The organism is Streptomyces viridosporus (assembly GCF_002078235.1).
In the GTDB taxonomy this organism is placed as follows: domain Bacteria; phylum Actinomycetota; class Actinomycetes; order Streptomycetales; family Streptomycetaceae; genus Streptomyces; species Streptomyces viridosporus.
In genome coordinates, this window is record NZ_MSGP01000126.1 from 1 (window position 1) to 53,255 (window position 53,255).

General features: G+C 71.1%; 44 protein-coding genes and 2 pseudogenes. 28 read left to right on the top strand and 18 right to left on the bottom strand.

What is annotated here, in order from left to right:
• Positions 1-113 precede the first annotated feature (113 nt).
• Positions 114-1,091: an ATPase BagA gene (bagA, locus tag B7L92_RS09520; RefSeq protein ID WP_016825253.1), complete on the bottom strand. Its 978-nt coding sequence runs from the start codon at positions 1,089-1,091 to the stop codon at positions 114-116.
• Positions 1,092-1,232: 141 nt separating this feature from the next.
• Between bagA and sp36 the strand changes: the two genes are divergently transcribed.
• From sp36 to B7L92_RS09535, 4 genes are all read left to right on the top strand, one after another.
• On the top strand, positions 1,233-1,394 hold the full coding sequence (sp36, locus tag B7L92_RS39285) for a Sp36 family protein (protein ID WP_003975360.1): 162 nt from the start codon (positions 1,233-1,235) through the stop codon (positions 1,392-1,394).
• Positions 1,391-1,861 carry a RidA family protein gene (locus B7L92_RS09525; protein WP_081236994.1) on the top strand — a complete coding sequence of 157 codons (471 nt, stop codon included), beginning with the start codon at positions 1,391-1,393 and terminating at the stop codon, positions 1,859-1,861. The genes sp36 and B7L92_RS09525 overlap by 4 nt, the downstream gene beginning before the upstream one ends.
• 302 nt (positions 1,862-2,163) lie before the next feature.
• Positions 2,164-3,045, top strand: a complete 882-nt coding sequence (locus B7L92_RS09530; RefSeq protein WP_081236995.1) for an NUDIX hydrolase — start codon at positions 2,164-2,166, stop codon at positions 3,043-3,045.
• Positions 3,042-3,872: an MBL fold metallo-hydrolase gene (locus B7L92_RS09535; protein WP_081236997.1), complete on the top strand. Its 831-nt coding sequence runs from the start codon at positions 3,042-3,044 to the stop codon at positions 3,870-3,872. Before B7L92_RS09530 ends, B7L92_RS09535 begins: the two co-directional genes overlap by 4 nt.
• A gap of 114 nt (positions 3,873-3,986) precedes the next feature.
• Here B7L92_RS09535 and B7L92_RS09540 read toward each other — a convergent pair whose 3' ends face one another.
• Entirely contained in the window at positions 3,987-4,661 is a 675-nt protein-coding gene (locus tag B7L92_RS09540; RefSeq protein ID WP_004985207.1) for a Crp/Fnr family transcriptional regulator, read from the bottom strand.
• 335 nt (positions 4,662-4,996) lie between these two features.
• Here B7L92_RS09540 and nth point away from each other — a divergent pair, with 335 nt between their 5' ends.
• The 3 genes from nth to B7L92_RS09555 all read left to right on the top strand — a co-directional run bounded on the left by nth (position 4,997) and on the right by B7L92_RS09555 (position 8,222).
• The gene (gene nth / locus B7L92_RS09545) at positions 4,997-6,094 is read left to right on the top strand and encodes an endonuclease III (protein WP_081236999.1); all 1,098 of its coding nucleotides are present in this window, start codon (positions 4,997-4,999) and stop codon (positions 6,092-6,094) included.
• A gap of 103 nt (positions 6,095-6,197) precedes the next feature.
• Complete coding sequence (locus B7L92_RS09550; protein ID WP_081237036.1) at positions 6,198-6,905, top strand: NUDIX hydrolase; 708 nt, start codon at positions 6,198-6,200, stop codon at positions 6,903-6,905.
• 117 nt (positions 6,906-7,022) lie between these two features.
• Positions 7,023-8,222, top strand: coding sequence for a MarP family serine protease (locus tag B7L92_RS09555; protein WP_004985200.1), 1,200 nt, complete (start codon positions 7,023-7,025; stop codon positions 8,220-8,222).
• Between the two features lie 132 nt (positions 8,223-8,354).
• On the opposite strand, the gene B7L92_RS42165 is transcribed toward B7L92_RS09555, so the two are convergent.
• From B7L92_RS42165 to acs, 5 genes are all read right to left on the bottom strand, one after another.
• A complete protein-coding gene (locus tag B7L92_RS42165; RefSeq protein WP_078495378.1) occupies positions 8,355-8,537 on the bottom strand; it encodes a hypothetical protein in 183 nt (60 codons plus the stop codon).
• A 195-nt stretch (positions 8,538-8,732) separates the two neighbouring features.
• Positions 8,733-9,698, bottom strand: a complete 966-nt coding sequence (locus B7L92_RS09565; RefSeq protein WP_081237001.1) for an alpha/beta fold hydrolase — start codon at positions 9,696-9,698, stop codon at positions 8,733-8,735.
• Positions 9,695-10,183, bottom strand: coding sequence for a phage holin family protein (locus tag B7L92_RS09570; protein ID WP_081237002.1), 489 nt, complete (start codon positions 10,181-10,183; stop codon positions 9,695-9,697). Before B7L92_RS09570 ends, B7L92_RS09565 begins: the two co-directional genes overlap by 4 nt.
• Before the next feature lie 140 nt (positions 10,184-10,323).
• Positions 10,324-11,754: a Na+/H+ antiporter NhaA gene (nhaA, locus tag B7L92_RS09575; RefSeq protein ID WP_081237003.1), complete on the bottom strand. Its 1,431-nt coding sequence runs from the start codon at positions 11,752-11,754 to the stop codon at positions 10,324-10,326.
• Positions 11,755-11,992: 238 nt separating this feature from the next.
• Entirely contained in the window at positions 11,993-13,948 is a 1,956-nt protein-coding gene (gene acs, locus B7L92_RS09580; RefSeq protein ID WP_081237004.1) for an acetate--CoA ligase, read from the bottom strand.
• Positions 13,949-14,609: 661 nt separating this feature from the next.
• Between acs and B7L92_RS09585 the strand changes: the two genes are divergently transcribed.
• The gene (locus B7L92_RS09585; protein ID WP_081237006.1) at positions 14,610-15,884 is read left to right on the top strand and encodes a polysaccharide deacetylase family protein; all 1,275 of its coding nucleotides are present in this window, start codon (positions 14,610-14,612) and stop codon (positions 15,882-15,884) included.
• A gap of 3 nt (positions 15,885-15,887) precedes the next feature.
• On the opposite strand, the gene B7L92_RS09590 is transcribed toward B7L92_RS09585, so the two are convergent.
• Entirely contained in the window at positions 15,888-16,868 is a 981-nt protein-coding gene (locus tag B7L92_RS09590) for an ATP-binding protein (RefSeq protein WP_081237037.1), read from the bottom strand.
• Positions 16,869-16,969: 101 nt separating this feature from the next.
• Here B7L92_RS09590 and B7L92_RS09595 point away from each other — a divergent pair, with 101 nt between their 5' ends.
• Positions 16,970-17,794, top strand: coding sequence for a Fic family protein (locus tag B7L92_RS09595; protein ID WP_081237007.1), 825 nt, complete (start codon positions 16,970-16,972; stop codon positions 17,792-17,794).
• Positions 17,795-18,282: 488 nt separating this feature from the next.
• Here the strand turns inward: B7L92_RS09595 and B7L92_RS09600 are convergent, their stop codons facing one another.
• A complete protein-coding gene (locus tag B7L92_RS09600) occupies positions 18,283-19,116 on the bottom strand; it encodes an HAD family hydrolase (RefSeq protein WP_004985180.1) in 834 nt (277 codons plus the stop codon).
• A 579-nt stretch (positions 19,117-19,695) separates the two neighbouring features.
• On the opposite strand from B7L92_RS09600, the gene ssd reads away from it, so the two are divergent.
• The 3 genes from ssd to B7L92_RS09615 all read left to right on the top strand — a co-directional run bounded on the left by ssd (position 19,696) and on the right by B7L92_RS09615 (position 23,814).
• On the top strand, positions 19,696-20,802 hold the full coding sequence (ssd, locus tag B7L92_RS09605) for a septum site-determining protein Ssd (RefSeq protein WP_081237009.1): 1,107 nt from the start codon (positions 19,696-19,698) through the stop codon (positions 20,800-20,802).
• Entirely contained in the window at positions 20,799-21,860 is a 1,062-nt protein-coding gene (locus tag B7L92_RS09610; RefSeq protein ID WP_170102191.1) for a TadA family conjugal transfer-associated ATPase, read from the top strand. The genes ssd and B7L92_RS09610 overlap by 4 nt, the downstream gene beginning before the upstream one ends.
• Before the next feature lie 745 nt (positions 21,861-22,605).
• Complete coding sequence (locus B7L92_RS09615) at positions 22,606-23,814, top strand: helix-turn-helix domain-containing protein (RefSeq protein WP_081237011.1); 1,209 nt, start codon at positions 22,606-22,608, stop codon at positions 23,812-23,814.
• Positions 23,815-23,990: 176 nt separating this feature from the next.
• On the opposite strand, the gene B7L92_RS40230 is transcribed toward B7L92_RS09615, so the two are convergent.
• The 8 genes from B7L92_RS40230 to B7L92_RS09650 all read right to left on the bottom strand — a co-directional run bounded on the left by B7L92_RS40230 (position 23,991) and on the right by B7L92_RS09650 (position 31,829).
• Positions 23,991-24,479 carry a hypothetical protein gene (locus B7L92_RS40230; RefSeq protein WP_143626276.1) on the bottom strand — a complete coding sequence of 163 codons (489 nt, stop codon included), beginning with the start codon at positions 24,477-24,479 and terminating at the stop codon, positions 23,991-23,993.
• Positions 24,480-25,481: 1,002 nt separating this feature from the next.
• Positions 25,482-25,832, bottom strand: coding sequence for a P27 family phage terminase small subunit (locus B7L92_RS09620; protein WP_081237012.1), 351 nt, complete (start codon positions 25,830-25,832; stop codon positions 25,482-25,484).
• A 281-nt stretch (positions 25,833-26,113) separates the two neighbouring features.
• Positions 26,114-26,875: a hypothetical protein gene (locus B7L92_RS09625; protein ID WP_081237013.1), complete on the bottom strand. Its 762-nt coding sequence runs from the start codon at positions 26,873-26,875 to the stop codon at positions 26,114-26,116.
• Between the two features lie 22 nt (positions 26,876-26,897).
• On the bottom strand, positions 26,898-27,176 hold the full coding sequence (locus B7L92_RS09630; RefSeq protein ID WP_143626277.1) for a hypothetical protein: 279 nt from the start codon (positions 27,174-27,176) through the stop codon (positions 26,898-26,900).
• Between the two features lie 532 nt (positions 27,177-27,708).
• Positions 27,709-29,166, bottom strand: a complete 1,458-nt coding sequence (locus B7L92_RS09635; RefSeq protein WP_159461018.1) for a DNA primase family protein — start codon at positions 29,164-29,166, stop codon at positions 27,709-27,711.
• Positions 29,163-29,387, bottom strand: coding sequence for a hypothetical protein (locus B7L92_RS09640; protein ID WP_081237017.1), 225 nt, complete (start codon positions 29,385-29,387; stop codon positions 29,163-29,165). Before B7L92_RS09640 ends, B7L92_RS09635 begins: the two co-directional genes overlap by 4 nt.
• Before the next feature lie 716 nt (positions 29,388-30,103).
• Positions 30,104-30,292, bottom strand: a complete 189-nt coding sequence (locus B7L92_RS09645) for a hypothetical protein (protein WP_081237018.1) — start codon at positions 30,290-30,292, stop codon at positions 30,104-30,106.
• 94 nt (positions 30,293-30,386) lie between these two features.
• The gene (locus B7L92_RS09650) at positions 30,387-31,829 is read right to left on the bottom strand and encodes a recombinase family protein (protein WP_159461019.1); all 1,443 of its coding nucleotides are present in this window, start codon (positions 31,827-31,829) and stop codon (positions 30,387-30,389) included.
• Between the two features lie 25 nt (positions 31,830-31,854).
• Between B7L92_RS09650 and B7L92_RS40605 the strand changes: the two are divergent.
• The 6 genes and pseudogenes from B7L92_RS40605 to B7L92_RS09675 all read left to right on the top strand — a co-directional run.
• Positions 31,855-32,073, top strand: a pseudogene (locus tag B7L92_RS40605) (TadA family conjugal transfer-associated ATPase); the annotation flags it as partial.
• Positions 32,070-32,954 carry a type II secretion system F family protein gene (locus B7L92_RS09655; RefSeq protein WP_081237021.1) on the top strand — a complete coding sequence of 295 codons (885 nt, stop codon included), beginning with the start codon at positions 32,070-32,072 and terminating at the stop codon, positions 32,952-32,954. The pseudogene B7L92_RS40605 and the gene B7L92_RS09655, both read left to right, overlap by 4 nt.
• Entirely contained in the window at positions 32,951-33,742 is a 792-nt protein-coding gene (locus tag B7L92_RS09660; protein ID WP_081237022.1) for a type II secretion system F family protein, read from the top strand. The genes B7L92_RS09655 and B7L92_RS09660 overlap by 4 nt, the downstream gene beginning before the upstream one ends.
• A 93-nt stretch (positions 33,743-33,835) precedes the next feature.
• Positions 33,836-34,045, top strand: coding sequence for a DUF4244 domain-containing protein (locus B7L92_RS09665; protein ID WP_081237024.1), 210 nt, complete (start codon positions 33,836-33,838; stop codon positions 34,043-34,045).
• The gene (locus B7L92_RS09670; protein ID WP_081237025.1) at positions 34,032-34,418 is read left to right on the top strand and encodes a TadE family type IV pilus minor pilin; all 387 of its coding nucleotides are present in this window, start codon (positions 34,032-34,034) and stop codon (positions 34,416-34,418) included. Before B7L92_RS09665 ends, B7L92_RS09670 begins: the two co-directional genes overlap by 14 nt.
• Positions 34,415-34,720: pseudogene (locus tag B7L92_RS09675) on the top strand (Rv3654c family TadE-like protein); the annotation flags it as partial. The gene B7L92_RS09670 and the pseudogene B7L92_RS09675, both read left to right, overlap by 4 nt.
• 40 nt (positions 34,721-34,760) lie before the next feature.
• Here B7L92_RS09675 and B7L92_RS09680 read toward each other — a convergent pair.
• A complete protein-coding gene (locus B7L92_RS09680) occupies positions 34,761-37,421 on the bottom strand; it encodes a DEAD/DEAH box helicase (protein WP_255310843.1) in 2,661 nt (886 codons plus the stop codon).
• 79 nt (positions 37,422-37,500) lie between these two features.
• Between B7L92_RS09680 and bldG the strand changes: the two genes are divergently transcribed.
• The 10 genes from bldG to B7L92_RS09730 form a co-directional block, all read left to right on the top strand.
• Entirely contained in the window at positions 37,501-37,842 is a 342-nt protein-coding gene (bldG, locus tag B7L92_RS09685) for an anti-sigma factor antagonist BldG (RefSeq protein ID WP_003991900.1), read from the top strand.
• Between the two features lie 112 nt (positions 37,843-37,954).
• Positions 37,955-38,386: an ATP-binding protein gene (locus B7L92_RS09690; RefSeq protein WP_081237026.1), complete on the top strand. Its 432-nt coding sequence runs from the start codon at positions 37,955-37,957 to the stop codon at positions 38,384-38,386.
• A gap of 323 nt (positions 38,387-38,709) precedes the next feature.
• Positions 38,710-41,115, top strand: coding sequence for a sodium-translocating pyrophosphatase (locus tag B7L92_RS09695; RefSeq protein WP_081237028.1), 2,406 nt, complete (start codon positions 38,710-38,712; stop codon positions 41,113-41,115).
• Positions 41,116-41,305: 190 nt separating this feature from the next.
• A complete protein-coding gene (locus B7L92_RS09700; protein WP_081237030.1) occupies positions 41,306-41,896 on the top strand; it encodes a small secreted protein in 591 nt (196 codons plus the stop codon).
• Positions 41,897-41,961: 65 nt separating this feature from the next.
• On the top strand, positions 41,962-43,482 hold the full coding sequence (locus B7L92_RS09705) for a DUF7059 domain-containing protein (protein ID WP_081237031.1): 1,521 nt from the start codon (positions 41,962-41,964) through the stop codon (positions 43,480-43,482).
• Positions 43,483-43,845: 363 nt separating this feature from the next.
• Positions 43,846-44,043: a hypothetical protein gene (locus tag B7L92_RS09710; RefSeq protein WP_004985157.1), complete on the top strand. Its 198-nt coding sequence runs from the start codon at positions 43,846-43,848 to the stop codon at positions 44,041-44,043.
• Positions 44,044-44,288: 245 nt separating this feature from the next.
• The gene (gene topA / locus B7L92_RS09715) at positions 44,289-47,123 is read left to right on the top strand and encodes a type I DNA topoisomerase (RefSeq protein WP_081237032.1); all 2,835 of its coding nucleotides are present in this window, start codon (positions 44,289-44,291) and stop codon (positions 47,121-47,123) included.
• Between the two features lie 146 nt (positions 47,124-47,269).
• Complete coding sequence (tmk, locus tag B7L92_RS09720; RefSeq protein WP_081237033.1) at positions 47,270-50,428, top strand: dTMP kinase; 3,159 nt, start codon at positions 47,270-47,272, stop codon at positions 50,426-50,428.
• 76 nt (positions 50,429-50,504) lie between these two features.
• On the top strand, positions 50,505-51,710 hold the full coding sequence (locus tag B7L92_RS09725; protein ID WP_081237034.1) for a DNA polymerase III subunit delta': 1,206 nt from the start codon (positions 50,505-50,507) through the stop codon (positions 51,708-51,710).
• 113 nt (positions 51,711-51,823) lie between these two features.
• Positions 51,824-53,255, top strand: a 1,432-nt coding sequence (locus B7L92_RS09730) for an alpha/beta hydrolase (RefSeq protein WP_081237039.1), incomplete at its 3' end; no start/stop codon positions are given.

Genomic DNA, 53,255 nt, shown 5'->3' on the forward strand with positions numbered 1-53,255 from the left:
CCCGTCCGCCCCGGCGGGCCGGGGACCGCGCGGCCCGCCGGGGCGGACGGGACGGGGGCCGTACGTCGGGCCGGGCCGGACGGGGCGGACCCCGGCCGTGCGGGCGCGGTCCGTCATGACACGTCCTGTTCGCGGAGTTCCCTGGCCAGCGCGTACAGACCGGCCAGGTCCATGCCCTCCGCGAGCAGCGGGAGCTCGTGCAGCGGCAGGTCGAGGTCCGCCAGCACGGCGCGCTGTTCGGTCTCCAGCTCGTACCGCTCGGCGTACTCCTCGGCCTGCGCGAGCAACGGGTCCACCAGCTGCTCGGCGTGTCCACCGCGCCGCGCCCCGCCGAGGCCGGCGGACGACAGGGCCCGCGCGACGGAGGAACGCCGGACCGACCCCACGAGTTCCAGGTCGGCCGCGTCCAGCACCCCGGGCCGCACCATGTTCACGATGACCCGCCCCACCGGCAGCCGTGCCGCACGCAGCTCGGAGATGCCGTCCGCGGTCTCCTGGACCGGCATCTCCTCCAGGAGGGTCACCAGGTGCACGGCCGTCTCCGGCGACTTCAGCACCCGCATCACGGCCTGGGCCTGATGGTGTATCGGGCCGATCTTGGCGAGTCCGGCGACCTCGTCGTTGACGTTGAGGAAGCGGGTGATGCGCCCGGTCGGCGGGGCGTCCATCACGACGTAGTCGTAGACGAACCGCCCGTCCTTCTCCTTGCGCCGCACCGCCTCGCACGCCTTGCCGGTCAGCAGGACGTCCCGCACGCCGGGCGCGATGGTGGTGGCGAAATCTATCGCGCCGAGCTTTCTCAGGGCCCGTCCGGCGCTCCCCAGCTTGTAGAACATCTGGAGGTACTCCAGAAGAGCCAGTTCGGGATCGATGGCGAGGGCGTACACCTCGCCGCCTCCCGGTGCGATGGCGATCTTCCGCTCCTCGTACGGCAGCGCCTCCGTCTCGAAGAGTTGTGCGATGCCCTGGCGGCCCTCGACCTCGACGAGGAGCGTCCGCTTCCCCGCCGTGGCCAGGGCCAGCGCGAGGGCCGCGGCCACCGTGGTCTTGCCGGTTCCGCCCTTGCCACTGACGACCTGGAGCCTGCTCACGCCTTCGAGCCTAATTCCTTCCCGTGCGCCCCGGCGGCTCCGGGTGGCGGTTGCCGGGAATCGCGTCCCGGTGCGCGGTGGCGGACCACGCGGTCGCGGCCGCCGCCGGGTCCGGGGGCGGCAGCGGCTAGAGTCGGCCGCATGACCAAGTGGGAATACGCGACTGTGCCGCTGCTCGTCCACGCCACGAAGCAGATCCTGGACACCTGGGGCGAGGACGGCTGGGAGCTCGTCCAGGTCGTGCCCGGGCCCAACAACCCCGAGCAGCTGGTGGCCTACCTCAAGCGGGAGAAGCAGGCATGAGCGGCGCCGTCGAGGCGAAGCTGGCCGAGCTGGGGCTGAGCCTGCCCGAGGTCGTCCCGCCGCTGGCCGCGTACCAGCCGGCCGTGCGGTCGGGGCGGTACGTCTACACCGCCGGCCAGCTCCCGATGGTGGACGGCCATCTCCCGGTGACCGGCAAGGTCGGCGCGGAGGTCACGGCGGAGGAGGCGAAGGAGCTGGCGCGCGTCTGCGCGCTGAACGCCCTCGCGGCGGTCAAGTCCGTCGCCGGTGACCTGGACCGCGTCGCGCGCGTGGTGAAGGTCGTCGGCTTCGTCGCCTCCGCCCCGGACTTCACGGGCCAGCCGGCCGTCCTCAACGGCGCGAGCGAGCTGCTGGGCGAGGTCCTCGGCGACAAGGGCGTGCACGCGCGCAGCGCGGTGGGCGTCGCGGTGCTGCCGCTGGACGCACCGGTCGAGGTCGAGGTCCAGGTGGAGCTCACGGAGGCGTAGGCCTCCGGCGGACGGCGTGCCGTACCGCCCCGCCGCCCGGTCGGCCGGTACCCCGCCGCCAGGGCGGCGGGGCGGCGGGGACGCGTTCGCTCCGCCTGCCGTCGCCTTTGCCGTCGTACCGTCGTCTTTGCCGCCGTACCGTCCCCTCCTGCCGTCGCGCCGTCGTTCCTGCCGTCGCGTCGGCCCTTCCCGCTGTGGTGCTGCCGTTCCCGCCGTCGCGCCGTGCGGGGTGCCGGGGCGGCCTCCTGCTCCCGTCCCGATGGGCACTCGAACATCCGCCCGTCACGGGATAGCCTCCGGCCATGGCGAATGTGCAGGCCGGTGGGCAGTGGTACCCGCCGGAATGGCCGGACCGGATCCGTGCGCTCGCGGACGGCACGCTCACACCGGTCGCGCCGAGACGCGCGGCCACCGTCATGCTGCTCAAGGACACCGGCGACGAGCCTGCCGTGTACATGCTGCGCCGACGTGCCTCCATGGCCTTCGCCGGCGGCGCGTACGCCTACCCCGGCGGCGGCGTCGACCCGCGTGACGACGACCGTCACGTCCGCTGGGCGGGCCCCGCGCGCGGGTGGTGGGCCCGGCGGCTCGGCGTCGACGAGGCGGAGGCCCAGGCGATCGTGTGCGCGGCCGTGCGGGAGACGTACGAGGAGGCCGGCGTCCTGCTCGCCGGCCCGACCCCCGACTCCGTGGTCGGCGACACCACGGGCGAGGACTGGGAGGCGGACCGTGCCGCGCTCGTCGCGCGGGAGACCTCCTTCGCGGAGTTCCTCGACCGCCGCGGACTGGTCCTGCGCTCGGACCTGCTCGGCGCCTGGACGCGCTGGATCACCCCCGAGTTCGAGCCGCGCCGCTACGACACCTGGTTCTTCGTCGCCGCCCTCCCCGAGGGGCAGCGCACCCGCAACGCCTCCACGGAGGCCGACCGCACGGTGTGGATCGCCCCGCGCGAGGCGGCCGCCGCGTACGACCGCGGCGAGCTGCTGATGATGCCGCCGACCATCGCGACCCTGCGCCAGCTGACGGCGTACGCGACGGTGGCCCGGGCGCTCGACGCGGCGCCCGCACGCGATCTCACGCCGGTGCTGGCCACCGCGCGCCCGGAGGAGGGCGGGATCGTGCTCTCCTGGCCGGGGCACGACGAGTTCACCCAGCACATCCCGACCGGTGGAGCACCCGTATGACGGACGCAGCAGCCCTTCCCGGCCGACCGAGGGGCGGGGACCTCTCCGGCCGGGCCACCCCACGCGCCGTCAACGTCCTGGCCCCCAACGCCTCGGCGATGACCCTGGACGGCACCAACACCTGGATCCTGGCGGAACCCGGCTCCGGCCTCGCGGTCGTGGTCGACCCCGGCCCGCTGGACGAGGGGCACCTGCGGCACGTCGTCGACACGGCCGAGCGGGCCGGACAGCGCGTCGCCCTCACCCTGCTGACGCACGGTCACCCCGACCACGCCGAGGGCGCCGCCCGGTTCGCCGAGCTGACCGGCACGAAGGTGCGGGCCCTGGACCCGGCGCTGCGGCTCGGGGACGAGGGGCTGGCCGCCGGTGACGTCGTCACCGTCGGGGGCCTGGAGCTGAGGGTCGTGCCGACCCCCGGCCACACCGCCGACTCCCTCTCCTTCCACCTCCCGGCCGACCGGGCCGTCCTCACCGGGGACACCGTCCTGGGCCGCGGCACGACCGTGGTGGCCCATCCCGACGGCCGCCTCGGCGACTACCTGGACAGCCTGCGCCGTCTGCGCTCCCTCACCGTCGACGACGGCGTCCACACGGTCCTGCCCGGCCACGGACCCGTCCTGGAGGACGCCCAGGGCGCCGTCGAGTACTACCTCGCCCACCGCGCCCACCGCCTCGCCCAGGTCGAGACGGCCGTCGAGAACGGCCACCGCGCCCCGTCCGAGGTCGTCGCCCACGTCTACGCCGACGTCGACCGCTCCCTGTGGCCCGCCGCGGAGCTGTCCGTACGGGCCCAACTGGAGTACCTGCGGGGGCACGGGCTCATCTAGGGCCGGCCGTGGCCCGGCGGGCCCTCGGGGCATTCGGGCGCGGGGGACCGGACATGACGGAGCCCCGCCTTCCGGGAAGGCGGGGCTCGGGCCCGTGAGGAGTCGGGGCGGGGGTCAGCGGGAGCGCTTCGCGAGGCGCTCGACGTCCAGGAGGATCACCGCACGGGCCTCCAGACGGAGCCAGCCGCGCTGGGCGAAGTCCGCCAGGGCCTTGTTGACCGTCTCGCGGGACGCGCCGACCAACTGGGCCAGTTCCTCCTGCGTGAGGTCGTGCACGACGTGGATGCCCTCCTCCGACTGCACGCCGAAGCGGCGGGAGAGGTCGAGCAGGGCGCGCGCGACACGGCCCGGGACGTCCGAGAAGACCAGGTCCGACATGGCGTCGTTGGTCTTGCGCAGCCGTCGTGCCACCGCCCGCAGCAGCGCCGTGGCCACCTCGGGGCGGGCGCTCAGCCAGGGCTGGAGGTCGCCGTGGCCGAGGCCGAGCAGCTTCACCTCGGTGAGCGCCGTGGCGGTCGCGGTGCGCGGGCCCGGGTCGAAGAGCGACAGTTCGCCGATCAGTTCGCCGGGGCCGACGACGGCCAGCATGTTCTCGCGGCCGTCGGGGGAGGTGCGGTGGAGTTTCACCTTGCCCTCGGTGACCACGTACAGCCGGTCGCCGGGGTCGCCCTCGTGGAACAGGGAGTCGCCCCGTGCCAGGGTCACCTCACTCATGGAGGCGCGAAGCTCCGCGGCCTGCTCGTCATCGAGCGCCGCGAAGAGCGGGTTCCGCCGCAGAACGTCGTCCACGAGTTCTCTCCTTGTCGACCTGCTCAGGGGATCTTGTTCCCCCACGTACCAGGGGACCGTGGTGCCCATTTTGCCGGACGGTCCAAACAGTGTGATCTGTCACAAGGATGCCGCACGGGCCTGTCGGGGTAAGCGGCAGGGGTCCAATTGGACCCCGATCTCCGGGGCCCGGGGCGGATGTCGACGCCGGGTCGTAGGCTGGCCGGGTGTCCAAAACGCCGGTGAGAGCACAGGCCTAGGGGGCTGCGCGGATGAGGGTACGACGTGATTCCGCTGTGGGCGAACAGGACCCCGATGGCGGTAGGAAAACGGCGGAAGCGACAAAGGGGACGCCGGTGAAGGAGGAGCCGACGGCCCGCGCGAAGGGCGCGGCCGAGGAGAAACCCGAGCCGGCGGGCGAGGCCGCCGCCGAGGGGGCCGGGTCCGCCGAGAAGACCGCGCTTGCCGGGGGGACCTCGTCCGCCGGGAAGGCCGCGGCCGGGCCCGCGGGGAAGAAGAAGGCGGCGGCGAGGAAGCCGGCGTCCGCGGGCAGGGCGGCCGCCGGGAAGTCCGCCCCCGTCAGGAGGGCCCGGGCTGCCGAGAAGCCCCTCGCCGCACCCGAGAAGGGCACCGCCGCCGTGGAGGACGCCCCGGCGAGGACCGTCGCCGGGCCGGCCGGGAACGAGTCGCGCACCGCGCTCGTCCGCCGCGCCCGCCGCATCAACCGCGAGCTCGCCGAGGTGTACCCGTACGCGCACCCCGAGCTGGACTTCGAGAACCCCTTCCAACTCGTCGTCGCCACGGTGCTCTCGGCCCAGACCACCGACCTGCGCGTCAACCAGACGACCCCCGCCCTCTTCGCGAAGTACCCCACCCCCGAGGACCTGGCCGCGGCCAACCCCGAGGAGGTGGAGGAGATCCTGCGCCCCACCGGGTTCTTCCGGGCCAAGACCAAGTCGGTGATCGGGCTCTCCAAGGTGCTGGCGGAGGAGTTCGGCGGCGAGGTGCCGGGCCGGCTCGAGGACCTCGTGAAGCTGCCCGGCGTCGGCCGCAAGACCGCCTTCGTCGTGCTCGGCAACGCCTTCGGCCGCCCCGGCATCACCGTGGACACGCACTTCCAGCGCCTGGTCCGCCGCTGGCGCTGGACCGAGGAGACCGACCCCGACAAGATCGAGGCCGCGGTCGGCGCGCTGTTCCCCAAGAGCGACTGGACCGACCTCTCGCACCACGTGATCTGGCACGGCCGCCGCATCTGCCACGCCCGCAAGCCCGCCTGCGGCGCCTGCCCCATCGCCCCGCTCTGCCCGGCGTACGGCGAGGGCGAGACGGACCCGGAGAAGGCGAAGAAGCTGCTGAAGTACGAGAAGGGCGGCCTCCCGGGCCAGCGTCTGAAGCCCCCGCAGTCCTACCTGGACGCCGGCGGCCGGCCGGCCCCGCCGCTGGGGGCCGGATGACGGGGCGGCGCACACGACCGCGGCCCGCGGAACGATCTCGGGGACGCCGGGCGTTGGACCCGTGAGGTGCGGTGTGGGACGGGACAGGACGGCGGGGGTGGCGATGACGAGAGCGGGCGACACGGCGAGCGGCACCCGGGGCGGTCGGGTGGCGCTCGGCAAGGAGGACCTGCCCGCCTGGCTGGACCCGGTGGTCCGCGCGGCGGCGACGGTGGCGCCGAGGCAGCTCAGCCGCTTCCTGCCCCCGGAGGACGGCGCGGGGCGCCAGTCCGCCGTCCTCGTCCTGTTCGGCGAGGGCGAGCGCGGCCCGGAGCTGCTGCTCATGGAGCGGGCGAGCTCGCTGCGCTCGCACGCGGGCCAGCCGTCCTTCCCCGGCGGTGCCCTCGACCCCGAGGACGGCGACCCGCAGGGCGACGGGCCGCTGCGGGCCGCTCTGCGCGAGGCCGAGGAGGAGACCGGGCTCGACCCGGCCGGCGTCCAGCTCTTCGATGTCCTGCCGAAGCTCTACATCCCGGTCAGCGGCTTCGTCGTCACGCCCGTGCTGGGCTGGTGGCGCGTGCCCAGCCCGGTCGGTGTGGTGGATCCGAAGGAGACCGCCCGGGTCTTCACGGTCCCCGTGGCGGATCTCACCGATCCGGGCAACCGGGCGACCGCGGTCCATCCCCGCGGCCACCGCGGCCCGGCATTCCTGGTCGAATCGACCCTGGTGTGGGGCTTCACGGCCGGGGTCATCGACCGGCTGCTGCACTTCGCCGGATGGGAGCGCCCCTGGGACCGCGACCGGCAGGTCCCGCTGGACTGGGGGGCATGACAGGGTGGGCGCCGTGCCGTGCGCTCCGGGGGCCGATGACGACGGCGGTTCGTGCCGCCCGCCTCCGGACTCCGGCCGAGCGGGAGCGACCGGAACGACGAGGCGAGGCGTGAAGCGGTGAACGTGCTGGACATCCTGTTGCTGGTCGCCGCCGTCTGGTTCGCGGTCGTCGGCTACCGCCAGGGGTTCGTCGTCGGCATCCTGTCGGTGATCGGGTTCCTGGGCGGCGGTCTGGCCGCCGTGTACACGCTGCCCGTCCTGTGGGACGTCCTGACGGACAACTCCGAGGTCAGCACGGCCGCCGCGGTCGTCGCGGTCGTCGTGGTCATCGTCTGCGCCTCCGTCGGGCAGGCCCTGACCACCCACCTCGGCAACAAACTGCGCCGCTACATCACCTGGTCCCCGGCCCGCGCGCTGGACGCCACCGGCGGTGCCCTGGTCAACGTCGTCGCGATGCTCCTGGTCGCCTGGCTGATCGGCTCGGCCCTCGCCGGTACGACGCTGCCGACGCTCGGCAAGGAGGTCCGCAGCTCCAAGGTGCTGCTCGGGGTCTCCCGGGCGCTGCCCGACCAGGCCGACACCTGGTTCGCCGACTTCTCCTCCGTCCTCGCGCAGAACGGCTTCCCGCAGGTCTTCAGCCCGTTCGCCAGCGAGCCGATCACCGACGTCCGGCCCCCGGACCCGGCCCTCGCGAACAGCGCCGTGGCGATCCGCGCCCAGCGCTCCATCGTCAAGGTCACGGGCACCGCCCTCGACTGCGGCAAGGTGCTGGAGGGCACCGGCTTCGTCTTCGACGACCGCCGCGTGATGACCAACGCGCACGTCGTGGGCGGTGTCGACGAACCGGTCGTGCAGATAGGCGGCGAGGGCAGGAAGTACGACGCGACGATCGTCCTCTACGACTGGAAGCGCGACATCGCCGTCCTCGACGTCCCCGATCTGAAGGCGCCCGCGCTGCGCTTCACCACCGAGGACGCGCGCACCGGCGTCGGCGCGATCGTCGCCGGTTTCCCGGAGAACGGGGCGTACGACGTCCGTCCCGCGCGGGTGCGGGGGCGCATCACGGCCAACGGTCCGGACATCTACCACCGGGGCACGGTCCGCCGTGACGTGTACTCCCTCTACGCGACCGTCCGTCAGGGCAACTCCGGCGGCCCGCTGCTGACCCCCGAGGGCAGGGTCTACGGCGTGGTCTTCGCGAAGTCCCTGGACGACGCGGAGACCGGGTACGCGCTCACCGTGGACGAGATCCAGGAGGACATCACCAAGGGCCGCACCGCGAACCGGCAGGTGGACAGCGACAGCTGTGCCCTCTAGGCCCTCCGGGGACGCGGAGGGTCCCGCGGGAAGCACGGAGGATCCCGTGGGAAACACGACGGAGCCCCGCGGGAGACGTGGAGGAGTCCTGCGGACGGCCGGTGGACGCAGGCCGTCCGGGCGGACGTCCGGTCAGCCGCGCGGGTGGCGCAGACGGACCGAGACCCAGCGGGCCCGGCGGCGGAGGATGTGTGGAATTCCCACCCTGAGGTCCGTACCTGCCATCTGCGGTGCACCGCCTCGCTGGTGGGAACCCATACCGCCCGCCGAGCGGCGAGTGCGGCGTGCGTCACTGTAGTCGTGCGTCCAGCCCATACCCCGACGTCTGCCCCCGCCCCATGGTCGATAACCGCTTCGTGGGCACTCAATTGGCCTATGCGCCGGGCAAGTGGCCTTTCGTGGAACGGGTGTTCGGGCGTGTGTGCCGGGGAGCTGTCGACGCGTGCGCCGGCGGCGACACCGGGACGGCGGCGCGGGTGGCACCGGAGGGCACCGGGAGCGTCCGCCCGGTCACCGGTCCGGTTCGGGATCCTTCAGCCAGTTGACCAGTTCGGTCGAGAAGGCGACCGGGTCCTCCTCGTGCGGGAAGTGCCCGAGCCCGTCGAACAGCCGCCAACGGTACGGCGCTTCGACGTACTGCCCGGACCCGGCGGCACTGCGCGTGCGCACCACGGGGTCCAGTGAGCCGTGCAGGTGCAGCGTCGGCACCCGCACCGGCCGCTTCATCCGGCGGTTGAACTGGAAACCGTCCGGGCGGGCCAGGGAGCGCACCATCCAGCGGTACGGCTCGATCGAGCAGTGCGCCGTGGAGGGGATGCACATGGCCCGCCGGTAGGTGGCCAGCGTCTCCTCGTCCGGCAGGCGCGGCCCGGACCAGTCCCGGATGAGCTCGGCCACCAGCGCCCCGTCGTCCGCGGTGAGCCGGCGCTCGGGGATCCAGGGCCGCTGGAACCCCCAGATGTGCGACAGGGCGGCCGACTGCCTGGCGTCGGAGAGCATCGCCGACCGCCAGCGCCGCGGATGCGGCATGGACACGACCGCCAGGCGCCGTACGAGCTTGGGGCGCATCGCCGCCGCCGTCCACGCCAGGTATCCGCCCAGGTCGTGGCCGACCAGCGCGGCGTCCGGCTCCCCGAGGGAGCGGACCACCCCGGTGATGTCCAGCGCGAGGTTGGCCGGGTCGTAACCGCGCGGTGTGCGGTCGCTGCCGCCGACGCCCCGCAGGTCCATGGCGACGGCCCGGAACCCGGCGTCGGCGAGCGCCGTCAGCTGGTGCCGCCAGGTCCACCAGAACTGCGGGAAGCCGTGCAGCAGCAGCACCAGCGGGCCGTCGCCCAGTTCCGCGATGTGGAAGCGGGCGCCATTGGCGGCGACGTCCCGGTGGGTCACCTCGGCACCACCGGGGATGTCGAGGCGTACGACCGAGGTGGGTTGCGCCGGAGGGGATTGCCCCGAAGGGACGAAGGAGCCCGTCATGAGGACGAGCGTGCCACAGCCTCGATGGCCGGGGGGACCCGGTCCTCCGGCAGCTCGGGGCGCGGGTGCGGCTTGGCCTTCTGCAGCACGCCCGCCGTCTCCTTCATCGAGGCGGCGACCTTCTGCGGCCCCTGGCCCTTCTTGGCCTTCTTCGCGAAGACGACGCCGATCAGCGCGAGGACCGCCGCGACCAGCACGTTCGCCGCGAAGGAGAGCAGGAAGCAGACCCCGAGGTTCCAGCCGCTCCAGGTGCGGATGCCGTAGGCCAGCGCGAAGTTCAGCATCGGCAGGGAGAACAGGAGCAGCACGCCGGCCGCCGTGAACGCGCCGCCGCTGGTGGCGCCCCGCTTGACGTCCTGCTTGAGCTGCGCCTTCGCCAGCGCGATCTCGTCGTGCACCAGCGCCGACATGTCCGCCGTCGCCGAGGCGAACAGCTGGCCGATGCTGCGTTCGGCGCCGACCGGGCTGCCGTCGGGTGCGCTCATCGCGGTCTCCCTCTTCTGCGTACTTCTGCGTGCCTGCACGTACGGTTCAGTCTGCCGTCCGACGGTCCGTGTCCGGCTGCTTGCCTCCGGTTGTCCGGGTGCGACTGCCGTGGTTCTGTCTTTTGTACCGTCTCGTCAGATCATGCCGGACCGTCGTGGTCCTCGCCTGCCCTGCCCACCACTTCGGCAAGCCCGTCCCGCTCGTCGGCCTTCTCCCGGGCGAGTCGCCGGTGCTCGGCGGCCTTGCGCTCGTGGATCTCCGCCATGCGCAGGTGGTACGCCGGGTCGTCCTGCTCGTAGACGTCCGGGACGCCGCTGAGGTCCTCGTCGCGCTCCTCTTCCTCGGCCAGCTTGCGGTACTTGGCGTTCCGTACCTTCAGCAGCACCGCCGCGAGGGCGGTGGCGATCAGCGAGCCGGTCAGCACGGCGGCCTTGACGCTGTCGGTCATGGACGCGTCGCCCTCGAAGGCCAGTTCGCCGATGAGCAGCGAGACGGTGAAGCCGATCCCGGCGAGGGTCGCCACGGCGAACACGTCCGCCCAGGCGAGGTCCTCGCTGAGCGAGGCCCGGGTGAAACGGGCCGTCAGCCAGGTGCCGCCGAAGATGCCGAGCATCTTGCCGACGACGAGTCCGAGCACGACGCCGAGCGTCTCGGGCTGGGTGAACACGTCCGCGAGCGCGCCGCCGGAGACGGCCACACCCGCGCTGAACAGGGCGAACAGCGGGACCGCGAGGCCCGCCGAGAACGGCCGGACGAGGTGCTCGATGTGCTCGCCGGGGGACTGCTCCTCGCCCTCGCGGCGGTGGCAGCGCAGCATCAGGCCCATGGCGACACCGGCGATGGTGGCGTGGATGCCGCTGTTGTACATCAGCCCCCACACGACGAGTGCGAGCGGGACGTACACGTACCAGCCGCGCACGCCCTTGCGCAGCAGCAGCCAGAAGACGACCAGGCCCGCGACCGCGCCGCCGAGCGCGGCGAAGTTCAGGTGGTCGGTGAAGAAGACCGCGATGATCAGGATCGCGAACAGGTCGTCGACGACGGCGAGGGTGAGCAGGAAGGCGCGCAGCGCGCTCGGCAGGGAGGTGCCGATGACGGCGAGCACGGCGAGGGCGAAGGCGATGTCGGTGGCGGTGGGCACGGCCCAGCCGGCCAGCGAGCCGCCGCCGACGGTGTTGGTGAGCGTGTAGACGAGCGCCGGCGCGGCCATGCCGCACAGGGCGGCGACGACCGGCAGCGCGGCCGCCTTGGGGTCGCGCAGATCGCCCGCGACGAGTTCACGCTTGAGTTCGACCCCGGCGACGAAGAAGAAGACCGCCAGCAGTCCGTCGGCGGCCCAGTGCGCGACCGACAGGCTCAGCCCGAGGGCCTCGGGGCCGAGGTGGAAGTGGCTGACGCTCTCGTAGCTGTCGCGCAGCGCGGGTACGTTCGCCCAGATCAGCGCGGTGACGGCGGCGAAGAGGAGCAGTACACCGCCGACGGTCTCGGTGCGCAGGGCGTCGGCGACGAACGTCCGCTCGGGCAGGGAGAGACGTCCGAGAGCCTTGCGGGGGGTGCGGGGCGCGGTCACAGGTGGATCCTCAGGTAGTCGGGTAGCACGAATCGCGTGCCGACCAGACTTCCCGGCGCCCCATGAGACAGTTCTTACCGCTCAGCTTACCCAACGTGCTCCTGGGCCGTACCGGAAGATCCCTGGTCACGTCCCCCGCCTCACCCCCCGCACGCCGCACGGGGCACCCGGCACGTGCCGGATGCCCCGTCGGGCGGTGACCGGTCGGGGGCCGGTCCGGTGACCGGCCCCCGACCGCTCAGTCCTCGCTGGGCGTCTGGGGCAGCTTGGACTGGATGAGATCCATGACGGTGGAGTCGGTCAGCGTGGTGACGTCTCCCAGCTGACGGTTCTCCGCGACGTCGCGCAGCAGCCGGCGCATGATCTTGCCGGAGCGGGTCTTCGGCAGCTCGGCCACCGGCAGGATCCGCTTGGGCTTGGCGATCGGGCCGAGCGTGGCGCCCACGTGGCCGCGCAACTCGGCGACCAGGTCGTCGGTCTCCGCCGCCGTACCGCGCAGGATCACGAAGGCGACGATCGCCTGGCCGGTCGTCTCGTCCGCCGCGCCGACCACGGCCGCCTCGGCGACCGACGGGTGGGAGACGAGGGCGGACTCGACCTCGGTGGTGGAGATGTTGTGGCCGGACACGAGCATGACGTCGTCGACCCGGCCGAGCAGCCAGATGTCGCCGTCGTCGTCCTTCTTGGCGCCGTCACCCGCGAAGTACTTGCCCTCGAACCGCGACCAGTAGGTGTCGATGAACCGCTGGTCGTCGCCCCAGATGGTGCGCAGCATCGACGGCCACGGCTCGGTGATCACCAGGTAGCCACCGCCGCCGTTGGGCACCTCGTTCGCCTCGTCGTCGACGACGGTCGCCTCGATGCCGGGCAGCGGGGTCTGGGCGGAGCCCGGCTTGGCCGCGGTCACACCCGGCAGCGGCGAGACCATGATGCCGCCGGTCTCGGTCTGCCACCAGGTGTCCACCACCGGGGTGCGGTCCGCGCCGATGTTCTTGCGGTACCAGATCCACGCCTCGGGGTTGATCGGCTCACCGACGGAGCCGAGGACCCGCAGCGAGGACAGGTCGAACTTCGCGGGGACGTCGTCGCCCCACTTCATGAACGTCCGGATCGCGGTGGGCGCGGTGTAGAGGATCGTCACGCCGTACTTCTGCACGATCTCCCAGAAGCGTCCCTGGTGCGGGGTGTCCGGCGTGCCCTCGTACATGACCTGGGTGGCGCCGTTGGCGAGCGGGCCGTAGACGATGTACGAGTGTCCGGTGACCCAGCCGACGTCGGCCGTGCACCAGTACACGTCGGTCTCCGGCTTGAGGTCGAAGACGGCCCAGTGCGTGTACGCCGTCTGGGTGAGGTAGCCGCCGGAGGTGTGCAGGATGCCCTTCGGCTTACCCGTCGTGCCCGAGGTGTAGAGGATGAACAGCGGCTGCTCGGCCCCGAACGCCTCCGGGGTGTGCTCGGCGCTCTGCCGTCCGACCATGTCGTGCCACCACACGTCGCGGCCCTCGGTCCAGGCGACGTCCTGGCCGGTGCGGCGGACGACGAGGACGTGCTCGACGTGCTCCACGCGTCCGACGGCCTCGTCCACGGCCGGCTTGAGCGCGGAGGGCTTGCCGCGCCGGTAGCCGCCGTCGGCGGTGATGACGACCTTGGCGTCGGCGTCCTGGATGCGGGTCGCGAGGGCGTCCGCGGAGAAGCCGCCGAAGACGACGGAGTGCGCGGCACCGATGCGGGCGCAGGCCAGCATCGCGATCGCCGTCTCCGGGATCATCGGCATGTAGACGGCGACCCGGTCGCCCTTCCGGACCCCCAGCTCGAGCAGGGCGTTGGCGGCCTTGGAGACCTCGTCCTTGAGCTGGGCGTAGGTGAGGGAGCGGCTGTCGCCCGGTTCGCCCTCGAAGTGGATGGCGACCCGGTCGCCGTGGCCGGCCTCGACGTGCCGGTCGACGCAGTTGTAGGCGACGTTGAGCTCGCCGTCCGCGAACCACTTGGCGAACGGCGGATTCGACCAGTCGAGGGTCTCCGTGGGCTCCTTGGCCCAGGTCAGTCGGCGGGCCTGCTCGGCCCAGAAGCCGAGCCTGTCAGCCTTGGCCTGTTCATACGCCTCTGCCGTGACGTTGGCGTTCGCGGCCAGGTCGGCGGGGGGCGTGAAGCGACGCTCCTCCTTCAGAAGGTTGGCCAGGCTTTCATTGCTCACGGCATCTGCCTTTCCCGGGGTGTCCGTTGTGTCCCAGACCACAGCTCATCAGACCTGGAGTGCGCTGACAAGGGCCGACGGCAAAATGGTTTAGACCTATCGGGTGGAGGTGGACCGCCGTCCGTCGTCCCGGTCAACCGTTCCCACGGACACCGGAGCAAGCCGGTTCAAGGGGTGTAACGCCTCTCACACCCGTACGGGCCCCTCGCGCCGCCGGACTCCGGAGTCGGGCCGGTTCGCCGCACGCCAGGGGAGCGGTGGCGCGTCGGAACGCGCTGGTGCCCCGCACTCGTGCGTGCCCTCCGGTGCCGGGTGACTCCGGCTCGCCTTCATCGGCCGCCGTCGGTCGCCGTCGGCCGCACCCGGTCGGCGGACCCCGCACGGCGGCGGGACGGTCGCGGTCGTGCGGTACGGCGGGGTGCGGCGGGGTGTGTCAACGGTCCGTAAATGAACCGTAATTAAGAGTGAAGGCCGAGTCAGGACTTTCTGTGCAAATGGGTGAGGTGATCACCCTCGCGAGTGAAGCGGTCATTTCATCGGCTTGTCGTACTTATTCCTTCTCGGTTCCGTGCGACGTTGGCGGCGCCGTCGGCCCGGAGCGGCACGGCACCAGACATCGCCCCCATCGGGGCCGGCCCGAGAGAAGGAAGAAGGTGGGCGGATGGCCGCCACCCACAGGATCGCCGCGGGCACCGTGGTCGCCGCGGTGTGCGTCGCCTCGCTCGCCGGCTGCGGAGCCGGAGCCGACGGCACCGGCGAGCGGGAGAGGAGGCAGGAGAAGGCCGAGCCGGCTCCCGGGCCGGGGAGTGCCGTCCGGCTGATCGGCGACGGCTCCACCGCGTACACCGGGGCGCAGCCGCACCTGCCCCGGCCCGAACGGCTGGAGCCGGGTGAGAAGCCGCCGCAGTTCGTCGTCTTCTCCTGGGACGGAGCGGGCGAGGACAGCCAGAAGCTCTTCTCCCGCTTCCGCGAGGTCGCCAGGAAGAACGACGCGACCATGACGTACTTCCTGAGCGGCGTGTACCTGCTCCCGGAGGAGAAGCGCGACCTGTACCACCCACCGCAGCACTCCCCGGGCCGCTCCGACATCGGCTTCAACGACCGGCAGGGCATCGCCGACACCGTGCAGCAACTGCGCCTGGCCTGGCTGGAGGGCAACGAGATCGGCACCCACTTCAACGGGCACTTCTGCGGCAGCGGCGGTGGGGTCGGCGAGTGGTCGGTGGCGGAGTGGAAGGACGAGATCAGCCAGGCCAAACGCTTCGTGAAGACCTGGAAGACCAACACCGGCCTGAAGGACGCGGCTCCGCTGCCCTTCGACTACGACGAGGAGCTCATCGGCGCCCGCACCCCGTGCCTGGAGGGCCAGGAGAACTTCATGGAGGCCGCCCGCGACCTGGGCTTCCGCTACGACACCAGCGGCGTCAACAACCAGGTGTGGCCGAAGCGGAAGCAGGGCCTGTGGGACCTGTCGCTGCAGCTCGTGCCCTTCCCCGGGCACTCCTTCGAGCAGCTCGCCATGGACTACAACTTCATGGTCAACCAGTCCGGCACCGCCACCCAGGGCGACCCGGCCCAGCACGAGCGGTGGGGCGACCAGATGCGGGACGGTCTGCTCCAGGGGTTCGAGCGGGCCTACCGGGGCAACCGCGCACCCCTGATCATCGGCAACCACTTCGAGTCCTGGAACGGCGGCACCTACATGCGTGCTGTCGAGGAGGTCGTCGAGACGGTGTGCACCAAGTCCGAGGTGCGCTGCGTATCCTTCCGGCAGCTCGTGGACTGGCTGGACGCCCAGGACCCGAAGACGCTGGCGAAGCTGCGCACCCTGGACGTCGGCGAGGCCCCGCAGCAGGGCTGGAAGTCCTTCCTGTCCGCCGCCCCCGCCCCGGCGCCCAAGGGGGCGCCCGGGGCGCCGGCGAAGAAGAAGCGGTGAGGGTCAGACGGGCGTCGTAGCCCTCTCGCCGAGCACAAAGCCCGGGTCGACCTGCGCCGCCAGGTCGACCCCGGTGCGCTCGTTGCCCCACGACCGGGCGTTCTTCAGGTGGAAGTGCACCATCTGGCGGGTGTAGCGCTCCCCGTCGCGCAGCCGGTACGTCGCGTCGGCGGTGGTGTGCAGCAGGCGCAGGGTGCGGCGGTTCGGTTCCTCCAGGAGGGAGAAGCGGGGCGGCCGGCCCTTCTCCATGGCCCGGACCCAGTCCGAGTGCCCCACCGTCACGAGCAGGTCGTCCCCGACCTCCGCGCGGAGGAAGTCGAGGTCGTCCGGGCCCTGCACCTTGTTGCCGACGACCTTCAGGGTCACCCCGAAGTCGCGGGCGTACTCCTTGTACTGGCGGTAGACGGAAACCCCCTTCCGGGTCGGCTCGGCCACGAGGAACGTGACGTCGAAGCGGGTGAACATGCCGGAGGCGAAGGAGTCCGAGCCGGCCGTCATGTCCACCACGACGTACTCGCCGGGGCCGTCCACCAGGTGGTTCAGGCACAGCTCCACCGCTCCGGTCTTGGAGTGGTAGCAGGCGACCCCCAGGTCGGCGTCGGTGAAGGGGCCGGTGACCATCAGGCGGACGGTCCCGCCGTCGAGTTCCACCGGCCGCGCGCAGGCGTCGTAGACCGGGTTGTCCTCGCACACCCGCAGCAGCCGGGAGCCCGCGCCGGGCGGTGTCGTCTTGATCATCGTCTCGGCGGACGCGATGCGCGGGTTGGTGCCGCGCAGGTAGTCCTTGATCAGCGGCAGGTGCTCGCCCATCGCGGGCAGCGCGGCCGCCTCCGCCTCGTCGAGGCCCAGCGCGGCTCCCAGGTGCTGGTTGATGTCGGCGTCGACCGCGACGACCGGGGCACCCTCGGCCGCGAGGTGTCGGATGAACAGGGAGGACAGGGTCGTCTTTCCGCTGCCGCCCTTCCCAACGAAAGCAATTTTCATGTTCACCAAGCGTAGTGGCTCCATAGCTGCGGGTGAGGGGTGGGCGTGAAGAAGACCACTCCAACGTGGGGTCGGTGCCCGGGGTGCGTAGGGTCGTACTCATGAGTACGAAAGGCGCTACCGCCGACCCCCTCGCGGCCCTGGGCTCCCTGCCCGGAGTGGCCGACTCCGTGGAGTCCGTGCGCAAGGCCGTGGACCGGGTCTACGGACACCGGGTCATGCGGCGGCGCAGCAACGAGATCACCTCCGAGGCGGCGCTGCGCGGCGCCCGCGGCTCGGCGGCGCTCTCGGGCGCCGACTGGGCCCTGGAGGAGGTGCGCCGGCGCAGCGACTTCAGCGGTGACGCCGAGGCGCGCACGATGGGCGCGGCCCTGCGCCTGACCGCCGAGGCGGGTCAGCTGCTGTCGATCTGGCGGCAGTCGCCCCTGAGGGTGCTGGCCAGGCTGCACCTGGTGGCGGCGGCCGACAAGGCCGAGCGGGTCGGGCGGCCCCGGCAGGAGGGCGAGCCGGTCGACGAGCCCCTGATCGGGCTCGGGCTGCCGAGCGCGGCGGAGGCGCACGGCCGGCTGGAAGGGCTCTCCGAGCTCCTCATCGCGGGCGGTTCCGCCCCGGCGCTGGTGACGGCCGCCGTCGTCCACGGCGAGCTCCTCGCCCTGCGCCCCTTCGTCTCCCACAACGGCCTGGTCGCACGGACGGCCGAACGGATCGTCCTGATCGGCAGCGGTCTCGACCCGAAGTCGGTCTGCCCGGCCGAGGTGGGCCACGCCGAACTGGGGCACGAGGCCTATCTGGCGGCCCTGGAGGGCTATGTCTCCGGCACGCCCGAGGGCGTGGCGGCCTGGATCGTCCACTGCGGGCGCGCGATCGAACTCGGGGCGCGCGAGTCGACGGCGGTGTGCGAGGCGCTCCAGCGGGGAGCGGCGTGACGCGCACGCGGTGGCGCGCGCACGGGGTGTGACGCACATGCGGTGGCGCGCGTACGCGATGCGGCACGCATGCGATGCGGCGCGCACGCGAGGTGAGAAGGCAAAGGGCCCGTGCGGGCGGACAGAAATGCGGCGGTACGAGAACTCGTACCGCCGCTGGCATGCCCACCGGGTTACCAGGCGTCCTCGATACATGCCCATCAGGTCGGGTACTTTGCCCGTCACCTGGTGCGGCTGGCCCGTAATCGACGGGTCGACGTCGCGTGGGTGCCCGGTGTCCATGCGCGGTCCGTGGGGCCGAATGCGTGGTGAAGGTGATCCTCTCGGATGTCCTTGGTCTCGCGGGCCGTTGATTCCTTTGTACTCCAGGACCAAGGGAAGCGGAAGTGCCGGTCCCGCTTCTTTACTTTTAGGTTCAAACAGGTGTGGAACGGGCGCCGATGTGCGCGGGGGCGGCCGACGATCGGCGGAGTGTTTCCGCAAGGAGGTCAGGCCACCGTCGCGCGGCGCCGGCTGGCGAACCAGACGAGGCCCGCGGTGGCCGCGGCCGCCCCTATGGCTGCCGCCGCGACCAGGGCGGGGCGCGGCGGCACGGAGAACGCCGGGAAGCGCTGCTTGAGCCGGACGGGCCGGTGGAAGTCCAGGATCGGCCACTCGCGCGCGAGGGCCTCCCGGCGCAGCGCGCGGCCCGGGTTCACCGCGTGCGGGTGGCCCACGGCCTCCAGCATCGGCACATCGGTCACCGAATCGCTGTAGGCGTAGCAGCGGGCCAGGTCGTAGCCCTCGGACTCGGCCAGTTCCCTGATCGCCTCGGCCTTCGTCGGGCCGTACGCGTAGTACTCCACCTCACCGGTGAAGCACCCGTCGTCCCCCACGGCCATGCGGGTGGCCACGACCCGGTCGGCGCCGAGCAGTTCACCGATCGGCTCGACGACCTCGGCGCCGGAGGTGGACACGATCACGACGTCGCGGCCCGCGGTGTGGTGCTCCTCGATCAGGGTGGCGGCCTCGTCGTAGATGATCGGGTCGATCAGGTCGTGCAGCGTCTCGGCGACGATCTCCTTGACCTGCTGGACGTTCCAGCCGCGGCACAGCGCGGACAGGTACTTGCGCATCCGCTCCATCTGGTCGTGGTCGGCGCCGCCGGCCAGGAAGACGAACTGGGCGTATGCGGTGCGCAGGACCGCTCTGCGGTTGATCAGACCGCCTTGGTAGAACGACTTGCTGAACGTGAGTGTGCTCGACTTCGCAATGACCGTCTTGTCCAGGTCAAAGAAGGCGGCTGTGCGGGGCGACGAGTGGTTTTCCACGCCCTTGAGCATAGGCGCAGCCCATTCGGCGTAAGGTGGGGCGTGTGGGTTTGCCTGAGAGGGCTCTCGGGTACACCATGGAAGTCACGGATCGTTCGCGACCGTGCTAACCCGGTCCGACTCCTCCCCCCCCGAGTCGGCCGTGGGGACGACCCCCGCTCTCCCCCCCGGCGGGGGTCGTCGCATGTCCGGGTGGGTTTTCTTCCTCTCTTCGCGGCCGAGGCCCTGTTCTGGCGCGGTGAGCGAGGAGGGGTTGTCATGCGCATGAATGGTAGCGGTGGGTAGTCGTCGGACTGCTCTGCGGTAATCGCACAGGAGATGTGCACGGCTCACCGCTATGGGTGACGGCGATATTCACAACGGTCGAGACGTCCACAGTTTTCCACCAAGATCCACGCGGTTTTTCCGATCGCTGCACCGTGTTTCCAGCGCGTCCCGCTCGTCGCGAGTTCACGCCCGGTTCGTCGTTTGCCGGGGCGCGTATGGCCGGTTTCCGTCCGCCTTCCCCCGGGAGGCGGCTCGCCGGCTCTTCACACGTCGGGAATCGCGGGCCGCGGGAGCCCGTGAAAGATGCAGCAAAGAAGGACGACCATGGCTGGAACCGTCACGCGTGATCCGCTGCCCGCCGCCGGAGGGGGCCGCCAGGGCGCACCGCTGATCGTCACCGAGGACGCCGGACTCCTCGACGACCTGCTGCGCCTGTGCGCGGCGGCCGGCGCCACACCGGAGGTCCATCACGGGATGCCGGAGCCGAGGAGCGGCTGGGAGGCCGCGCCCCTCGTCCTCGTCGGCGACGACGCCGCGCGGCGCGTGCGCGGGGCCCCGAGACGACGAGGGGTGGTGCTCGTCGGCCGCGACCAGGACGATTCCGGGGTCTGGCGCAGGGCCGTCGAGATCGGCGCCGACCATGTGCTGATGCTGCCCGACGGCGAGCAGTGGCTGGTGGACCGCATCGCCGATGTGGCGGAGGGCGTCGGACGGCCCGCCCTGACGGTCGGCGTCATCGGTGGCCGGGGCGGGGCCGGAGCGTCCACGCTCGCGTGCGCGCTCGCCGTCACCTCCGCGCGGGAGGGGCTGCGCACCCTCCTGGTGGACGCGGATCCGCTGGGCGGCGGACTCGACGTGGTGCTCGGCGGAGAGACGGCCGAGGGACTGCGCTGGCCCGCGTTCGCCGCCTCGCGCGGACGGGTCGGCGGCGGGGCCCTGGAGGAGTCGCTGCCCGAGCTGCACTCCCTGCGGGTGCTCAGCTGGGACCGCGGCGACTGCGTCGCCGTACCGCCCCAGGCCGTACGCGCGGTGCTCGCCGCGGCGCGGCGCGGGGGCGGCGTGGTCGTGGTCGACCTGCCGCGCCGCGTCGACGACGGGGTCGCCGAGGTCCTCGCCCAGCTCGACCTCGGACTCCTCGTGGTTCCCGCGGAGCTGCGTGCCGTCGCGGCGGCGGGACGCGTCGCCTCGGCCGTGGGCATGGTCCTGCGCGACCTGCGGGTGGCGGTCCGCGGGCCGTACGCGCCCGGTCTGGACGACCGCGAGGTGGCCCGGCTGCTCGGACTCCCCCTGGCGGGGGACGTGCCCGTCGAACCCTCGCTGCAGCGCCCGCAGGAGACGGGACGACCACCCGGGGTGTCGCGCCGGGGTCCCCTGGCCCGCTTCTGCAAGGAGTTCTGGGAGCGGGTGCTGGTGGAGGCGAGGGCGGCATGAGGGGGCCTGCGGTGACCGGGGCGGGGATGCCGCCCGGTCTGCTCGACGGAGTGCGGCGGCGGCTGGCCGAGAGCGGGGCCGAGCCGACGCCCGCGCGGGTGGCGCAGGCGCTGCGGGACCAGGGGCGGGTGCTCGGGGACGCCGAAGTGCTGCGAGCGGCCGAGCAGTTGCGCTCCGAGCTGGTCGGCAGCGGGCCGCTGGAACGGCTCCTCGCCGACGCGTCGGTGACGGACGTGCTGGTGTCCGCGCCGGACCGGGTCTGGGTGGACCGGGGCGGAGGGCTGGAGCTCACCGACGTCTCCTTCCCCGACGCGGTGGCCGTCCGGCGTCTCGCGCAGCGGCTCGCCGCCGTGGCCGGCCGGCGCCTGGACGACGCCCGGCCCTGGGTCGACGCGCGCCTCCCCGACGGGACGCGGCTGCACGCGGTGCTGCCCCCGGTGGCCGTCGGCTGTGCCTGCCTGTCGCTGCGGGTCGTACGGCCCCGCGCCTTCACGCTCGACGAGCTGGTGGCGGCCGGGACGGTGCCGCCGGGCGGGGACCGCGTGCTGCGGGCGCTGCTGGACGCCCGGTTGTCGTTCCTCGTCAGCGGGGGCACCGGCAGCGGCAAGACGACCCTGCTGAGCGCCCTGCTGGGACTGGTCGGGCCGGACGAGCGGATCGTGCTGGCCGAGGACTCGGCGGAACTGCGGCCCGACCACCCGCACGTCGTGCGGCTGGAGACCAGACCCGCCAACCAGGAGGGCGCGGGGCTCGTCACCCTCGAGGACCTGGTGCGGCAGGCGCTGCGGATGCGGCCGGACCGGCTGGTCGTGGGCGAGGTGCGCGGCGCGGAGGTGGTCCATCTGCTGGCCGCCCTCAACACGGGCCATGAAGGCGGCTCCGGAACCGTTCACGCCAACGCCGCCGCCGACGTGCCGGCCCGGCTGGAGGCGCTCGGTACGGCCGCCGGGCTCGACCGGCTCGCGCTGCACAGCCAGCTTGCGGCCGCCCTCTCGGTCTACCCATCTAACACACCTGTGGACCGGACCGTGTCAGGGGAAGTGCTCAGCGCCAACTAGCCAGCACCAACAGTGCAGTTGGGCAGCAAGGGGCCCCGCCCATGCGCCACGGGGGAAGCACACAGACGGGGCCGGTCTTACTCGCGGCCACAGCGAGGGACCTAAGCGGCGAACCCTCGGGCCACCATCCACGCCACAGCGGCCACCCACGCCACCCACGCGAGGACCACCAGCGCGCCGCGTAATGCCTTCACACGGACCGCCCGGCAGGCTCGGGTTTCTTCACCCGGTTCCCATGGCCGAATTCCCGGTGAATCCGCATCGCTGACAGCGTGGCCACCGCCAACCCCGGATCGTCTATGCGGGCACTTGCGCTGGCACTCCCTCGCAGCGCCGCACACACAACGCAGGAAACCGGGTCCACCGGTCCGGGCCGAGGTTCCCGCAACCACTGGTCAACGTCTCTCAACTCTGTCTCCCCTTGCCTTACACAGCGAGCACGGGAACGGGCACGGGGGAGGTTGGGCGATCGGCGGAAAGTAGACCACCCCGGAACGGGTATCCAGCGCGCCGCCGTATTCGGTCCACCACCCCTCGGGAGAGTCCGCGTACGGCCCCGCAGGATCGTCTATCAGGCTGATTAGCTCAGGCTCGGGTAAGGCGCTCACGCGGGCACTCACGCGCTTTGCCGGTGGCGTCATGGTCGCTGTCCCCTCGCATCGGCAATACGGCGTCCAGCGTCCGGCCGGAATGGATCTACGACTAGTGGCCCCGTGTCGGCCAACTGTCGGCCAGAATTGAGAACATGAGCGGAATCGGGGCCAACATCAGGCAGCAGCGGGAACGGCTCGGGTGGAGTCAGGCACGGCTAGCACGGGAGGTTTGCCGGGCGGCCGGTGTGGTCGGGGAACCGGTCGGCCGACAGGAAGTCAGCCGGTGGGAGACAGGCAAGCGCACACCGCGCGAATGGCTGCCGTTCCTCGCTGCGGCGCTGGCCGTTCCCGTAGATGTGCTCACAACGCCACAGACGGCCGCTGAACCGCCGCTCCCCACGCTGTCCGACTTCCTCCCCGCCGAGGACCCGCTAACGCCCCTAGAGCGCCGTACAGGCGGCCGTGTCGGCGTAGCCCAAGTGGACGACTTGAAACAGCGCGTGCATGGCCTACGGCTTGCCGATGACTTCCTAGCCGGTGGGGATCTCCTGCGGCCCGCGCTACGCGAATTGCGCAAGGCCGTTCGCATGTTCCGTGAACAGTCGTACACCGAAACCACCGGCCGCCAACTCCTTATCCAGATCGGGGAGTTGGCGCAGATCGCCGGATGGATCGCGTCGGACGCTGGCCAGCAGAGCGAAGCGGAACGCATCTACCGGCTAGGACTCAGCGCGGCCACGCAGGCCGAGGACCGGACGCTAGCCGGGAACCTTGCCGGGTCGCTGGCCTACCAACTCAGCAATACCGGACGCGAGTTGGAAGGTCTAGACCTCTCACTTGCCGCACTCGACGGGGCCGGACCGGACGCACCGCCAAAGGCACGCGCGCTGTATCTCGACCGGGTGGCTTGGGCACACACGAAAGCGGGTGGGGCCGAGAATGCACAGCACGCAATGCGGGCCCTCGGGGAAGCGTCGGAAGCGCTCAGCGCAGACAGCGAGGGAACCGAGGAACCGGACTACCTGTATTGGGTTGATGCCGGGGAATTGCAAGTCATGGAAGCGCGCGTGTTCACCGAGCTACGCCGACCGCTCCGCGCTGTGCCGATACTGCGTGACGTCCTCGGCCGGTATGACGCCACACATACGCGAGAGTTGGCGCTTTATCTGTCGTGGCTTGCCGTTGCCTACGCCGACGCCAACGAACCCGAGGAATCGGCGGCCGTTGCCGAACGGGTGCTCACGCTGTCTGCCAACATTGCCAGCGAGCGAACAGCGGAACGGGCGGGGGTGGTGCTGGCCCGGCTCGCTGAGTATGCCGAGGTGCCCGAGGTGCGGGCCGTTCTGGACTCGGCGGCCTAAGAATCGAAGGGGCGGAAAACCCTTGGTATCGCTAGCCGGGGGGTACCCGGACACCCTCAGCCGGCGAGGATACCCGCCTTTATTTCGAAGGTGCCCCGGAAACGCAGAAAACCCCCGACGGCCGCGAACGGTCATCGGGGGTTCGTAGTCACCCTGAATGTTCAGGGTGGGAGCGCTCAGCGAGAATCGGGCGAGCGATCGGGGGCGGGCCTAGAACGTATCTCGGCCAAGTGTTGGCGATAGAGGCGGCGTCGTCTGAAGAAACCAATGCGCGGTTGCCGTCGCATTCTGGTGCCGTCGTCGTTAAGGGCCTCACTAGCAGAATGAGCAAAGTCATCAATTGCTGCGGCCAGCATGCGCGCCGTAGCTTGCACCCAGTCAACTGCCCGGCCCGCCGCTTCCTCCGCCTCTTGTAGGGCTTCCGGTGTGCAATCCTCGGGCAGGCCAAGTAACACAGATTCTCGCTCCCGAGCTGCGGCCATCCCATCAACTACTAGCCGCGCATGGTCGCGTACCAATACCCCGGTTGCTGCACTAATAGCGGGGGGACCAAAAAGGCTAAGCTCGATCCAGCGCTCGTTTATTTCCTTCCTGAAGGTGTTCTCTTCTTCAGGGTGCGTACTTTCATAGCTCTCAACGAGGACCCGATCTTTCAGTTCGGTCATCGATCGTAGAAACACTCTGTAAGCGTCATGCCGGGGCTGATGTCTCTGTTTCAAATGCTCAGCCCTTACAGACATCAGCACGCCGTCTCGCTGAACTTTGCCGGTGACTATCGCACCAACGACGCCTCCCACAGAGCCCGCTACTGCACCCAATACCGCTGCAAGTCCCGCATCCATGTTGGGGAGTATCAGTCACCGGCGCTCCAGTGTCGAGACCTACCGGCGCTTACCGCAGTTCCGGGGTCGTCCGGGAACCGGCACCGGTCGGCGGGGTAGCGTGTCAGCGCAAGGCTTGGCCGGGGGCCGAATCGCCAGCGAGCGGGGAAAACGCCACGCGACCAATCCGGGCCGCGCTGGTGCATCCGAGGGTTCCCAACCATCCGGGCCGAGGACAACGCGAATCGGTCTCATTCAGCCCGCCCGTATATGTCGTAAAGCTCATTGAGAATCCGCAGTGAATCCGGCTCATCCAATCCTGCAACGAGGACCTGAGAGAACAGCTCGAGATCAGTTACGGCCTCCCGGCCAAGGGCAGGACCACCGACACTAAATGCTTCGAAAGCGCGACGCCAGTACAGACAAGGCAGGGAACAGCACGGGCGATATCCTCGGAACCTTCCTCGTTCACGTCGAGGGAATGCCGGGCGGTCGCACCCTAGGCGCTGACAGAACCTTGAATTACGCATTTCTCTTCCCTCTCGAAAAGCGGGGGGCCGCTCAACGCTGTTGAAGGGACTAACAACACAGCGGAACGGCCCCCGGTCTAATGGGCACACCTCAACGTCAAGGGGTGGTTACCAGTGCTGCCAAATGTGCCGGTGCCGTTCGGCAAACTTACGCGCCCGTTCCTCTAGCACGCTGTCAGCGAAAGGCTCGGCACAATCGTGCGACTTGTCGAGTTCAGCGAATTCCGCCGGGTCCTCGGTGTGCAGCATGTAGAGAATGCCGAGACGGCCGTAATGCATATCCTCGGCCGAGGGGCCGGAATCGACCGGCGCAGCCTTACGCCGCCTTGCCACCGCGCACCCCCCACCGGGCCCGGTTCATCGCACGCGCTGCGGCGGACGCCGAACCCTTGCCCGGTGCCATATCCGCATCCTGTAGGCCGAGGGCCCGGACGATAGCGAGGAACGACGTTTCAGCGGCCCGCAGTTCCTTAAGCGAGGGATTCGGATAGAGGCTGCCACGCACGCCGCGAACGATTACGCCGCGAGTCTTCACGTCGTGCTCTAGTCCCTCGATTTGATCGAGCACAGCGCACGCCCTTTCCAGGGTGACTAGTTCGTGCGCCTCTAGGTCGAACTCATCAAGAACAGCGCGGCGAAACTCGGCGCTGAGATTCTGATTACTCATGGTGGTATCTCCAATCGTTGCGCCGTTCGCGCTGACTACATACGGTTAACCGATCTGGGCTCTCCGGACGGACAGGGAGAGCTGCTATACGCTTGCGGTCCGGCAGAGGGCCGTTCGGGGGTCACCCCCCACCCCTTTGGCCACTCTCAGTGACACTCAGCGCTGTCACGGAGCGTGAATGGCAAGCCGAATCCACAGCGAATGCAACGTGCGTCAGCACAGTTCCAGGACAGCGAGAGAACGGGGCCGGTGGTCCCATACCGACCCCGCCTCAATTCAAGTCACCAGGGGTTCGCGCGCCGTAGCTGCATCTTGCCGCGCTGGTTCTCCTCGAATGCCTCTTCCTCGCGCGCCTCGGCCAGCGCCGGTAGCTCGGCCTCAATGGTGTCTAGATCCTCGGCTAGCAGGGTGCCCGCTCGAATGCCGCTCGGGTCGTCCACAAGCCGGCGAATGACGCTCAGCGCTTCGGCCAGCGCGGGAGCACTCCAGCCGTGGTTAGAGGGCATGTAGCGCGTGTGGTTCTCGCCTAGGAGATCCCGCAGCGTGTAAACGCCTAGGAGGTTGTATAGCTCGGCCAGCGCGGGCACGTTCGCCTCTAGCTCAGCGAATGCCGACAGCACCGTTTCACGCCGCTTTAGGAATTCCGGGATGAGCGCCTGTCGGTACTGCTCGATAAACGCGCGGTCGCTGAATAGCGCGTCATATGCCTTACGGGCGGTGACCAGCCGGGGCAGCATGGCGCGGAATGCGGACAGCGTGCCGTCTACGGCTAGTTCCGCCTCCATCACCTTTACGGCGGTCCCGGCCGGTGCAGCCTTACCGGTGGACGCAGCGCGGGCATGTGCGGCCCGAGCCTCTAGCCGCACGTCCTCGGCCGCCTCGGCGCGCTGATAGTAGAGATCCGATAGCCGGTCCATTTCCCGCACAACGGTCTGTAGTGCCTGCCACCGGTCCTCGGCAACCTTCGGTGCTAGGGTCCCATGACGCTTATTGCGCATCATGAAATCGTGGTTCGGGGTGATTAGGTCTTCCGGGGTGGGCATTTGGGTTACTCCTCGGGTGTGCTTAAAGCCAGGGGGCGTGAATGCGGTTGAAGATGCGGGCGGCTAGTTCCTCGGCGTCGAAATCGGCCGGTGGCTCGACGTCGGCGCGCTCGGCCTCTCGCGCTGCGTTCCGCTCGGCGTAGTGCTCAGCCATCATGTCGTTGTGGCTAACAGCGGGGGATTCGGCCCGACGCTCGGTAATGAGTCGATCGGCATTCTCGGTCGAACCCTGCTGCATTCGCGCGCTATTGAGCCGGGAGGTTGAACCGTCCCCCGGTGTCGTCATGTCATGTGAAGTCATGGGGTTTCCTCCAGGAACGCAAAAAGGGCCCCTACTCGCCGTGGTCTCTGTTCCAGACCAACAGCGGGCAGGGGCCCGATCGGTGAGGGGTCCGCCGCATAGCGCGCGTGACATCACAACTCACCGAAGAATTAGGGGGATTGCGGGGAACAGCCGCAAAGGGGGAACCGGGGCCACACCTCAACGTTTAAGGGTGACCAGCGAAGGACCGGCCGAGGAGAGCACGACCGGTCCACGCTGACCGAGGAGGACACCCAGATATCCCGAGAGGACGAACGCAGAACGCCGTCACGATACAGAGAGTGTGTTGGTAAAGACGAAACGCCGAAAGGTCCGGAATAGCGCACGCCTACCGGCATTCGTTACTGGACCGGTACCGAGCCGGCGAGGGGTCAGCGGAAAGGCCGCGAAAGCATGAGAGTGGGTAACAGTTTTCTTGTTACCTGTACCTTCTCCCCATACGTATATGGGAGCTAGGTACAGGTAACAACTTTCCTGTGACCGCCCTTCCGTTAAACGGCCCTTCCCGCTGTCAGCGCTGCGTCTGGTCGAGAATTCCGGGGCCGAACGGCTCGGGCGTGACGATGTGCGCGGGCGGGTCGGACAGTAGGTAAATTCCCCGGTACATCCAACCCTTGCCCTTGCGCTGCACCTCGGTTACGCCGTTCGTCTTTAGGTGGTTCTTGACGTTGCTCGGGGAATACTTGGCGGACTTGTCGCCGTTATCCTCGCGCCATTCCTTCAACTCGCGGTTGAAGTCGGACCGCTTCACTTCGCTGTTGTCGTCGTAATCGAAAACCTCACCGACGAGAGGCTTTAGCGGGTCCACCTCTTCCTTGTGATGCTCGGTCGCAGCGATGACGCTAAGCGGGTCGCGTAGTCCCTCGCTGTAGTACCGAACAGCACCACGCACGACCCATGCAGCCACGCCCTCACGCTCCGGCCCCTGAATCGTCGGCTCTAGGTCCGGGTCGCGCCGGTCCGCGAAAGACTGCCCGAACAGAACGGCCTTAGTGCGGGCCCACAGCGCAGCACCACCCGAACCGAATTCCGGTAGGTAGTTGGTTGCGAGCACGATGGTAAATGTCGGATCGAAAGAGAACACCTTTCCGTGCAGGTGCCGGGTGCTGATTCGGTCCCCGCCGGATAGGTTCTTGAGTAGCGCCGTATTCATCGGCACACCCTGGTTGCCTTCCTGCGCGACGACGAGCCGCTTACCGCGCAGCGCTGCGATTTGCTCGGTGTGGACAGCCTGCCCGCGCACGTTCTCAAACACGGTGAACGGCACCTCATGGACTACGTCATGCCCGAACACCTTTTGCATGGTGCGAATGGTGGTGCCCTTGCCGTTCCGGCCGTGTTCCCCGTACCAAACGCCGAGGGCGTGTTCCCGCACCTCGCCGGTAATCGCCATGCCTAGGAAGGTCTGGTAATACCGCTGTAGTTCGACGTCACCGGGGAAGATTTCCTCAACGAACCGATCCCAGCGCGGGCACTCAGCATCGGGCACGTAATCGACATTGGCGCACTGCGTCAGCATGTCGGCCGGATTATGCGGCCGTAGTTCTCCGGTGCGGAGATCCACGGTGCCATTCCGGAACGTCAGCAGGTGCCGCGCTGTGTCGAGATCATCGACGGTTGCACTGAGCTGCGGGAGGACGGCCATTTCGGCAACCATGGCGCGGCGCTGGAAATTAACCAGCATCTTGTTAGCCGCAGCGGCGGCCCAATTCATGTCGGCCGGATTGTCGGCCCCGTGCCGCATAAGGGTTCGCGCTGCGTCGGTGATCGCCTGCATAGCGGCCCCGTCGTCGCCGGTTGCTTCCCAGGTACGGCCATTCCAGCGGTACCAACCGACGTGCTGAACGTGCCGCAATTCGTGCCCGCACTGGTCGGCAACGAACCGCGCAAAGTTCACATGCCTAACCTCGGGGTCGATGCTTAGTAGTTCGCGCTGTCGGGTCCAGTATTCGGCGTTAAACGTGGTCACTTGTCGTTCTCCAGGAATGCTAGGGCGGCGGCGGCATTGCGGGCGGCGAGGTTACGGCGCGGCTTGCTTTCGGGAGCGTCGGCCGTCCGGTGCGGGTCGGGGAAGATGAGTTGATCGTTCGCCAGCGCGCCGGGGCCGTAGTCGTTGAGGAGTTCTAGCCGTTCCTCAACCCATACGATCAGCGCGTCTACGCGGGTCCGCTGCTTTTCTGCCTCGGTCATTTCTTGGGTTCCTCCTCGGGTGAGCACACCTCAACGTTGAGGTGTGGTTATCGGGTGGTGCCGTAGGTCTTGCGCTGGTAGTAAGCGCGGCTGCGACATGAGCGACTGCAATACTTCGGGCGAGTCCCGGTACCGCAGTACGGCGGGAGCGGATTACCGCATGTGCACTTAGGCGTGTGCATGATTGGTCTCCGTTGGATCGATCCAAAATTGGGCCAAAGAAAAAGCACCCTTGGCGGGGTGCCTACAAGGTGCAGAGAGTGAGTCGGTAAAGACTCCATGGGAGGGACAGCGAGCGCGCTAGCGCATTGGACGTCGGTTGCGCGAACGCCACTCGCTTCCCTCGGGATACAGAGAGTGAGTTGGTAAACCGTAATGGCGGCGGACCGGACATTGCCGACAGGGTTGTTATGGCCCCGTTACTCGGTTTCTGAAATACCGTCAGATTTCAGCCGGCGAGTGCCTTATGTAACTCTAGGTGGTCATTCGGTTACAGCCCTTTAGGCGACCCTCTGGCGGCCGTTCCGGGGGCGGGTCGAGGGATTGGCCAGCGCAACAGCGAACGGCGCTCAGACGGCCGTGTGTGGCCTCCCTCGGGGTCGTTGTGCCCTCGGCGCTGGCATGGCCGTGAGAGCCGCTGTGTGGCCGTCTGCGGACAGCAAAGGGCCCCGCCCGGCCAGAGAGACCAGACGGGGCCAAGAGGCTGTCAGAGAGGCTTACAGGGCGTCCGGGGTGATGCCCGTTGTGATGGTGCCCTCCCGGTCGTATTCCTCCCGCAGTCGGCGGGCCAGTTCGGCTATGCCCGCCGCTATCTCCTCCGGAGTCTTCCCGCTTGCCTCCAGCGTTGCGACGACTACCGCCGTCGCCTCTACCCCGGCCACGTAACCGGCCTGAAAATTGCTCACGTTCTCTCCCTGGTATCTCCGCTTTCAGCGGCACCGCTAACTCTAAATGCTCGGGGCCCGGCAGGAGTTGTCCCACCGGGCCCCTGTAAGGCTGTCAGACGTCGGGCTGTTCGTTCCACTCAACCTGTAGCCGCGCCGGATTGAAGATGCGGCTACCGGGCTTGCCGGGACTCACCTCCAGCACCGCGAATGCCTCGGCCAGCGCATCCCGCCGGTCATCAATATGCGCGTCCTCCCACCACTGCGCGACCGTTAGGCCAGTGTCCACGGTCACCGTTCGCTGCTGCGGCGGCGTGCTCTCGATTTCCTCCCGCTTGGTTTGCAGCGCCGTAAGTCGCTCGAACAGTGCGGGAGTTGCACGCGTGGCAACCTGTGCCATCACGTCGGCAATCTCGGCGTCCACCGCTGCCAGTTCGTCTACGCCCTCGGTGATGACGTGATCGCGCATCATGCGCCGGTTACCCACAGCGCTCAGGTATCGCTCCGTGATGTGGTCCTCAATGACCTTTGCCCCCACGCTGACAGCCGCAGCGCACGTCTTCCCCACGCCTCGGGACATGCAACGGTAAGCGGCTGTCCGGCCGTTGCGCCGAACGACAGTCAGAGTTGCCCCACAGCTAAAGCACGTCAGCAGACCAGACAGCAGGCGGGACGGCTGACGGCCCATAGGCGTTGTGCGCTTTCCGGCCGGGTTGCACGCGGCTTTCAGCGCTGCGCTTTCCGCCTCGGTGACGATGGCCGGGAACGGGGCGAGGATTTCCCCGTCAGCGTCCCGGACAGGCTTACCGGCGCGCGACACTCGGCCGAGAATCGCGTCACCCGTGAGGACGTGCAGGAGTCCCCTACGGGTCCATTCCTCCGTGCGCCTCGGCTTGTAACCCTGATCATTCAGCCATCGGGCTACGCGGCCCAACGTGTGCCCGCTGAGTACGCGGTCCACGCATTCACGGATTGCCTCGGCCTCTCGCGGCTCGATAACCAGCGTCTTACCCTTACCGTCCTCGGACGGTACTGCCTTGTAGCCGTACGGAGTGAAGCCACCCCGGTACCGGCCAGCTTGCGCCAGTCGCCTGTGTGCTGCCTTGCTGCGTTCCCGCATGCGCTCACGTTCGGCGCGGGCAATCTCGGCCTGTAGCACGAACCGCATTCGGAACGTCTCGCCGTGATCGCTGTCCAGTCCCTTGACGTCGAGTAGACGAACCGGACGGCTGATAAGGCGGCCCGTATTCTGGTCCTTACCTTCGACCACATCGAGAAGTTGCGCGGCGACATTCAGACCCTCGCGGGTCAACCGGTCAACGTGCCACGTCAGCAGGACATCGGCCCGCCCGGTGCGAGCGTCCGCTATCCAGTTGAGGAATGCGGGACGGTCACGGAAACCGCCGGACAGTCCGTCATCGACGTGCAACGCAACTTCGGTCAGTCCCTCGCGCTGGCACAGTTCGCGCAAGTCAGCGGTCATGCCATCAAGGGACAGGTTCGTGTCTGCGGCCTGGCGGCTGAGCCGCACGTAGAGGCTTGCTCGGTTTTTCTTCACAGGTGATTTATAGCGCACCTCGGACCTCTCGGTGGTGCTGCACCTCGTGCGCGACCGGACAGGGCGGCGGCGGATCGCGGAGGTGCACGTGCTGGAACGGGACCCGTCGGGTCTGGTCCGGACGGTGCCGGCGCTGCGGTGGGGCCCGGAGGCCTTCGCGTACGAGCGGGGGTGGGAGCGGCTGCGGGGACTGCTGCGGACCACGGACCGCGGCAGCGGACCACGGGAGAGGGCCGGGGGATGAACGGGACGTTCGGGATGCCGGCCGGGATGTCGGCGGGCGCGGCCGCGGCGTGCATGGGGATCGCGGCCTGGCTGTGGGGCGGTGGACGGGCCGGGGTCCGGCGGGCGCGAGCGCTGCTGGTCGGCGGGGCGGTGGCCGGGGACGGGCCGCCGGGATGGTCCCGCGCGACCCGCGAGTGGCGGCGGATCCGCGGGCGGTTGCACGCGGAGTGGTGGTCGTCGGCCGCCGGGGTGGTGCTGGCGGTGCTGGGGTCGTCGGTGCTGCCCGTCGTCGCGGGGGCGGCCGGGGTGCCCCTGCTGCGGCGGGTGCGACTGGCCGCCCGGGAGCGCCGGGTGCGCGAGAGCCGGGAGGACGCGGTGATCGCGTTGTGCGGTGCGCTCGCCGGGGAGGTGCGTGCGGGGCGGCAACCCGGTGCGGCGCTGCTGACCGCCGTGCGGGACTCCGGCGGGCTCGGTGACGCCCAGGCGGCCGTGCTGGCGGCGGCGCGCTTCGGCGGGGACGTTCCGGAGGCACTCGCGGCGGCGGCGCAGCCGGGCGCCGAGGGGCTGCGCGGGCTCGCCGCCTGCTGGCGGGTGGCGGTGGACCAGGGCGCCGGGCTCGCGGACGGACTCGACCGGCTGGAAGCGGCGCTGCGGGCCGAACGCGACCGGCGTGCCGACCTGCGCGCCCAGTTGGCCGGTGCCCGCGCCACGGCGGTGATGCTCGCCGGGCTCCCGGCGGTGGGCCTCGCGCTCGGCGCGGCCCTCGGCGCCGACCCGTTGCGGATCCTGCTGCACACACCGTCGGGGCTGGGCTGTCTGGCGGCCGGCGGGGTGCTGGAGGGACTGGGGCTGTGGTGGGCGCTGCGGATCATGCGGGGCGCCGAGGAGGTGGCGGGGTGAGCGGGGACGCCGTCCACAGGCTGGGGGCAGTGGTGGGGGTGGTCTCGGCGCTGGCGTGGCCGGCGTGGTGGTGGCACCGGAGGCGACACGAGCGGCGGGTGCGGCGGCGACTGACCGAGGTGCTGGCCCTGGAGCGGGCGGTGGCCGCCCCGCGCCTCACGGTGCCGGACGCCGCGCGGGTCTGGCTGCCGCACGCCGGCGTGGCGTGTGCCGGATGGGTGCTGGTGGGCGGTCTCGCCGGGGCCGCCGCGGGGCTGATCGCCGCGGCCGGACTGTGGCGGTGGCGACGGCGGCGGTCGGCGGACGGTCCGCAGGCGCGCGAGCGGGCGCGCCTCGCGGCCGGGGCGGCGCGTCAACTGCCCCTCGCCGCCGACCTGCTCTCCGCCTGCATCGCGGCGGGCGCCGGTCCGGTGACGGCCGCACAGGCCGTCGGAGAGGCCCTGGGCGGACCGGTCGGGGAGGCCCTGGCGCGGGGCGCGGCGGAGGTGCGGCTCGGGGGTGAACCGGATGCGGCGTGGCAGCGGCTGGCCTCGGTGCCGGGCGCCGCGGCTCTGGCCCGGCTGCTGGAACGGGCCGACGTGTCCGGGCTTCCCCTGTCCACCCCCGTGGCCCGGCTCGCCGCCGAGGCCCGCGCGGAGTGGGCCCGCGCGGCGACGGCACGGGCCCGGCGGGCGGCCGTCATGGTCAGCGCGCCGGTGGGGCTGTGCTTCCTCCCCGCGTTCGTCGCGGTCGGTGTGCTGCCCGTGGTGATCGGGCTCGCGGGCGGGGTGCTGGGAGGAGGTGCCTGACGGGGGAGCGACCGGGCGGCCGGTGAGCGGGCCGCACAGACGAGTGGTGTTTCACATGGTGTTCCGACAGGACCTTTCCTCATGGGGGTTGTGATGTATCAGGCGGTACGGGCACGGCTGCGTGCCCTGGTGTGCAAGGCGCGTGCGGTGCGGAGGGACGCGGGGATGGTGACCTCCGAGTACGCGATGGGGATCGTGGCGGCGGTGGCGTTCGCCGTGGTGCTCTACAAGGTGGTCACGAGCGGGCCGGTCGGCACGGCCCTGCGCAACATCGTGCAGCAGGCACTCGATGGCCGGATGTGAGCGGGGCCGGGACCGGGGGTTCGTGACGGCGGAGTCGGCCGTGGTGCTGCCCGTGCTGGTGGTGTTCGCGACGGCACTGGTCTACGGGCTGCTGGTGGTGGCGGCACAGATCCGGTGCGTGGACGCGGCACGCACGGGCGCCCGCGCGGCGGCCCGGCAGGATCCGCCCGACGCGGTCACCGAGGTGACCCGGGAGGCGGCACCGTCCGGCGCGGAGGTCACGGTGCGCAGGGAGGCCGGGCACGTCCGGGTGGTCGTCGTGGCCAGGCCCCCGCTGCTGGACGGGCTGCCCTTCGACGTCCGGGAGGAGGCCGTGGCGGCGGTGGAGGAGACGGCGGGGGCGGCGGAGGAGACGGCGGGAGCAGGAGCATGAGCACCGCCCACCGGGTGCGACGGCCCGGGGCCCCCGGCCGGGGCGTCGCCGACCGGGGTTCCGCGACCGTCTGGAGCGTCGGGGCGATCGCCGTGCTGTGTGTCGTCTTCGGCGTCGTCCTGGCCCTCGGGCACGCGGTGGTGGTCCGGCACCGCGCGGCCGGGGGCGCGGACCTCGCGGCGCTCGCGGCGGCGGACCACTGGACGCGGGGCGGTACGGCCGCCTGTGCCCGGGCGGACCGGGTGGCCCGGGCACAGGGCACGCGGCTCGTGCGGTGCGCGGTCGACGGCGAGGTCTCGGACGTGTCGGTGGCGTCGGGCCGGGGTCCGTTCACGGCGGAGGTCAGGGCACGGGCGGGACCTCCGGGCCAGGCGGAATACCCGGACCCGGCTCCGGACCAGGACCCGCACCCGGCCCCGGTCCAAGCCCCGGGGCCCGGTCCTGCCCCGGCCCCGGCGTCCGTTCAGGAGCCGATCCCGTCTCCGGGCCCCGGTCCCGGCCCTGAGTCCGGCCCGCCTCTGACGCCGGTCCCGGAGCCGTCGCGGGCCCCGCCCCGTCCGGCGCCCCCTCCAGCAGCACCGTGAGCAGCCGTACCGCGCCCCGTTTGTGCAGGGGGTCGTTGCCGTTGCCGCACTTGGGGGACTGGATGCAGGAGGGGCAGCCGGCCTCGCACTCGCAGGAGGCGATGGCCTGGCGGGTGGCGGTGAGCCAGGCGCGGGCGGTGTGGAAGGCGCGCTCCGCGAAGCCCGCGCCGCCCGGGTGGCCGTCGTAGACGAAGACGGTGGGCAGCCGCGTGTCGGGGTGGAGGGGGATCGAGACGCCGCCGATGTCCCAGCGGTCGCAGGTCGCGAAGAGCGGCAGCATGCCGATCGACGCGTGCTCCGCGGCGTGCAGGGCACCGCCGAGGATCTCCGGATTGATCCGGGCCCGGTCCAACTGGTCCTCGGTGACCGTCCACCACACCGCGCGGGTGCGCAGCGTGCGGGGAGGGAGGTCGAGCTTCGTCTCGCCCAGCACCTCACCGGTGATGACACGCCGGCGCAGGAAGGAGACCACTTGGTTGGTGACCTCCACGGAGCCGTAGCACAGGCGGCCGGCGCCCCATGGGACCTCGGTGTCCGTCTCCAGCACGGAGATCGACGTCGTGTCCCGGGCGACCGTCGTGTACGTCGGGTTCGCCTGCTCGACCAGGGCGACGGAGTCCTCCAGGTCGAGGGACCGGACGAGGTACGTGCGGCCCTGGTGCAGGTGGACCGCGCCTTCGTGGACGCTCGCGTGGGCGGCGCCCGCGTCGACCGTGCCGAGCAGCCTGCCGGTGCCGGACTCGACGACCTGGACCGGCCGGCCGCCCTCCCCGCGGATGTCGGTGAGGTCGGCGGCCCGCTCCCGGCGGGTCCAGTGCCAGGCCCTGGTCCGGCGGCGGAGCAGCTTCGCGGCCTCCAGCTGCGGGAGGAGTCCCTCGGCGGCCGGGCCGAACAGGTCGAGGTCCTCGTCCGTCAGGGGCAGTTCCTCGGCGGCCGCGCACAGGTGCGGGGCGAGCACGTAGGGGTTGTCCGGGTCGAGGACGGTGGACTCCACGGGCTGGTCGAACAGGGCCTCGGGGTGGTGGACGAGGAAGGTGTCCAGCGGGTCGTCGCGGGCGACCAGGACGGCGAGGGCGCCCTGCCCGGACCGTCCCGCGCGGCCGGCCTGCTGCCACAGGGAGGCCCGGGTGCCCGGGTATCCGGCGAGCACCACCGCGTCCAGGCCGGAGACGTCCACGCCGAGCTCCAGCGCGTTGGTCGCGGCCAGGCCGAGGAGTTCGCCGGAGTGCAGGGCCCGTTCCAGGGCGCGGCGCTCCTCGGGGAGATAGCCGCCCCGGTACGCCGCGACCCGCCGGACCAGTGAGCGGTCGACCTCGGCGAGGCGTTCCTGGGCGATCACGGAGATCAGCTCGGCGCCGCGCCGGGAGCGCACGAAGGCGACCGAGCGGACGCCCTGCACGGTGAGGTCGGTCAGCAGGTCGGCGGCCTCGGCGGTGGCGGTGCGGCGGACGGGCGCGCCCCTCTCGCCGTGCAGCTCGGTCAGGGGCGGCTCCCAGAGGGCGAACACCAGTTCACCGCGCGGCGAGGCGTCGTCGGCGACCTCGACCACCGGCAGGCCGGTGAGCCGGCGGGCGGCGACCGCGGGCTCGGCGGCGGTCGCGGAGGCCAGCAGGAACACCGGCGAGGCCCCGTAGCGGGCGCACAGCCGGCGCAGTCGGCGCAGCACCTGGGCGACGTGCGAGCCGAAGACGCCCCGGTAGGTGTGGCACTCGTCGACGACGACGTACTTCAGCGCCTTGAGGAAGGAGGACCAGCGGGGGTGGGACGGCAGGACGCCCCGGTGCAGCATGTCCGGGTTGGTCAGCACGTAATTGGCGTACTGGCGGATCCACTCGCGTTCCTCGAACGGGGTGTCGCCGTCGTAGACCGCCGCGCGCACCGAATGGCCCAGCGGATGTGAAAGTTCCTTCACGGACCGGCACTGGTCCGCCGCGAGGGCCTTGGTGGGGGCGAGGTAGAGGGCGGTCGCGCCACGGCCGTTCGGGGCCTCGGAGCCGTCCAGGAGCGCCGACAGGACCGGCGCGAGGTACGCCAGGGACTTGCCGGAGGCCGTGCCGGTGGCGACCACGACCGACTCGCCGTCCAGGGCGTGTTCGGCGGCGCGTGCCTGGTGGGCCCAGGGGTGGTCGATGCCCGCGGCCCGCACGGCGGCGACGACCTCCGTACGGATCCGGTCCGGCCAGACGGCATGGCGGCCCGCGCGCGGGGGCAAGTGCTCCGTATGAGTGATGCGCGAAGCCCGGCCCGGTCCGGACGCGAGCCGGTCCAGGACCGTGCCCGGAGCGGGGCCGGACGCGGTGTCCGTCGGGGATCGATCGGATCGGTGATTCTTGGCCATCGGCACCGAGTGTGTCACCGGCGTGACGGACAATGGGGCCAAGGCGTCGTGCACGCCTGCCGGTAAGTGATTGAATGCCATCGCGGCTGGCGAACCGTCCCGGGGGCTGAGCCGAGATGCCCCAAGGGCGACCGCTCGATAGCTAGGTGCTGGAGGATCCGTGGACCTGTCCCTGTCGACCGAGACCATGGGCGATCGCACGATCGTCAGGGTCGGTGGCGAAATCGACGTATATACCGCGCCCAAGCTGCGCGAGCAGCTGGTCGAGCTGGTGAACGACGGCAGTTTCCACCTTGTCGTCGACATGGAAGGTGTGGACTTCCTCGACTCCACCGGTCTCGGCGTACTGGTCGGCGGCCTGAAGCGCGTCCGTGCCCATGAGGGCTCGTTGCGCCTGGTCTGCAACCAGGAGCGCATTCTCAAGATCTTCCGTATCACCGGCCTCACCAAGGTGTTCCCGATTCACACCTCGGTCGAGGAAGCGGTGGCGGCCACCGACTGATCACCGGTCCCGGGCCGGCGTGCCCGGGCAGCAGAAATGAAGCACGAGGGGAGGCCGGGCTCTTCGGCGGCCCGGCCCCTCCACAGCACGCCCGTACCTGCGAGGGGGATGCATGGCCACCGTCGAGCTCCGCTTCAGCGCGTTGCCCGAGCACGTCAGGACCGCCCGGCTCGTGGCGGCGGCGGTGGCGCGCAGGGCCGGAGTGGACGAGGCCGTCCTCGACGAGGTCAGGCTCGCGGTCGGTGAGGCGTGCACACGGGCCGTGGGACTGCACCAGAACGGCGGAATCCCGGCACCCGTGAAGGTGCTGCTGATCGAGGAGGAGAAGCAGTTCTCCATCGAGGTCGGCGACGAGGCACCCCATGCGGTCCCCGGCGGGCCCGGTGACGGGCCCGGCGACGCGGACGTCGAGATCGAGGAGGACGAGATGGGCCTCGCGGTCATCAGCGGCCTCGTCGACGACGTGGAAGTGAGTGCCGGGGAGAACGGCGGATCGATCCGCATGAGGTGGCCCCTCACGCCGCCGGTCACCCTCCCGGCCTGAGCCGGCTCACCCGAACAGCGCTTCTTCCCGACGAAGGGCCCCACCCGTGGGGCCCTTCGTCGTGTGCGGCTGTCGATGCCCGCGCTTACAGTGGTCACGTGCGCTTGATCGAGTGAATTCATTCACGATCAATCGCGCCACGGAAAGTACGACCGCGTGAATGCATCAAAAGCATTACCGATTCGGCTTCCCGGCCATCCGGCGATCATCGGGTGAAGGGTGAGTGCAGGACATTTACATTTCACGCGCTCTGTTTTGATCAGGTTCCGGTACCTACAATCCCGTCCACATCTTGAGCTCAGCCCAAGCGTCAAGGAGGACGAATGGCGGGGCTTTCCATCGCATATGAGTCGGGTCAACCCACATCCCTCGCAGCCGCCGTGCTGACCGACGACAACCGCCTGCTCGTGGTGGTCATCGGCGTCGTGGCACTGGCGGCGCTGGTAGTCGCGGGAGTCCTGGTGCGCCAGGTGCTCGCGGCCGACGAGGGCACCGACGGCATGAAGGAGATCGCGGCAGCGGTCCAGGAGGGCGCGAACGCCTATCTGGCCCGTCAGCTGCGCACGCTCGGCGTATTCGCCGTCGTCGTGTTCTTCCTGCTCATGCTGCTGCCCGCGGACGACTGGAATCAGCGTGCCGGACGGTCGGTGTTCTTCTTGATCGGAGCGGCGTTCTCGGCGGCCACCGGCTATATCGGCATGTGGCTCGCCGTGCGCAGTAATGTGCGGGTCGCCGCGGCGGCGCGCGAAGCCACTCCGGCCGAGGGCGAGCCGGAAAAGGATCTCACCGCGGTATCGCACAGGGCGATGAAGATCGCTTTTCGCACGGGTGGCGTCGTCGGCATGTTCACCGTCGGCCTCGGCCTGCTGGGCGCCTCCTGCGTGGTGCTGGTGTACGCGGCCGACGCGCCGAAGGTGCTCGAGGGGTTCGGACTCGGGGCCGCGCTGATCGCGATGTTCATGAGGGTCGGCGGCGGCATCTTCACCAAGGCCGCCGACGTCGGCGCCGACCTGGTCGGCAAGGTCGAGCAGGGCATCCCGGAGGACGATCCGCGCAATGCCGCGACCATCGCCGACAACGTGGGCGACAACGTCGGCGACTGCGCGGGCATGGCGGCCGACCTCTTCGAGTCGTACGCCGTGACCCTGGTGGCCGCGCTGATCCTGGGCTCGGCGGCGTTCGGCGACGCGGGGCTCGCCTTCCCGCTGCTGGTGCCGGCGATCGGCGTCCTCACCGCGATGATCGGCATCTTCGCGGTGGCGCCGAGGCGCGCCGACCGCAGCGGCATGAGCGCGATCAACCGGGGGTTCTTCATCTCCGCGGTGATCTCGCTGGCGCTGGTCGCGATCGCGGTGTTCACCTATCTGCCGTCGTCCTACGCCGACCTCGACGGCGTCACCGACGCGGCGATCCAGGGCAAGGACGGCGATCCGCGGATCCTCGCGCTCGTCGCGGTGGCCATCGGCATCGTGCTCGCCGCCCTCATCCAGCAGCTCACCGGCTACTTCACCGAGACGACCCGGCGCCCGGTGAAGGACATCGGCAGGACCTCCCTCACCGGCCCGGCCACCGTCGTCCTCGCCGGTATCTCCATCGGTCTCGAATCCGCCGTCTACACCGCCCTGTTGATCGGTCTCGGCGTCTACGGGGCGTTCCTGCTCGGCGGTACGTCGATCATGCTGGCGCTGTTCGCGGTGGCGCTGGCCGGCACCGGCCTGCTCACCACGGTCGGGGTGATCGTCGCGATGGACACCTTCGGGCCGGTCTCCGACAACGCGCAGGGCATCGCCGAGATGTCCGGCGACGTCGAGGGCGCGGGCGCCCAGGTGCTCACCGACCTGGACGCGGTCGGCAACACCACCAAGGCCATCACCAAGGGCATCGCCATCGCCACGGCGGTGCTGGCCGCGGCGGCGCTGTTCGGCTCCTACCGGGACGCCATCACCAGCGGCGCGAGAGACGTGGGCGAGCGGCTCAGCGGTGAGGGCGCGCCGATGAGCCTGATGATGGACATCTCGCAGCCCAACAACCTCGTCGGTCTGATCGCGGGCGCGGCGGTCGTCTTCCTGTTCTCCGGGCTGGCGATCAACGCGGTGTCGCGGTCGGCGGGTTCGGTGGTCTTCGAGGTGCGGCGGCAGTTCCGCGAGAAGCCCGGGATCATGGACTACAGCGAGAAGCCGGAGTACGGCAAGGTCGTCGACATCTGCACCAGGGACGCCCTGCGCGAGCTGGCCACACCGGGTCTGCTCGCCGTGATGGCACCGATCTTCATCGGGTTCACGCTCGGTGTCGGGGCCCTGGGCGCGTTCCTCGCGGGCGCGATCGGCGCGGGCACGCTGATGGCGGTGTTCCTCGCCAACTCCGGCGGTGCCTGGGACAACGCGAAGAAACTCGTCGAGGACGGGCACCACGGCGGCAAGGGCAGCGAGGCCCACGCGGCCACCGTGATCGGCGACACCGTCGGCGACCCCTTCAAGGACACCGCCGGTCCCGCGATCAACCCCCTGCTGAAGGTGATGAACCTGGTGGCGCTGCTCATCGCGCCCGCGGTCATCAAGTTCTCCTACGGCGCCGACAAGAGCGTAGGGATGCGGGTGCTGATCGCGGTCCTCGCGCTGGCGGTGATCGTCGGCGCGGTGTACGTGTCCAAGCGGCGCGGTATCGCCGTGGGGGACGAGGACGACTCCGAACCGGAGCCCAAGTCGGCCGATCCGGCGGTGGTTTCCTAGCGGACGCCGGAGAGGACGAGATCAATGTGCGGGCGGACGGCGCGTCTTGACGCGACGTCCGCCCGCCCCTCGTGGGGCCCTCGCGCGTGAGCCTTCTCTCGCTTGGTGCAAACGGCTTCAAAAGTGTTTTATCGGTCGTACGGCGGGTGGGCGTCGCCCATCCGGCGTGTATGTTCCGGGGCCGAGAGCCATGGAAGGGACCAAACCGGTGAACAAGAAGCTCGCGGCCGCACTGTCCGGCGGTGCGGTACTGGTACTGGCGCTGACGGGATGCAGCAGCGACGACGGCAACGAGAAGCTGGACGCCTGGGCGAAGGAGGTCTGCGACGCGGTGCAGCCGCAGGCCAAGAAGATCGCGGCGGCCAACGCCGCGATCCAGAAGGAGACCTCGGACAACAGCACCCCGGAAGAGGTCCAGAAGGCCGATTCGAAGGCGTTCCAGGACATGTCCGACGCCTACAAGGCGATCGGCACGGCCGTGAACAAGGCCGGGGCGCCGGACGTCGAGAACGGCGAGCAGAAACTGACGAACGCGGTGAAGGAGCTCAACGGCATCTCCGCGTCGTACGCCTCCCTGAAGAAGCAGGTCGACGCCCTCGACACCGAGGACCAGGCGAAGTTCGCCGACGGTCTGAAGGGCATCGCCACCGAGCTGGACAAGCTGAGCAAGAGCGGCAACGACGCCCTCAACGAACTGGAGGAGGGCGAGGTCGGCGAGGCGATGGCCCGGCAGGCCAGCTGCAAGACGGCCACCGCGCCGGCGTCGGCCGCGGAGGGCTGAGACGTCCACGGCGGCCGGCCCGACCGCGGCACGCGCGGGCCGGGAGCGGCGGTCACAATGGGGGCGTGAGTAACGCCGGCCTGCCGCCCCTGCCCTCGTCCGACCGCCCCGACGCCGCCGCCCGGCTGCGGGACGCGCTGCTCGGAGCCTCCTTCACCGCCGACGGGCTGCTCGAACTGCTCGGGGCCCCCGCGTACGCGGCGCTGGCCCGCGGCGAGACCGTGCCCGCCCTCCGGGCCACCCGCGGGGACACGCCGCTGGAGGTGCTCGTACGGCTGTTCCTGTTGCAGCAGCCCGTGCCGCGCGCGCGGGTGGCGGACGTGCTGCCCGTGGACACCTGCCTGGAGAGCGGGTGGCTGACGCGGGCCGGCGCGGACGAGGTCGCCGCGACCGTGGACGTGCGGCCGTACGGCGGGCCGGACGGCGAGGACTGGTTCATCGTCTCCGACCTGGGGTGCGCGGTCGGCGGCGCCGGGGGCATCGGCAGCCGTGACGAGGGAGTCGTCCTCGGTGTCGGCGGGGCGTCCACGACCCTGGCCGGCATCACCGTCCGCAGGCCCGTCTCCTCCGCGCTCGACCTCGGCACCGGCTCCGGCATCCAGGCCCTGCACGCCACCCGGCACGCCACACGGGTGACGGCCACCGACGTCAATCCGCGCGCGCTGCACATCACCGCGCTCACCCTGGCCCTCTCCGGCGCCCCGGCCGCCGAGCTGCGCGAGGGGTCGCTGTTCACGCCCGTCCGGGACGACGAGACGTACGACCTGATCGTGTCCAACCCGCCCTTCGTGATCTCGCCGGGCGCGCGGCTCACCTACCGCGACGGCGGGATGGGCGGGGACGATCTGTGCCGCACGCTCGTTCAGGGAGCGGGAGAACGGCTCAGCGAGGGCGGATTCGCGCAGTTCCTCGCCAACTGGCAGCACGTCGAGGGGGAGGACTGGCAGGACAGGCTCAGGTCTTGGGTGCCGCGGGGGTGCGACGCCTGGATCGTGCAGCGCGAGGTGCAGGACGTCACCCAGTACGCCGAGCTGTGGCTGCGGGACGCGGGCGACCACCGCGGGGACGAGGCCGAGTACCGGGCGCGGTACGACGCGTGGCTGGACGAGTTCGAGGCGCGCAAGGTGAGGGCGGTCGGCTTCGGCTGGATCACCCTGCGCAGGTCCGGCGCCGCCGTGCCGTCGGTCACGGTCGAGGAGTGGCCGCACCCGGTGGAGCAACCGCTCGGCGAGACGGTCCGGGCGCACTTCGACCGGCTCGACCACCTGCGGTCGCACGACGACGCGGCGTTGCTCGAGGCGCGCTTCCGGCTGGCCGCGGAGGTCGTCCAGGAGCAGGTCGGGCCGCCCGGCGCCGAGGACCCGGAGCACATCGTGCTGCGTCAGAACCGCGGGATGCGCCGGGCCACCAGGATGGACACGGTCGGCGCGGGCTTCGCGGGGGTGTGCGACGGCACGATGAGCGCGGGCCGCATCCTGGACGCCATCGCCCAGCTCCTCGGCGAGGACCCCGTGCTGCTCCGGGACCGCACGCCCGCACAGATCCGGTTGCTGGTGGAGCAGGGATTCCTGGAGCCGGTCGACTGAGGGGCGTGAGGTGGTCGGCCCGGGGGCGTGAGGTGGTCGACCGAGGGGCGTGAGGTGGCCGACTGAGGAGCGTGAGGTGGCCGGCCCGGGGGCGTGAGGCGGTCGACCGAGGAGCGCGAGGTGGCCGGCCGGGGGGTGTGAGACGGTCGGCCGGGGGCGTGAGGCGGCCGGATCCGCTCCGCGACCGTGTTGTTTCACGTCGATCCGGAATCCCGTCGTCGGGATTCCGGACCGGGCCGACCCCGGCTCGCCACCGACCCGCCGCCCCCGCGTTCACCTCCGGTTCGCCCGCGCGCCGCCCGGGCGTGGCAGCGTCACTTCCCGACCGGCACCGGCGGACGGGGAAGAGGGGCTCGCGGGACCATGGAGAGCGGACCGGCGATCTTCGCGGGAATGGTGTTCTGCCTGTTCGGGGGCGGGCTGCTGGCGTGGACCGCGACCCGTGTACGGCAGCACCGCCCCGTCGCCCACGGTGTGAGTCCCGTCGCATCGGCAGCCGTCGCCGGGCTCGCCGCGGTGATCTTCCTGACGGTCGGCGCATGGTGCTTCACCCGCCTCTGAAGAGCGGATGGCCGCCCCCGATCCCGGGTAACCGGTAGACAGCACTCCGCATAAGCACGGGCAGGACTGGACACTCCGGGCGGCAGGAACGGCGGTAGTCGGGTTACCGTTCGAGTGGCCGTTGCGGACTTTTCCCGTTTGACACGGGGGCGGGATGTACCGTCACACTCCGCAGCGTCACCATGACCCGACCCCGGGAGGACCGCCTGGGGAGGCCCCAGCGTCGACCGGAGAGAAGAGCGAAGTTGTCCCCGACCAGCGAGACCGCGAAGGGCGGCCGCCGACTCGTCATCGTCGAGTCGCCTGCCAAGGCGAAGACGATCAAGGGCTATCTCGGCCCCGGATACACCGTCGAGGCGAGCGTCGGGCACATTCGCGACCTTCCCAACGGCGCCGCGGAGGTGCCGGAGAAGTACACCGGTGAGGTGCGCCGCCTCGGTGTGGACGTCGACCATGACTTCCAGCCGATCTATGTGGTCAATGCGGACAAGCGGGCCCAGGTCAAGAAGCTGAAGGACCTGCTGAAGGAGTCCGACGAGCTCTTCCTCGCCACCGATGAGGACCGCGAGGGCGAGGCCATCGCCTGGCACCTCCAGGAAGTGCTCAAGCCCAAGATCCCGGTCAAGCGGATGGTGTTCCACGAGATCACCAAGGACGCGATCCGCGAGGCCGTGGCCAACCCGCGCCAGCTCAACCAGAAGCTGGTCGACGCCCAGGAGACCCGCCGCATCCTCGACCGCCTCTACGGCTACGAGGTCTCGCCGGTCCTGTGGAAGAAGGTCATGCCCCGGCTGTCCGCCGGCCGGGTCCAGTCCGTGGCGACGCGGCTCGTGGTGGAGCGCGAACGCGAGCGCATCGCGTTCCGCTCCGCCGAGTACTGGGACCTGACCGGAACCTTCGCGACGGGCCGTGCGGGAGACGCCTCCGACCCGTCGTCGCTGGTCGCCCGGTTGCAGACGGTCGACGGCCGGCGCGTCGCGCAGGGCCGCGACTTCGACTCGCTGGGGCAGCCGAAGAGCGCCACCATCCTCCACCTCGACGAGGCGAACGCCCGCGCGCTGGCCGCCGCCCTGGAGAACACGCGGTTCGCCGTGCGCTCCGTCGAGTCCAAGCCGTACCGCCGCTCGCCGTACGCCCCGTTCCGTACGACGACGCTGCAGCAGGAGGCGAGCCGCAAGCTCGGCTTCGGCGCGAAGGCCACCATGCAGATCGCGCAGAAGCTGTACGAGAACGGCTACATCACCTACATGCGTACGGACTCGACGACGCTGAGCGAGACGGCGATCTCCGCCGCCCGCGCCCAGGTCACGCAGTTGTACGGTTCCGACTACCTGCCCCCGCAGCCGCGCACCTACGCGGGCAAGGTCAAGAACGCGCAGGAGGCGCACGAGGCGATCCGTCCCTCGGGCGACCGCTTCCGCACGCCCGCCGAGACCGGTCTGACCGGCGACCAGTTCAGGCTGTACGAGCTGATCTGGAAGCGGACCGTCGCCTCGCAGATGAAGGACGCGACCGGCAACTCCGTCACCGTGAAGATCGGCGGCACGGCGGCCGACGGACGGGACGTCGAGTTCAGCGCGTCCGGCAAGACGATCACCTTCCACGGCTTCCTGAAGGCCTACGTCGAGGGCGCCGACGACCCGAACGCCGAGCTCGACGACCGCGAGCGCCGGCTGCCGCAGGTCGCCGAGGGCGACGCCCTCGTCGCCGAGGAGATCACGGCCGACGGCCACGCCACCAAGCCCCCGGCCCGCTACACCGAGGCGTCGCTGGTCAAGGAGCTGGAGGAGCGCGAGATCGGCCGCCCGTCGACGTACGCGTCGATCATCGGCACGATCCTCGACCGCGGCTACGTGTTCAAGAAGGGCACGGCCCTGGTGCCGTCCTTCCTCTCCTTCGCCGTGGTCAACCTGCTGGAGAAGCACTTCGGCCGGCTCGTCGACTACGACTTCACCGCCAGGATGGAGGACGACCTCGACCGCATCGCGCGCGGCGAGGCGCAGGCCGTGCCGTGGCTGAAGCGGTTCTACTTCGGCGAGGGCACGCACAACGGCGGCGCGGCCGAGGCGGGCAACGGCGACGGGGACCACCTCGGCGGCCTCAAGGAGCTGGTGACCGACCTGGGCGCGATCGACGCGCGCGAGGTGTCGTCGTTCCCGGTGGGCAACGACATCGTGCTGCGGGTCGGGCGCTACGGCCCGTACATCGAGCGCGGCGAGAAGGACAGCGAGCGGCACCAGCGCGCCGACATCCCGACCGACCTGGCGCCCGACGAGCTGACCGTCGAGCTCGCCGAGGAACTGCTCGCCAAGCCGAGCGGCGACTTCGAGCTGGGCACCGACCCGGCGACCGGTCACACGATCGTCGCCAAGGACGGCCGCTACGGCCCGTACGTCACGGAGATCCTCCCCGAGGGCACCCCGAAGACCGGCAAGAACGCGGTCAAGCCGCGCACGGCCTCCCTCTTCAAGTCGATGTCCCTGGACACGGTGACCCTCGAGGACGCGCTGCGGCTGATGTCGCTGCCGCGCGTGGTCGGCACCGACGCCGAGGGCCAGGAGATCACCGCCCAGAACGGCCGCTACGGGCCGTACCTGAAGAAGGGCACCGACTCGCGGTCGCTGCAGTCCGAGGACCAGCTCTTCACGATCACGCTGGAGGAGGCGCTGGCGATCTACGCCCAGCCCAAGCAGCGGGGCCGGGCGGCCGCCAAGCCGCCGCTGAAGGAGCTGGGCGAGGACCCGGTCAGCGGCAGGCCGGTCGTGGTGAAGGACGGCCGCTTCGGTCCGTACGTCACCGACGGCGAGACCAACGCGACCCTGCGCTCCGGCGACAGCGTCGAGGCGATCACGCCGGAACGCGGGTTCGAGCTGCTCGCCGAGAAGCGCGCCAAGGGCCCCGCCAAGAAGACCGCGAAGAAGGCCACCACCAAGAAGGCGGCGGCCAAGAAGGCCCCGGCGAAGAAGACGGCGGCCGCCAAGAAGACCGCGGCGAAGAAGACGACGACCGCGAAGAAGGCGACCGCGGCGAAGAAGACGGCCGCCGGGAGGGCGACCGCCCCGAGCGGCGCGGAGGACTGACACCTCCCCGGAACCCGTCCGTCACCCGGGGAGGATCCTCGCCCCGGGTTCGGAATGCGAACACCCCGGCAGCACTTCGCTGCCGGGGTGTGTGCATGTCAGGCGCGTCGCCCCGTGCTGTCCGCGCGGGCCGATAGGCTGAACGCATGACGCGAGCCGAGCGGCCAACGGCCCACCGACCGGATCCGGACGACGCCCTGATCGCGGACTCCCGTGAGCGCGCCGTCCGCGCCCTGCTGCGCCGACCCCAGCTGAAACGACTGTGGAGCGCGCAACTCGTGGGCGGGGTCGGCGACGTCCTCGCCCTCTTCGTGCTGGTCCTGCTCGCCCTCCAGGCGGCGATCGCCGCGGGCTCCTTCGGCGGTGGCCACCGGGGCGCGGCGTTCGCAGTGGCGACCGTTTTCGGGGTGCGCATCCTGGCGACCGTGCTGTTCGGCGCCGTCCTCCTCGGCCCGCTCACCGCGCTCACCGCGCCGGACGGCCCGCTGGACCGCCGCTGGACCATGGTCGGCGCGGACGGACTGCGGGCCGCGCTGCTCATCGTGGCGCCCCTGTGGATCGACTGGATGCCCGACGACGCCCTGGCCGTCCTCCTCGTCACCGCCTTCGTGGCGTCGGTCGCCGAGCGCTTCTGGACCGTGTGCCGGGAGAGCGCGGCGCCCGCGCTGCTGCCCGCGCCGCCCCCGGAGGGCGCGACGGTACGGCCGCTGCCCGACCACATGGACGCGCTGCGCCGCCTGTCGCTGCGCACGGGCTTCGTGGCGATACCGCTCGCGGCCGTCACGCTCGTCGTCGCGGCCCTGTTCAACAACCTGCTGGGCACGGCGATCGACTGGTTCGCCGAGCACCAGGCGGCCCTCGCCTCGTACGTCGCGGCCGGGCTGTTCGCCGCGTCGCTGTCCGTGCTGACCTTCCTGGAACTGCCCGACACCCGTACCCCCCGCGCGCGGTCGCCGCTGGAGGGGCTGCGCCGCCCGAAGAGCGCCGCCGGCGCCGACAAGGGCCGCACCGGTGCGCTGCCGCTGCTGGTGCTCGCGTCCGCGTCCGTCGCCGCCGCGGTGGCGGCCGCGGTCGCCGTGGCGGTGCTGCACGCCACGGACCTCGACGGCGGTCCCGTGCTCTACGGCCTGATGACGGGCGCGCTGACCGGCGGGGTCGTCGTCGGCATCCGTACCGCGCCCTCCCTGCTGCCGTCGCTGTCCCGGCGCCGGCTGCTCGCGATGGCGCTCGCCTTCACCGGCATCGCGCTGCTGGCCGCGGGACTGGTGCCGGACGTCACCAGCGTGCTGCTGATCATGGCGCTGGCCGGCGTCGGCGCGGGCATCGCCGCCCACACCGGGCACGCGCTGCTCGACCAGGAGACCGAGGAGCAGCGCCGGGCCCGTACGACCGAGCACCTGCACGCGGTCGTCCGGGTCTTCGTGGCGCTCGGCGCGCTGATCGCCCCGCTGGTGGCCGCGGGCATCGGACCGCACCGGCTGGAGAACGGCCGGTTCGTCTTCGCGCACGGCGGCGCCGCCTTCACGCTGATGCTGGTGGGCGCGCTGCTGCTGCCGGTGGCCGCGCTGGTGCTGGCCAAGGTCGACGACCGTTCCGGGGTGCCGCTGCGGCAGGACCTGCGCGACGCGCTGCTCGGCGGCGACCCCGACCAGACGCCCGCCGCCTCCGGCTTCTTCATCGCCCTGGAGGGCGGCGACGGGGCCGGGAAGTCCACCCAGGCCGAGGCGCTCGCCGAGTGGATCCGGAACAAGGGCCACGAGGTCGTGCTCACCCGCGAACCCGGGGCGACGCCGGTCGGCAAGCGGCTGCGCTCCATCCTGCTGGACGTCTCCAGCGCCGGTCTGTCGCACCGCGCGGAGGCGCTGCTGTACGCCGCGGACCGGGCCGAGCACATCGACACCGTCGTACGGCCCGCCCTGGAGCGCGGCGCGGTCGTCATCTCCGACCGGTACATCGACTCCTCCGTGGCCTACCAGGGCGCCGGGCGCGACCTGTCGCCGACCGAGATCGCCCGCATCAACCGCTGGGCCACCGACGGGCTGGTCCCGCACCTGACGGTGCTGCTGGACGTGGCGCCGGAGACCGCGCGGGAGCGGTTCACCGAGGCGCCGGACCGGCTGGAGTCGGAGCCCGCGGAGTTCCACGCGCGCGTGCGGGCCGGTTTCCTCACCCTGGCCGCGGCCGACCCGGGCCGGTACCTGGTGGTCGACGCCGGCCAGGAGCCGGAGGCCGTCACCACGGTGATCCGGCACCGGCTGGACCAGGTGCTGCCGCTGTCCGAGGCCGAGATCCGGGCCCGCGAGGAGGCGCGCCGCAAGGCCGAGGAGGAGGCCCGCCGCAAGGCCGAGGAGGAAGCGGCCCGCAAGGCGGAGGAGGAGCGCCTGGAGCGCGAGCGCCAGGAGCAGCTGGCGCGGCTGCGCGCCGAGGAGGAGGAGCGCAAGCGGCGCGAGCTGGAGGAGGCGCAGCGGCGCGAGGCGGAACGGCAGGCGGAGGAGGCCCGGCAGCGCGCCGAGGAGGCCCGCCGGCGTGCCGAGGAGGAGCGCCGGCGCCTCCTCGAGGAGGAGAAGGCGCGCGCCGAGGAGGAGGCCCGCCGCAAGGCCGAGGAGGAACGCCGCCGCAAGCAGGCCGAGGAGGAGGCGCGGCTGCGCGCCGAGGCCGAGGCACTGCGCCTGGAGAAGCAGCGCAAGGCCGAGGAGGCCCTGCTGCGGGCGGAGGAGGCCCGGCGGGCCGCCGAACAGGCGGCGGCCGCGGCGGAGGCGGGACCGAGGACGACGGGTGTCCCGCCGGCCGCGGACACCCCCGCGCCCCGGTCCCCCTGGCCGGGGGCCGAGGAGGCGGTGACCGTGCCGACGCCGGTGGTGACGCCGACGAACGCGTCGGGCGGGCCGGTGGACGAGACGGCGGTGCTGCCCCGGGTGCGGGGCGAGGACGCCGCCCGTGACTCCGGCGGGACGTCCGGGCGGTCCCGGGGCTCCGACGCCGAGGTGACGGCCGAGCTGCCGGTGGTGCCGGATCCGGCCGACGACACCGCGGTCCTGCCTCCCGTACCGCCGGGCGCCGCCGACGAGACCGCGGTGCTGCCCCCGGTGCGGGGGGAGAACCGGGAGGACCGCACGCGCGAGCTGCCCCGGATCGACCCCGAGGGCACGCCCCACCGGCGCCGCCAGCGCTCCGACTGGGCGGAGGAGACCCCGCTGGACGACCTGCCGACGCTGGCGGACGAACTGCTCGGCCCGCACGGCCCGCACGACGAGGACGAGCGGCACGGCGACGAGGACGGCCGGGGCCGGGGCCGCCGGCGCTGACCCGGTCCGGCGTTGTCGGCGCCCACCCCCACAATGGATCCCGCAAGCCGAACATGACGGAAGGGCGGCGTGACCCATGACCGTGTGGGACGACCTCGTCGGGCAGGAACGGGTGAGCGGACAGCTCACCGCGGCCGCCCGGGACGCCGACGCGTTCGTCACCGCGGCGGCGGCCGACGCGCCCCCGCCGGAGGCGTCCCGGATGACGCACGCCTGGCTGTTCACCGGCCCGCCCGGCGCGGGGCGCAACCAGGCGGCGCGCGCCTTCGCCGCCGCGCTGCAGTGCGTCAGCCCCGACCGGGCCCTCGGCGGGGTCCCCGGCTGCGGGTTCTGCGACGGCTGCCACACCGCGCTGATCGGCACCCACGCCGACGTCACCACGGTCGCCGCCGTCGGCTCGGAGATCCTCGTCAAGGACATGCGCGACACCGTGCGCAAGTCGTTCACCGCCCCGGCGAACGGCCGCTGGCAGGTCATCCTCGTCGAGGACGCCGAGCGGCTGAACGAGAAGTCCGCCAACGCCGTCCTCAAGGCCGTCGAGGAGCCCGCCCCCCGCACGGTCTGGCTGCTGTGCGCCCCCTCCCTCGAGGACGTGCTGCCGACGATCCGCTCCCGCTGCCGCCACCTGAACCTGAGCACGCCCTCGGTGGACGCCGTCGCCGACATGCTCGTCCGGCGCGAGGGCATCGAGCCGGACGTCGCCGCGGCGGTGGCCCGCGCCACCCAGGGCCACGTCGACCGCGCGCGCCGCCTGGCCACCGACCCGGCGGCCCGCGAGCGCCGCGCCGCCGTGCTGAAGCTGCCCCTGCGGGTCGAGGACATCGGCGGCGCGCTCAAGGCCGCCCAGGAACTCGTCGACGCCGCCGCCGAGGACGCCAAGCAGCTCGCCGAGGAGATGGACACCAAGGAGACCGAGGAGCTGAAGGCGGCGCTCGGCGCGGCCCAGGGCGGCCGGCTGCCGCGCGGCACGGCCGGCGTGGTCAAGGACCTGGAGGACATGCAGAAGCGCCGCAGGACACGGACCCAGCGCGACAGCCTCGACCTCGCCCTGACCGACCTGACCAGCTTCTACCGCGACGTCCTCGCCCTCCAACTCGGCTCCCGCATCGCCCTCGCCAACACGGACGCCGAGGACGTGCTCGAGCGCCTGGCCCGCGGCAGCTCACCGGAGTCCACGCTCCGCCGCATCGAGGCGATCGCCGCCTGCCGCCGGGCCCTCGACCGCAACGTGGCCCCGCTCCTCGCGGTGGAGGCGATGACGATGGCCCTCAGAGCGGGCTGACGGGGCCCGGCCGACCGCCCGGCGACCCGTCGCCGTACCTCGTGCGCGAACTCGTACGCGGCACGGCGTGCGCGTAGAGCACTCATCCCGTCGCCCAGAGTTACGCTCGCATCATGCACACAAGGCGCACCACCCGTAGGATCCGCACCGCAGCCTGCCTGCTCGCCGCCGCCGCACTGCTGGTGTCCGGCTGCTCCGCCGGAAGCACGCCGAGCACCGCCAGCTCGGCGGCGGAGGAGAAGGGAGCGGCACCGACCGCGCTGCCCCGCTCCACGCCGGCGGCGCTCATGTCGTACTACGAGCAGAAGCCGTCCTGGCGCGACTGCGGAGTCCCCGGCTTCCAGTGCGCCACGGTGAAGGCCCCGCTCGACTACGACGCCCCGTCCGCCGGCGACGTCCGCCTCGCCCTGGCCCGCAAGAAGGCCACCGGGCCGGGGAAGCGGCTGGGCTCGCTGCTGGTGAACCCCGGCGGCCCCGGCGGCTCGGCGGTCGGCTACCTCCAGGCGTACGCCGGGATCGGCTACCCCGCCGAGGTCCGCGCCCGCTACGACATGGTGGCCGTCGATCCCAGGGGCGTGGCCCGCAGCGAACCCGTCGAGTGCCTGGACGGGCCCGGGATGGACGCGTACACGCGGACCGACGTGACGCCGGACGACGCGCGGGAGACGGACGCCCTGGTCGCGGCGTACCGGAAGTTCGCCGAGGGCTGCGGGGCGGACGCGCCGAAGCTGCTGCGCCACGTGTCGACCGTCGAGGCGGCCCGTGACATGGACATCGTGCGGGCCGTGCTGGGCGACAAGAAGCTGAACTACGTCGGCGCCTCGTACGGCACCTTCCTCGGGGCCACGTACGCCGGGCTCTTCCCGTCCCGGACGGGTCGGCTGGTGCTGGACGGCGCGATGGACCCCTCGCTGTCCGCGCGGCAGCTGAACCTGGAGCAGACGGCGGGCTTCGAAACGGCGTTCACCGCCTTCGCGAAGGACTGCGGCCGGCGCGACGACTGCCCGCTCGGCGGCCGGGGCACCGGCCCCGAGCAGGCCGGGAAGAACCTCAAGGCGTTCTTCGCCGACCTCGACGCCCGGCCGATCCCCACCGGTGACGCCGACGGCCGCAGGCTCACCGAGTCGCTGGCGACCATCGGCGTGATCGCGGCGATGTACGACGAGGGCGCCTGGCAGCGGCTGCGCGAGGCACTGACGGCGGCGAAGCAGAACGACGGCGCCGGACTCCTCGCCCTCGCCGACAGCTACTACGAACGCGACGCCGACGGCGGCTACGCCAACCTGATGTTCGCCAACGCGGCCGTGAACTGCCTGGACCTCCCCGCCGCCTTCGACTCCCCGGACGAGGTGCGGGCGGCGCTCCCCGACTTCGAGAAGGCGTCCCCGGTCTTCGGCGAGGGCTTCGCGTGGATGGCGCTGAACTGCGCGTACTGGCCGGTGCGGGCCACGGGCGAACCGCAGCGCATCGAGGCGAAGGGCGCGGCCCCGATCGTCGTCGTCGGCACCACCCGCGACCCGGCGACCCCGTACCGCTGGGCCGAGG

Bases quoted from the DNA above. Each gene is read 5' to 3' on its own strand.
- sp36 (WP_003975360.1), top strand. From the start codon at position 1,233: ATGACCAAGTGGGAATACGCGACTGTGCCGCTGCTCGTCCACGCCACG.
- B7L92_RS09525 (WP_081236994.1), top strand. From the start codon at position 1,391: ATGAGCGGCGCCGTCGAGGCGAAGCTGGCCGAGCTGGGGCTGAGCCTG.
- B7L92_RS09530 (WP_081236995.1), top strand. From the start codon at position 2,164: ATGGCGAATGTGCAGGCCGGTGGGCAGTGGTACCCGCCGGAATGGCCG.
- B7L92_RS09535 (WP_081236997.1), top strand. From the start codon at position 3,042: ATGACGGACGCAGCAGCCCTTCCCGGCCGACCGAGGGGCGGGGACCTC.
- B7L92_RS09550 (WP_081237036.1), top strand. From the start codon at position 6,198: ATGACGAGAGCGGGCGACACGGCGAGCGGCACCCGGGGCGGTCGGGTG.
- B7L92_RS42165 (WP_078495378.1), bottom strand. From the start codon at position 8,537: ATGGGCTGGACGCACGACTACAGTGACGCACGCCGCACTCGCCGCTCG.
- B7L92_RS09565 (WP_081237001.1), bottom strand. From the start codon at position 9,698: ATGACGGGCTCCTTCGTCCCTTCGGGGCAATCCCCTCCGGCGCAACCC.
- B7L92_RS09570 (WP_081237002.1), bottom strand. From the start codon at position 10,183: ATGAGCGCACCCGACGGCAGCCCGGTCGGCGCCGAACGCAGCATCGGC.
- B7L92_RS09585 (WP_081237006.1), top strand. From the start codon at position 14,610: ATGGCCGCCACCCACAGGATCGCCGCGGGCACCGTGGTCGCCGCGGTG.
- B7L92_RS09590 (WP_081237037.1), bottom strand. From the start codon at position 16,868: ATGAAAATTGCTTTCGTTGGGAAGGGCGGCAGCGGAAAGACGACCCTG.
- B7L92_RS09595 (WP_081237007.1), top strand. From the start codon at position 16,970: ATGAGTACGAAAGGCGCTACCGCCGACCCCCTCGCGGCCCTGGGCTCC.
- B7L92_RS09600 (WP_004985180.1), bottom strand. From the start codon at position 19,116: ATGCTCAAGGGCGTGGAAAACCACTCGTCGCCCCGCACAGCCGCCTTC.
- ssd (WP_081237009.1), top strand. From the start codon at position 19,696: ATGGCTGGAACCGTCACGCGTGATCCGCTGCCCGCCGCCGGAGGGGGC.
- B7L92_RS09610 (WP_170102191.1), top strand. From the start codon at position 20,799: ATGAGGGGGCCTGCGGTGACCGGGGCGGGGATGCCGCCCGGTCTGCTC.
- B7L92_RS09615 (WP_081237011.1), top strand. From the start codon at position 22,606: ATGAGCGGAATCGGGGCCAACATCAGGCAGCAGCGGGAACGGCTCGGG.
- B7L92_RS40230 (WP_143626276.1), bottom strand. From the start codon at position 24,479: ATGACCGAACTGAAAGATCGGGTCCTCGTTGAGAGCTATGAAAGTACG.
- B7L92_RS09620 (WP_081237012.1), bottom strand. From the start codon at position 25,832: ATGAGTAATCAGAATCTCAGCGCCGAGTTTCGCCGCGCTGTTCTTGAT.
- B7L92_RS09625 (WP_081237013.1), bottom strand. From the start codon at position 26,875: ATGCCCACCCCGGAAGACCTAATCACCCCGAACCACGATTTCATGATG.
- B7L92_RS09630 (WP_143626277.1), bottom strand. From the start codon at position 27,176: ATGACTTCACATGACATGACGACACCGGGGGACGGTTCAACCTCCCGG.
- B7L92_RS09640 (WP_081237017.1), bottom strand. From the start codon at position 29,387: ATGACCGAGGCAGAAAAGCAGCGGACCCGCGTAGACGCGCTGATCGTA.
- B7L92_RS09655 (WP_081237021.1), top strand. From the start codon at position 32,070: ATGAACGGGACGTTCGGGATGCCGGCCGGGATGTCGGCGGGCGCGGCC.
- B7L92_RS09665 (WP_081237024.1), top strand. From the start codon at position 33,836: ATGTATCAGGCGGTACGGGCACGGCTGCGTGCCCTGGTGTGCAAGGCG.
- B7L92_RS09670 (WP_081237025.1), top strand. From the start codon at position 34,032: ATGGCCGGATGTGAGCGGGGCCGGGACCGGGGGTTCGTGACGGCGGAG.
- B7L92_RS09680 (WP_255310843.1), bottom strand. From the start codon at position 37,421: ATGGCATTCAATCACTTACCGGCAGGCGTGCACGACGCCTTGGCCCCA.
- B7L92_RS09690 (WP_081237026.1), top strand. From the start codon at position 37,955: ATGGCCACCGTCGAGCTCCGCTTCAGCGCGTTGCCCGAGCACGTCAGG.
- B7L92_RS09695 (WP_081237028.1), top strand. From the start codon at position 38,710: ATGGCGGGGCTTTCCATCGCATATGAGTCGGGTCAACCCACATCCCTC.
- B7L92_RS09700 (WP_081237030.1), top strand. From the start codon at position 41,306: ATGGAAGGGACCAAACCGGTGAACAAGAAGCTCGCGGCCGCACTGTCC.
- B7L92_RS09710 (WP_004985157.1), top strand. From the start codon at position 43,846: ATGGAGAGCGGACCGGCGATCTTCGCGGGAATGGTGTTCTGCCTGTTC.
- tmk (WP_081237033.1), top strand. From the start codon at position 47,270: ATGACGCGAGCCGAGCGGCCAACGGCCCACCGACCGGATCCGGACGAC.
- B7L92_RS09725 (WP_081237034.1), top strand. From the start codon at position 50,505: ATGACCGTGTGGGACGACCTCGTCGGGCAGGAACGGGTGAGCGGACAG.